53 protein-coding genes (2 of these 53 cut by a window edge) are annotated in these 56,746 nt (G+C 67.7%); 25 read left to right on the top strand and 28 right to left on the bottom strand.

Annotation, left to right across the window (positions count from 1 at the left end; translation table 11 throughout):
* From JN22_RS29710 to JN22_RS29685, 6 genes are all read right to left on the bottom strand, one after another.
* On the bottom strand, positions 1-2,304 hold the 5' portion of the coding sequence (locus JN22_RS29710) for an efflux RND transporter permease subunit (RefSeq protein WP_085557524.1). 813 nt of this gene lie to the left of the window's left edge; only the first 2,304 of its 3,117 coding nucleotides appear in the window; it begins with the start codon at positions 2,302-2,304; its stop codon lies off the left edge, out of view.
* 7 nt (positions 2,305-2,311) lie between these two features.
* A complete protein-coding gene (locus tag JN22_RS29705) occupies positions 2,312-4,045 on the bottom strand; it encodes an HlyD family efflux transporter periplasmic adaptor subunit (RefSeq protein WP_085557523.1) in 1,734 nt (577 codons plus the stop codon).
* A complete protein-coding gene (locus JN22_RS29700; protein WP_179166299.1) occupies positions 4,042-5,193 on the bottom strand; it encodes a TolC family protein in 1,152 nt (383 codons plus the stop codon). The genes JN22_RS29705 and JN22_RS29700 overlap by 4 nt, the downstream gene beginning before the upstream one ends.
* A 338-nt stretch (positions 5,194-5,531) precedes the next feature.
* On the bottom strand, positions 5,532-5,972 hold the full coding sequence (locus JN22_RS29695) for a Spy/CpxP family protein refolding chaperone (RefSeq protein ID WP_179166298.1): 441 nt from the start codon (positions 5,970-5,972) through the stop codon (positions 5,532-5,534).
* Between the two features lie 326 nt (positions 5,973-6,298).
* Positions 6,299-6,658, bottom strand: a complete 360-nt coding sequence (locus tag JN22_RS29690) for a hypothetical protein (RefSeq protein WP_085557520.1) — start codon at positions 6,656-6,658, stop codon at positions 6,299-6,301.
* A gap of 471 nt (positions 6,659-7,129) precedes the next feature.
* Entirely contained in the window at positions 7,130-7,750 is a 621-nt protein-coding gene (locus tag JN22_RS29685; protein ID WP_223677970.1) for a Crp/Fnr family transcriptional regulator, read from the bottom strand.
* A gap of 98 nt (positions 7,751-7,848) precedes the next feature.
* On the opposite strand from JN22_RS29685, the gene JN22_RS29680 reads away from it, so the two are divergent.
* Positions 7,849-8,421, top strand: coding sequence for a hypothetical protein (locus JN22_RS29680; RefSeq protein ID WP_085557518.1), 573 nt, complete (start codon positions 7,849-7,851; stop codon positions 8,419-8,421).
* Between the two features lie 263 nt (positions 8,422-8,684).
* On the top strand, positions 8,685-9,086 hold the full coding sequence (locus JN22_RS29675; protein WP_085557517.1) for a four-helix bundle copper-binding protein: 402 nt from the start codon (positions 8,685-8,687) through the stop codon (positions 9,084-9,086).
* A gap of 53 nt (positions 9,087-9,139) precedes the next feature.
* On the opposite strand, the gene JN22_RS29670 is transcribed toward JN22_RS29675, so the two are convergent.
* Positions 9,140-10,411, bottom strand: a complete 1,272-nt coding sequence (locus JN22_RS29670; RefSeq protein ID WP_085557604.1) for a type II restriction endonuclease — start codon at positions 10,409-10,411, stop codon at positions 9,140-9,142.
* A gap of 350 nt (positions 10,412-10,761) precedes the next feature.
* Between JN22_RS29670 and JN22_RS29665 the strand changes: the two genes are divergently transcribed.
* Positions 10,762-11,022, top strand: coding sequence for a hypothetical protein (locus tag JN22_RS29665; RefSeq protein WP_143268784.1), 261 nt, complete (start codon positions 10,762-10,764; stop codon positions 11,020-11,022).
* Between the two features lie 165 nt (positions 11,023-11,187).
* On the opposite strand, the gene JN22_RS29660 is transcribed toward JN22_RS29665, so the two are convergent.
* Positions 11,188-12,111, bottom strand: coding sequence for a LysR family transcriptional regulator (locus tag JN22_RS29660; RefSeq protein WP_085557516.1), 924 nt, complete (start codon positions 12,109-12,111; stop codon positions 11,188-11,190).
* A 99-nt stretch (positions 12,112-12,210) separates the two neighbouring features.
* Here JN22_RS29660 and JN22_RS29655 point away from each other — a divergent pair, with 99 nt between their 5' ends.
* Complete coding sequence (locus tag JN22_RS29655) at positions 12,211-13,233, top strand: zinc-dependent alcohol dehydrogenase family protein (protein ID WP_085557515.1); 1,023 nt, start codon at positions 12,211-12,213, stop codon at positions 13,231-13,233.
* Positions 13,234-14,081: 848 nt separating this feature from the next.
* On the opposite strand, the gene JN22_RS29650 is transcribed toward JN22_RS29655, so the two are convergent.
* The 5 genes from JN22_RS29650 to JN22_RS29630 all read right to left on the bottom strand — a co-directional run bounded on the left by JN22_RS29650 (position 14,082) and on the right by JN22_RS29630 (position 20,620).
* A complete protein-coding gene (locus tag JN22_RS29650; protein ID WP_085557514.1) occupies positions 14,082-14,432 on the bottom strand; it encodes a copper-binding protein in 351 nt (116 codons plus the stop codon).
* The gene (locus JN22_RS29645; RefSeq protein ID WP_085557513.1) at positions 14,411-17,614 is read right to left on the bottom strand and encodes an efflux RND transporter permease subunit; all 3,204 of its coding nucleotides are present in this window, start codon (positions 17,612-17,614) and stop codon (positions 14,411-14,413) included. Before JN22_RS29645 ends, JN22_RS29650 begins: the two co-directional genes overlap by 22 nt.
* A gap of 20 nt (positions 17,615-17,634) precedes the next feature.
* Positions 17,635-18,879 carry an efflux RND transporter periplasmic adaptor subunit gene (locus JN22_RS29640; protein WP_085557512.1) on the bottom strand — a complete coding sequence of 415 codons (1,245 nt, stop codon included), beginning with the start codon at positions 18,877-18,879 and terminating at the stop codon, positions 17,635-17,637.
* A complete protein-coding gene (locus JN22_RS29635) occupies positions 18,876-20,102 on the bottom strand; it encodes a TolC family protein (RefSeq protein ID WP_211099711.1) in 1,227 nt (408 codons plus the stop codon). Before JN22_RS29635 ends, JN22_RS29640 begins: the two co-directional genes overlap by 4 nt.
* A gap of 239 nt (positions 20,103-20,341) precedes the next feature.
* Positions 20,342-20,620, bottom strand: a complete 279-nt coding sequence (locus JN22_RS29630) for a hypothetical protein (RefSeq protein WP_143268778.1) — start codon at positions 20,618-20,620, stop codon at positions 20,342-20,344.
* Between the two features lie 683 nt (positions 20,621-21,303).
* On the opposite strand from JN22_RS29630, the gene JN22_RS29625 reads away from it, so the two are divergent.
* Positions 21,304-22,023 carry a response regulator gene (locus JN22_RS29625; RefSeq protein ID WP_085557510.1) on the top strand — a complete coding sequence of 240 codons (720 nt, stop codon included), beginning with the start codon at positions 21,304-21,306 and terminating at the stop codon, positions 22,021-22,023.
* Between the two features lie 26 nt (positions 22,024-22,049).
* Entirely contained in the window at positions 22,050-23,363 is a 1,314-nt protein-coding gene (locus tag JN22_RS29620) for an ATP-binding protein (protein ID WP_223677969.1), read from the top strand.
* A 60-nt stretch (positions 23,364-23,423) separates the two neighbouring features.
* On the opposite strand, the gene JN22_RS29615 is transcribed toward JN22_RS29620, so the two are convergent.
* Entirely contained in the window at positions 23,424-24,092 is a 669-nt protein-coding gene (locus JN22_RS29615; RefSeq protein ID WP_085557509.1) for a hypothetical protein, read from the bottom strand.
* Positions 24,093-24,606: 514 nt separating this feature from the next.
* Between JN22_RS29615 and JN22_RS29610 the strand changes: the two genes are divergently transcribed.
* The 6 genes from JN22_RS29610 (at position 24,607) to JN22_RS29585 (ending at position 31,057) form a co-directional block, all read left to right on the top strand.
* Positions 24,607-25,857 (top strand): ABC transporter ATP-binding protein, encoded by a 1,251-nt coding sequence (locus tag JN22_RS29610; RefSeq protein ID WP_085557508.1) that lies wholly within the window; start codon positions 24,607-24,609, stop codon positions 25,855-25,857.
* A 224-nt stretch (positions 25,858-26,081) separates the two neighbouring features.
* The gene (locus JN22_RS29605; protein WP_085557507.1) at positions 26,082-26,561 is read left to right on the top strand and encodes a hypothetical protein; all 480 of its coding nucleotides are present in this window, start codon (positions 26,082-26,084) and stop codon (positions 26,559-26,561) included.
* A 255-nt stretch (positions 26,562-26,816) separates the two neighbouring features.
* Entirely contained in the window at positions 26,817-27,374 is a 558-nt protein-coding gene (locus tag JN22_RS29600) for a cupredoxin domain-containing protein (RefSeq protein WP_085557506.1), read from the top strand.
* Between the two features lie 11 nt (positions 27,375-27,385).
* Positions 27,386-29,158, top strand: a complete 1,773-nt coding sequence (locus JN22_RS29595; protein ID WP_085557505.1) for a copper resistance system multicopper oxidase — start codon at positions 27,386-27,388, stop codon at positions 29,156-29,158.
* Between the two features lie 13 nt (positions 29,159-29,171).
* Positions 29,172-29,927, top strand: a complete 756-nt coding sequence (locus JN22_RS29590; RefSeq protein WP_085557504.1) for a copper resistance protein B — start codon at positions 29,172-29,174, stop codon at positions 29,925-29,927.
* Between the two features lie 197 nt (positions 29,928-30,124).
* Positions 30,125-31,057 carry an SAM-dependent methyltransferase gene (locus tag JN22_RS29585; protein WP_143268772.1) on the top strand — a complete coding sequence of 311 codons (933 nt, stop codon included), beginning with the start codon at positions 30,125-30,127 and terminating at the stop codon, positions 31,055-31,057.
* 8 nt (positions 31,058-31,065) lie between these two features.
* Here JN22_RS29585 and JN22_RS29580 read toward each other — a convergent pair whose 3' ends face one another.
* The 8 genes from JN22_RS29580 to copM all read right to left on the bottom strand — a co-directional run bounded on the left by JN22_RS29580 (position 31,066) and on the right by copM (position 37,864).
* Positions 31,066-31,926, bottom strand: coding sequence for a trypsin-like serine protease (locus tag JN22_RS29580; RefSeq protein ID WP_085557502.1), 861 nt, complete (start codon positions 31,924-31,926; stop codon positions 31,066-31,068).
* 256 nt (positions 31,927-32,182) lie between these two features.
* The gene (locus JN22_RS29575) at positions 32,183-34,567 is read right to left on the bottom strand and encodes a heavy metal translocating P-type ATPase (protein ID WP_085557501.1); all 2,385 of its coding nucleotides are present in this window, start codon (positions 34,565-34,567) and stop codon (positions 32,183-32,185) included.
* Between the two features lie 9 nt (positions 34,568-34,576).
* Positions 34,577-35,035, bottom strand: coding sequence for a c-type cytochrome (locus JN22_RS29570; protein ID WP_143268765.1), 459 nt, complete (start codon positions 35,033-35,035; stop codon positions 34,577-34,579).
* Positions 35,036-35,052: 17 nt separating this feature from the next.
* Entirely contained in the window at positions 35,053-35,916 is an 864-nt protein-coding gene (locus tag JN22_RS29565; protein ID WP_085557500.1) for a F510_1955 family glycosylhydrolase, read from the bottom strand.
* Positions 35,917-36,053: 137 nt separating this feature from the next.
* Positions 36,054-36,341 carry a DUF2933 domain-containing protein gene (locus JN22_RS29560; RefSeq protein ID WP_223677968.1) on the bottom strand — a complete coding sequence of 96 codons (288 nt, stop codon included), beginning with the start codon at positions 36,339-36,341 and terminating at the stop codon, positions 36,054-36,056.
* Between the two features lie 128 nt (positions 36,342-36,469).
* Positions 36,470-36,859, bottom strand: coding sequence for a hypothetical protein (locus JN22_RS29555; protein WP_085557499.1), 390 nt, complete (start codon positions 36,857-36,859; stop codon positions 36,470-36,472).
* Between the two features lie 217 nt (positions 36,860-37,076).
* Positions 37,077-37,385 carry a heavy-metal-associated domain-containing protein gene (locus JN22_RS29550; RefSeq protein ID WP_179166297.1) on the bottom strand — a complete coding sequence of 103 codons (309 nt, stop codon included), beginning with the start codon at positions 37,383-37,385 and terminating at the stop codon, positions 37,077-37,079.
* A 74-nt stretch (positions 37,386-37,459) separates the two neighbouring features.
* Positions 37,460-37,864 (bottom strand): CopM family metallochaperone, encoded by a 405-nt coding sequence (gene copM / locus JN22_RS29545; RefSeq protein WP_085557599.1) that lies wholly within the window; start codon positions 37,862-37,864, stop codon positions 37,460-37,462.
* A gap of 19 nt (positions 37,865-37,883) precedes the next feature.
* Between copM and JN22_RS29540 the strand changes: the two genes are divergently transcribed.
* The 8 genes from JN22_RS29540 to JN22_RS29505 all read left to right on the top strand — a co-directional run bounded on the left by JN22_RS29540 (position 37,884) and on the right by JN22_RS29505 (position 45,882).
* On the top strand, positions 37,884-38,570 hold the full coding sequence (locus JN22_RS29540; RefSeq protein WP_223677979.1) for an HAD-IC family P-type ATPase: 687 nt from the start codon (positions 37,884-37,886) through the stop codon (positions 38,568-38,570).
* Between the two features lie 79 nt (positions 38,571-38,649).
* On the top strand, positions 38,650-38,916 hold the full coding sequence (locus JN22_RS29535) for a metal-sensing transcriptional repressor (protein ID WP_085557497.1): 267 nt from the start codon (positions 38,650-38,652) through the stop codon (positions 38,914-38,916).
* Between the two features lie 197 nt (positions 38,917-39,113).
* Positions 39,114-40,157 carry a CDF family Co(II)/Ni(II) efflux transporter DmeF gene (dmeF, locus tag JN22_RS29530; RefSeq protein ID WP_085557496.1) on the top strand — a complete coding sequence of 348 codons (1,044 nt, stop codon included), beginning with the start codon at positions 39,114-39,116 and terminating at the stop codon, positions 40,155-40,157.
* 150 nt (positions 40,158-40,307) lie between these two features.
* A complete protein-coding gene (locus JN22_RS29525; protein ID WP_085557495.1) occupies positions 40,308-40,877 on the top strand; it encodes an MT-A70 family methyltransferase in 570 nt (189 codons plus the stop codon).
* A gap of 5 nt (positions 40,878-40,882) precedes the next feature.
* Positions 40,883-41,992, top strand: coding sequence for a hypothetical protein (locus tag JN22_RS29520; RefSeq protein WP_143268759.1), 1,110 nt, complete (start codon positions 40,883-40,885; stop codon positions 41,990-41,992).
* Positions 41,992-42,447 (top strand): type II toxin-antitoxin system VapC family toxin, encoded by a 456-nt coding sequence (locus JN22_RS29515; RefSeq protein WP_085557494.1) that lies wholly within the window; start codon positions 41,992-41,994, stop codon positions 42,445-42,447. The genes JN22_RS29520 and JN22_RS29515 overlap by 1 nt, the downstream gene beginning before the upstream one ends.
* An 838-nt stretch (positions 42,448-43,285) precedes the next feature.
* A complete protein-coding gene (locus JN22_RS29510) occupies positions 43,286-44,662 on the top strand; it encodes an NAD(P)-binding domain-containing protein (RefSeq protein WP_085557493.1) in 1,377 nt (458 codons plus the stop codon).
* The gene (locus JN22_RS29505; RefSeq protein WP_211099710.1) at positions 44,659-45,882 is read left to right on the top strand and encodes an MFS transporter; all 1,224 of its coding nucleotides are present in this window, start codon (positions 44,659-44,661) and stop codon (positions 45,880-45,882) included. Before JN22_RS29510 ends, JN22_RS29505 begins: the two co-directional genes overlap by 4 nt.
* A 3-nt stretch (positions 45,883-45,885) precedes the next feature.
* Here JN22_RS29505 and JN22_RS29500 read toward each other — a convergent pair whose 3' ends face one another.
* The 6 genes from JN22_RS29500 to JN22_RS29475 all read right to left on the bottom strand — a co-directional run bounded on the left by JN22_RS29500 (position 45,886) and on the right by JN22_RS29475 (position 53,306).
* Positions 45,886-46,230, bottom strand: a complete 345-nt coding sequence (locus tag JN22_RS29500; RefSeq protein WP_143268752.1) for an ArsR/SmtB family transcription factor — start codon at positions 46,228-46,230, stop codon at positions 45,886-45,888.
* 176 nt (positions 46,231-46,406) lie between these two features.
* Positions 46,407-48,875, bottom strand: coding sequence for an arsenate reductase (azurin) large subunit (locus JN22_RS29495; RefSeq protein WP_085557492.1), 2,469 nt, complete (start codon positions 48,873-48,875; stop codon positions 46,407-46,409).
* A gap of 14 nt (positions 48,876-48,889) precedes the next feature.
* Positions 48,890-49,420: an arsenate reductase (azurin) small subunit gene (locus JN22_RS29490; protein WP_085557491.1), complete on the bottom strand. Its 531-nt coding sequence runs from the start codon at positions 49,418-49,420 to the stop codon at positions 48,890-48,892.
* Positions 49,421-49,550: 130 nt separating this feature from the next.
* Complete coding sequence (locus tag JN22_RS29485; protein ID WP_085557490.1) at positions 49,551-50,972, bottom strand: sigma-54-dependent transcriptional regulator; 1,422 nt, start codon at positions 50,970-50,972, stop codon at positions 49,551-49,553.
* Entirely contained in the window at positions 50,959-52,407 is a 1,449-nt protein-coding gene (locus JN22_RS29480; protein WP_085557489.1) for a sensor histidine kinase, read from the bottom strand. The genes JN22_RS29485 and JN22_RS29480 overlap by 14 nt, the downstream gene beginning before the upstream one ends.
* The gene (locus JN22_RS29475) at positions 52,404-53,306 is read right to left on the bottom strand and encodes a substrate-binding domain-containing protein (protein ID WP_085557488.1); all 903 of its coding nucleotides are present in this window, start codon (positions 53,304-53,306) and stop codon (positions 52,404-52,406) included. The genes JN22_RS29480 and JN22_RS29475 overlap by 4 nt, the downstream gene beginning before the upstream one ends.
* 249 nt (positions 53,307-53,555) lie before the next feature.
* On the opposite strand from JN22_RS29475, the gene JN22_RS29470 reads away from it, so the two are divergent.
* The 5 genes in view from JN22_RS29470 to arsH are tightly spaced (at most 55 nt apart) and all read left to right on the top strand, a layout consistent with a single transcriptional unit that may run on beyond the window.
* A complete protein-coding gene (locus JN22_RS29470) occupies positions 53,556-53,912 on the top strand; it encodes an ArsR/SmtB family transcription factor (RefSeq protein ID WP_085557487.1) in 357 nt (118 codons plus the stop codon).
* A 43-nt stretch (positions 53,913-53,955) separates the two neighbouring features.
* Positions 53,956-54,462: an arsenate reductase ArsC gene (locus JN22_RS29465; protein WP_085557486.1), complete on the top strand. Its 507-nt coding sequence runs from the start codon at positions 53,956-53,958 to the stop codon at positions 54,460-54,462.
* Entirely contained in the window at positions 54,459-55,355 is an 897-nt protein-coding gene (arsN2, locus tag JN22_RS35475) for an arsenic resistance N-acetyltransferase ArsN2 (RefSeq protein ID WP_449658116.1), read from the top strand. The genes JN22_RS29465 and arsN2 overlap by 4 nt, the downstream gene beginning before the upstream one ends.
* A 55-nt stretch (positions 55,356-55,410) precedes the next feature.
* Positions 55,411-56,442: an ACR3 family arsenite efflux transporter gene (arsB, locus tag JN22_RS29450; protein WP_085557596.1), complete on the top strand. Its 1,032-nt coding sequence runs from the start codon at positions 55,411-55,413 to the stop codon at positions 56,440-56,442.
* Positions 56,443-56,484: 42 nt separating this feature from the next.
* Positions 56,485-56,746: the 5' portion of an arsenical resistance protein ArsH gene (arsH, locus tag JN22_RS29445; protein WP_085557485.1), read on the top strand. 500 nt of this gene lie beyond the right edge of the window; 262 of the gene's 762 nt are visible here — the first part of the coding sequence; its start codon is at positions 56,485-56,487; the stop codon falls past the right edge of the window.

The raw sequence follows: 56,746 nt of genomic DNA, 5'->3' as shown, positions 1-56,746 counted from the left end.
GCTGGAGGTGCGGTCCTCGTCCGACAGGCGCAGCACGACATCGAAGCGCCGCGTGCCGTCGACGATCTCCGACACCACGCGGCCGTTGGACAGACTCTCCAGCGCGTCCGTCGCCATGGCCGGGGTGACGCCGTAGAGCGCCGCGCGCTCATAGTCGATAACGACCTGCACTTGCGGGATGCGGACCTGCTTCTCGATCTGAAGATCGACAAGACCGGGAACCCCCGCCAGCTTCTGTTGAATTTGCCCGGCCAAGCTGCGCAGCGTGTCCAGATCCTCACCGTAGATCTTCAGCGCGATCTGGGCGCGGACGCCGGAGAGCATGTGGTCGAGCCGGTGCGAGATCGGCTGCCCGATGTTGACCGACACCGGCAGGGCTGCCAGCCGGGCCCGGACATCGGCCAGAACCTCGGCGCGGCTGCGCTGCGACTGCACGAGATCCACGTCGATCTCGCTGGAGTGGACGCCTTCGGCGTGCTCGTCGAGCTCCGCCCGGCCGGTGCGGCGCCCGACCGACTTCACCTCCGGCACCTGCATGATCAGCTTTTCGGCGGCCAGCCCGACACGGTTCGACTCGGCCAGCGAGATGCCAGGGTTGAGGACCATGGAAATGGTCAGCGTGCCCTCGTTAAAGGGCGGGAGGAAGGCGCGCGGCAGGCTCGGGACCGTCGCCGCGGCGATGACGACGCCGGCCCCGACGACGGCGAAGAGCGTGCGTGGGTTGGCGAAGCCCCAGCCCAGCAGGCGGGCGTTGCCAGCCTTCAGCCGCCGGACCAGCCAGCTGTCGTGCTCCTCCAGCCGCTTCAAGCGCGGCAGCAGGTAAAAGGACAGCACCGGCGTGACGGTGATGGCGGTGACCAGGCTGGCCAGGATGGAGACGATGTAGGCCACGCCCAAGGGTGCGAACAGGCGGCCCTCGATGCCGGTCAGCGCGAACAGCGGCACGAACACCAGAATGATGATGATGGTGGCGTAGACGATGCCCGAGCGCACCTCCTGCGAGGCGCCCGCCACGATCTCCAGCACGGGCCGGGGATCGGCCGCCCGGCGATTCTCGCCCAGACGCCGGAAGATGTTCTCCACGTCGACCACCGCGTCGTCGACGAGTTCGCCGATGGCGATGGCAAGGCCACCCAGCGTCATGGTGTTGATCGACATGCCGAACGCCTTGAACACCAGCACGGTGATCAGGATCGAAATCGGGATCGCGGTCAGCGAGATCGCGGTCGTGCGGACGTTGAGAAGGAACAGGAAGAGAATGACGGCGACCACCACCACCGCCTCCTCCAGAACCCTCTCGACGTTGCCGATCGAGGTCTCGATGAAGTTGGCCTGCTTGAACAGGATCTCGTTCGCCCGTACACCCTTCGGCAGGAACGGGGTCAGGTCCTCCAGAGCCTTCTCAACCTCGGCCGTCAGTCTGGTGGTGTTGGCGCCGGGCTGCTTCTGGACGGAGAGGATGACGGCAGGCTTGCCATCGACCCCGGCGTCGCCGCGCTTCACGCGGGCGGCGAAGTCCACGTCGGCGATCTGACGCAGCAGGACGGGCTGCCCGGCCTTGTAGACCACCACGAGGTTGCGCAGATCCTCCAGCCGGGTGGTCCGGCCGATGTTGCGGATCAGGTACTCCTCGCTGTGCTGGTCGATGAAGCCGCCGCCGGTGTTCGCCGAGAACTGCTGAAGCGCCTTCGCCAGTTCGTCGGTCGTGATCTCCAGGTCGTGCAGCCGCGCCGGATCGGGCGCGACGCGGTACTGCTTGATCTCGCCGCCGATCGGGATGACCTGGCTGACGCCGGGGATGGCCAGCAGGCGCGGCCGCACCACCCAGTCGGCGAGCTCGCGCACCTCCATCGGGCTGACGCCGTCGCCGGACATGGCGAGCAGCATGATCTCGCCCATGATGGAGGAAATCGGTCCCATTTGCGGCCGGACGTTGGGCGGCAGCTGCCCCTGGACGATGGCGAGCCGCTCGGCGACCTGCTGGCGGTTACGGTAGATGTCCGTGCCCCAATCGAACTCGACGAAGACGATGGACAGACCGACCCCGGAGACCGAGCGGACCCGGGTGATGCCGGGCATGCCGTTCATCGAGGTCTCCAGCGGGAAGGTGACCAGCTGCTCGACCTCTTCCGGCGCCAGCCCCTCGGCCTCGGTCATCAGCGTGACCGTCGGCTTGTTCAGATCGGGGAAGACGTCGATCGGCAGGTCCTTGAGGACGAACGAGCCGTAGACGACCAGCAGTGCGGCGGCGGCGAGCACGAAGAGCCGGTTGCGCAGGCTGGTGTTGACGAGGAAGTTGAACATCGCCGCCTCACCGGATCTGGTTGAGGAGACCGGCGCCGTCGGTCACGATGCGCGCCGCCGGCTCGACACCGGCCAGCACGAGCACGGTGTTGCCGTCGACCGGCTGGGTGCGCACCGGCCGGGCGACGAAGCGCTGCGGGGATTCATGCTGCCAGACGATCGGCTGGCCGCTGGCGCTGCGGACGACGCTCCGACGCGGCAGCACGATGCCCGACGCCTTGCCCTGGACTTGGGCGATGAGTCGCACCGGCTGGCCGACGCCGAGCCCCTTGGGTGGTGTGTCGATCCGGAAGAGCATTGGGATCGCCTGCTGCCGCAACGCCAAGCTGGAGCCGAGATGCTCGAGAGCCAGGCTGGTGCCGTCGGCGGTGGTCGCGGTGGCGGCCGTGATGGCGTTCGCCACCCGGGGGTCGAAGGCGACGGCCTCGACCATCAGCCGCGACGGGTCGACGATCTCGAACAGCACTTGGTCGCGCGCTTCGACGACCTGACCGGCCTTCACGTTGTTGGCGGTGACGACCCCGGCGATCGGCGCGCGCAAGGCTTCCTTGGCCGTCAGGGTGGGCGACAGGGCGGCGCGCCGCTTGCGCAGTCCGGTGAGGTTGGCCTCCGCCTCCTCGATGTCCCGTTGCGGCACGCTGCCTTCGAGCTTCCTCAGGCGTTGGACCCGCCCCTCGGCGATGGCGAGCTCCTGCTCCACCGTGGCGATCTGCTGCTGGATGCCGCTGCGGTCGATCACGTTCACCGCCGGGGCGATGGTGGCCAGAATCTGCCCCGCCTCGACCCGCTGGCCGACATAGGGCAACCCTTTCTCGCCGGGCTCGATGCGCCCGCTCTGGGTGGCCTGGACGTGGCCGCCGCCGTTCGGGTCGGCAACGACCTGGCCGATCAGCTGGACCGTCGGCGCCGCTTCCTGCGGCGTGGCGACCGTGGTGCGCACCGACAGCAGGCGTTGCGACGGCTTGGGCACATACACGCTGCCGTCGGGCAGACGGCGCGGGCTGTCCGGCGCACCGGTGACCGCCGGCGTCGCCGCCGTTCCCAAAGGCTTGTCTTTCGCCGCGTCGCCGTGGCTGTGGTCCTCGCCGCCATGGGCAAAGGCGGCGCCGCTGGCCAGCAGCAGGCCGAGCCCAAGGAGGACGGCGCCGGCGACCGCGCGCACCCGCCCCCGGTGGGTCAGGGCGATGCTGGTCAACACCCCGAGGAGGAAAATCATGGCGGCGCCCAGCATCAGCCCGGGGTCGCTCCGTACCTGCCCGACGATGCCGGAGACGCCGTGCTCCCGGCCGGGCGGCGCACCGGCGACCGAGGCCGGGATCTCCAGCGTGCCGATCAGCAGGTCGGCGGCGTCGGCCGCGGTGATCGAGACCGTCAGTTCGTGCGGGCCGGGATTGGACAGCCACGCCGCATCGAGGCGGTAGACGCCGTCCTCGCCGGAAACGGCTGCAGCGGTCACCGTCTCACCATCGGCGGTGACCTCGACGGCCGCGCCGGTCACCGGCTCGTTGGTGGCGAAACGGTCCAGGTGAATGAGGAGCGTCTTGCCATGGGCGGTTGCCACCAACTCGAAGTCCGACGAGGACGTCTCCATGGTTGGCACCGCGGTGGCCACGACCGGCTTGGGGGTGTCGCCGTGCTCGTGGCCCTCGTGAGCGAGGACGGGAACCGCGACCGGCGTGGCAAGGCTCGCGGCGACCATGGCCGCGGCGATGCGGCGCGTGGCGATGAGGCGGACGGTCATGGAAGAGCTCCAAGAGACTGGTTCAAGCGGGCGCGCGCGGCGCCGACCTGGACGTCGGCGGTGGCCCTGGCGAGGTCGGCCTCGAAACTTGCCGCTTGGGCGCGGACAAACTCGACGAGGCTGATTTCACCCGCCCTCCGCGCCCGATCGACGTTGGACAGCCGCCCCTTCAGGGCCGCCGCCCGGTCGCGGGCGATGGACAAGCGTTCCGAAGCGGCCTGGTGGGCCAAATGGGCTCGGCGGATCTCGGCCTCGACGGTGCGCAGCGCCGTGGCCTGCTCGGCTTCGGAGCGGACCAGCTCGGTCGCGGCCTCGGCCCGCTTGGGAGCGTTGACGGCATCGACGGAGAGCGGGATGCGCAGCGACAGGCCAACGATGGTGCCGAAGCGTTCCTCGCGGGCGTCACGCTCCCGACGCGCCATCAGCCCAACCTCGGGATTGTCGCGGGTCGTCAGGTCGACCAGCTGCTTCTGCGCCTGGGCCGACCGGACGCCCAAGCGGGCCGCCTGAAGGGCCGGATGCTGGTGGAGCGGCGGGTCGCCGATCTGCGGTTCCGGCGTGGCCTTTGGGACCGCCAGGCCGGTCAGCGTGCGGAACGCCTGTCGGGCCTCCTCCAGTGCCAACTCCTCGTCCCGAACATCGGCGGCGGCGGTCAGGGCCTCCGCCCGGGCCAGCTGGTGGTCAGCCTCGGAGGTCTCGCCCGCCTTGGCCGTCCGTTGGGTGTCGCGCTCGAGCTGGCGGGCCACCGTCAGACGCTGCTTCGCGACGTCGGCACGCCGCTCGGCGAGCGCCACCTGCCACAGCGCCGTCCGAACCTCTCCCGTCACAGCCAGCCGCCGGACGGCGATCTCGGCGTCGGTGCGCGCCAACAGGGCGTCCGCCGCCCGGGTCGTCGCCGTGCCCTGACCGGGAAGCCAGAGCGGGACGCCGAGTTCCGCCTCGTATTCGCGACGTCCGGCGTTCCGTCCAAGATAGTCGGTGACGTGCCGCAAGGTAACGGCCGGGGCGGCGGGAACCAAGGCCTCGCCGGCACCGCGTTGGGCGATGGCCTGATCCCTCTTGGCTTCGAGAGCCAGGATGTCGGGGTTGACCCGCCAAGCGCCCTCCACGGCGTCGCGCAGAGTCTGCCCCTGAGCTGGGAGCCCCATCAGACAGCCGGCGATGGCGATCGCCGCCACCCCTCCCGAACGACGGAGACGCTGTCCCGCTACAGTCATAGTGATCTTCAACCTTTGTCTCCGAAACGCTTGCCGTCCCTGCCGTGCTCCTGTTCGCCATGCCGGACGGGATGCATCAACGGGCCGAGGAGCAGGGGGGCGACGGGAAGCGCGCCGCCCAGAGGGGGAACCTGATAAAGCGACAGGGGGGCCAGGCCACCGCGGCAACCGCGCCGGGGCCGGCGAGGCCGGTCCAGGTCCGGCACCAAGGCGTGCGGGCCCATGGCCGCAGGATGCGCTGGCTGCGTTCGTGCGTCATGACCGCCTCCTCACATCGTGCCCATCGGGCTGACGAGCCGCTGGTCGGCGCGCGTTCTCGGCTCCCCGACCAACGCGGCGTAGAGCGGCTTGGCGGCCGTCTCGAGGGCCTCCAGGGAGCCGAGGCGCGACCACAACACCTTCTGCTGGAAGGTCATCCGCTCCGGCCAGGAGGAGAGGATACGGCCGTGGGCCATCATCCCCCCGGGCATGCCCTGATGGGCTTTGACGTTCGTCCGCAGCACGTCCTCGAGGGCGTTCCAGTGCAACATCTGGGCGTCGGTGATGATGAGCTCGGTCTTCACGAGGGCGATGCGGCCTTCGATGTGTTCAGGAGGCAGGCCCAGGGCGGCCGGCTGGCCCACCATCATCCGATGCATGATCGACATCATGCCCGCTTGGTCATCCGGCTGGATCGTCATCGAACCCATCTGGTCCATCGTCATCTTCATGCCAAGCCGACCGGTCGGCCCGGGCGTTGGGCTCGCAACAGGCCGGCTCTGGGGCGTCGTCCCGCCATTGAGTGGGTTTGGTGATCTTGGCTGTCGGCGGTCCGGGCCTGGGCTACGGACATCAGGGTGGCCAACACAAAGGCCGGAAGTGGGGTGCGGGCGAGAGGCGGCAAGGCGCCCTCCATCGGAACATCGGGTTCGAGCCAATCCCGAACGGGGCTCCGACTGGGAGCGCGACGGGACGCACGGGGCAGGCGCACGGGGGACCGAAACCAGCATCCTTCGCTGAAGCAAGGTTCAGGCTGGATGCAGACGGACTCGTGGCGTCAGATGGTCGCCGAGGGGGGACGCAGCGCGGGGTCGGTGCCGACGCCGTCCGGCGTGGCCAAGGCAAGTGGATGGGAGGTGCGGTCGAGCAGAGGAACGAACGTCACGATGGGAACGGCGGGAAGGCCGCCGTGCATGGTCGCGCACTGAGCGACGCTGCAACAGGCGCCGCCGTCGCTCCAGCCCGGATCCGTGCAAGGACCCCGCTCATGCTCATGGTCCGCGACCGCCACAGGCGCGTGGTCATGCGCTTCGGCCATGCCATGCTCGTGCGGCGTCGGGGCGTGCTGGTGATGCATCAGGTTGGCATGGCCCGGCATGGCATAGACGAGCAGCGTGGCCAGCATCAGCAGGCTCACCGCCGCCCTTCTCACCGTTGCCCACGTTTCCCGCCACATGGCGATCGCCTTTATCCCTGATGGAGGTCGCGCGGCACCCTACGAGTCGACGCCCCCTTCTGGGAACCTAGGGCCAATCCCATGGTGGCGCAACCATGCGATCGTCTCGACCCCCTCGTCGCCAGTGTTCAAGGATCGACGTGGCGGACGATCACTCCCCTCACCAGCCCCGAGAGGCCCGAGAACCGAGCATCCAACCCTCCGGCCATCGGGACGCCAAGGATAAAAGGTGGCGGCATCGCCCCCGGTGGACGCCCGGGATTCTGGACGATGGGCGCGGAAGGATTCAGGCGCGAACGGCGCCGCCAACGCCCAATCCAGGAGCAGGCCGCGGGTTCGGTCGGACACGCACGGGACTGGCTCTGGGATGGTGAGACCGGTGCGGTGCGAGGCAGCACTCCATCGCCGACGGCTCGCTGGATGGGCGGAGGCTCAGCCCCTTGCCTGACCTGCGGGCCCGAGGAGCGTCACCGTCCGGTTTCCACGGGCGATCCGACCGGTGTGCGCCAGAACGGCGAGGGACCGATAGAGGGCCTCGTGCGTCAGGCCGACCTCCGTCGCGATCTCAGTCCATGGGCGCTCGAGCCGCACGGCCGGCGGGTCCCCGGAAGCCTGCATCCGCAGCCAAGCCATGATCCGCTCCGGCGCCGAACGGATGTTCCTGATCTCCAATCGGGCGCGCAACTCGCGAACCTGCGCGGCGAGCCCACGCGCCAGAGCCAGTGACGCGTCGGCATCGCCCTCCAAGGCGTCGAGAAGAGCCGCTTTCGGGACCATCGTCACGGTGGTGAGAGCCGCCTCAGCCACGCAGTCGCAATGATAGACGTCCGCCCACAGGGCGGCCTCGGCAAACGTCTCGCCGGCGTTGGCGACGTGCAGGGCCACGGAAGCCCCGTCCTCCAGATGCCGGACGAGGCGGACGCGCCCACGGTCGACGCGGCAAACCGCCACGGCGGCATCCCCCTGCCGGAACAACGCCTCGCCGGCCTTGAGATTCCTTAAGCGCCGTTTTTCCGGCGCGACGAGGCCAATCCATGTGCCCTTCGGACCCACCACCGGCCTCGCTGGACTCGTCCACGGTATGATTGCAATCATACCGTGGCTGGCGGGTCACGGCTACCGTCCAGGCCGATGCTCACGAGGAGGACGCCATGCCGCCGCTGAAAGCCGCCACCATCGCCGTCATCGCCGTGCTCGCCACCGGAGGGGCGCGGGCGCAGACCGCCAGCAGCCCGATGGATCACGCGGCGCATCATGCCCTCGGGTCCGGGCCGGCCGGCGCCGTCCCGACACGGCCGGGGCAGGATGCCTTCGGTGCGATCCAGGAGATCATCGGCATTCTGGAGGCGGACCCGGCCACTGACTGGTCCATGGTGGACATCGAAGCGCTGCGCCGCCACCTCGCCGACATGAACGACGTCACGTTGAACGCCAGGGTGACGGCGACGCCGTTGGAGGGGGGCGCCCGCTACGATGCCGTCGGAGAGGGCCGCACCCTGGAGGCGATCCAGCGAATGGTCCCGGCGCACGTTCGCGAGATCAACGGTGCGAACGGATGGACCGTCAGGGCCGAGCCCCTGCCGAACGGCATCCGGCTGACCGTCACGGCCGACCTGGCGCAGACGGCCAGGATCCGGGGGCTGGGTTTCATCGGCATCATGGCACAGGGCAGCCACCACCAGACGCACCACCTCGCCATGGCCACAGGCAAAACCAATCACTGATCCGTGCGGGCGAGGCTGGTGCGCTCGGCGTGGCATCCCCAACGCCTTTCCTCGCCCGGCGAAGCCGCCCGCTCCGACGCTCTGGTCAGAGCCCGCGGTGGCGGCTTGGCCGGCCCGGATCGAGACCCGCGCTCCAGCCTTGGACGGTGACTTGGGGCCGCTCCACGACCGGACGTCGGCGCCGCCCCATCCGCACGGACCCGCTGTTGGTCTCCAAAGGAGCGCCACACCCGGCGCCGCCGTCTTCGACATAGGAAATCACCATGCACGTGCGTGACATGATCAGCACCCATCCCCATGTCCGCGGCAATACGAACGAAGCGCTGATCCGCTGCATCGAGGAATGCTACGACTGCGCCCAGACCTGCACCACCTGCGCGGACGCCTGCCTGGGCGAGGAAATGGTGGCCGAACTCGTGCAGTGCATCCGGCTGAACATGGACTGCGCCGATGGCACCGCCACCGGTGCCGTAGCCACCCGCCTCAGCGGTTCCAACGAAGCGGTGATCCGCGCCATGCTGGAGGCCTGTAGCCCCGCGTGCCGCCTGTGCGCCGGGGAGTGCGAGCAGCCTGCCCAAGCACACCACCACTGCCGGATTTGCGCCGAAGCCCGCTGGAGCTGCGAGGACGCCTGCCGGAAGGCCACGCGGAGCATGGCCCACTGAACCTTGCAGCCGGCGGCCCTCGGGCATCCTGACCGAGCGGTGCCCGAGGGCGCTCAGACCAGCGTCCGCGAGACGGCGTGGATGGCCTTCATGCCGAATCCGAAACGGGCGATGGATTCGCGATGGGTTTCGAGCTCGCCATACGACAAATAGCGCACCTTGAGGTCCGCCACACGAGAGAAGGCGGGCCGGGCCAATTGGGCGCGCACCTCGTCCTCCCGGCCGTTCGGGGCAACCAGAAACATGCCTTCCAACGCGTGGGCATCGCCCCCGAGCGCCAGATCGAGCATGCGGACGATGCCCGAGTAGATCGAGGTGGAGTGTTCGACCTCGTAGGCGGCAACCACCCGCCCCTGTACCGGATCCAGCCACAGCACATCGATCAGCCGGACGGCGTCCGCTCCCGGTGCCGCCGCCATGGTGCCCGGCAACGCATCCAGGCAACCGTCGCCGAGCCTTCCACCGCCGTAGGCACGGCCGCGATCGTTGGCGGCGATCCAAACGGCATAGCCGAGCGCCCGCCCGAGGTCGCGCAGCCATCCCTGGATTTCGGTGTGGGTCCGGTCGCCCTCCCGCTCGGCGGCGCGCGCCTTGGCGGCTTGGACGGACTCCTCCCGGATTTTGGCAAGATCAGTCTCCCACGCCGCTCGTGCAGTCAAATCATCATCGCGCGGCGGCGGCGCGTAGCGGCCGGAGCCGACGTCGAACAGCAGTCCCCCTATGGCTCCCAGGTCGTTCGACAACAAGTCACGGTGCGCGGCGTTCAGGGCGATGATGCCCTGGCGCATCGCCAAGAACGCGTCCCACCGGCCGAGCTTTACCTTGGCGCCGGTCAGCGCGTTGTAACCGTTCACGATCGCCGTGTTGAAGGGCGGCACGATGGTGGGGTGCAGAAAATACAGGAGGTTCGCCACGGCCGGCCCCAGGCCTTTGACCTGCTTGGCGTCGAGCTGCCGGATGGCCGCGAGGACCTGGACCTCGGCGTTGCAGCAGACGCAGGCGTCGAGCAGACGGCCGAAGGCCCGCTGATTGTCCGGGTTTTCGTAGATGTCGGGGATGCGCAGCTTGGGCTTCCACAAAAACGCGTGGTCGGCGCCCTTGAAGATCTGACGCTGCTCAGCGATGGAGTGAACGACCGTTTCCAGCGACGAGCCTCGGTAGGCGTTCCCGAAGGTCCCGGCCTCGATCTCGGACACGATCTGTTGGATGCCACGCCGGATCGAGCGGAAATTCTTCACACGCTCCTCCCACAGGAACCAGGAGCGGTAGGTGGCGCCGGGGTCCTCGCGCCACCGCTGGATCAAGGCGCGCATCGGGTCGGACAAGGCGGGCTCCATGCAAGCGTCGGTCGAGGTGCCGACGTTATGCCAGGTTCTGACGCACGACAATCATAGAAAGAGTTCACGATCAGGATGACGCTCCATGGATTTATCGAGGCTCCCATGCCCTATCACGCGACCATGAGCTGGCGCACTCCCGCCGCGCCCGGCTAAGGCCGAGTCAGTAATTCGCGCACACGGGGTGATCGTTACATTCTGAAACATGGATGTCTTTAAGAAGAAATAATATCAAGATAAATCTGTAGCCATCCCGTGACCAATTTCGTCGAATGGGTTGCCCATTTGACGAGATGTCATTGGTATAATTGCAAAATCAACCAAGGAAAGAACCGATCATGTGGAAGCTTATTTCATCAATTTTGGGCGCTGTGTCGATTGTTGCTCTTGCATCGGGAAACGCAAACTCCGAAGCCCTCGTCTCCATTGACAAGAGCGCTCGGCCTGAACTTTCGGCATGCAAGGCGCAAACGGATTGGACAGCGGATTGCCATGTGCACGATGGCGGCACTTATCATCAACTGACCGTGAACCGTCCGACGCAGCCCCATGCCAGCATCGAATTCAACGAATTCCGGCGTGCTCTGCACGGGCGCTGACCACCGCGCGCCAATACGGCCCGCACCCTGAGGTACCGAAACGGCAGACCGCGTCCGGGGCCTGAGACGCCACGGGCGCCGTCTGCGAGATGCCACAGGAGCGCTCGAGCGGACCACGTCGCCTTGCAGGCCGGCCGCTCCTCAGGCAAAGGTGCGAGCACCCTGTCAGAGTGACGCCTCCCATGGCGGCGGCGAGAGCCTTGCGGTGATCCAGTCGGCGAAGGCTCGGGTCTTGCCGGCGGTGAAGCGGCCGGATGGGCGAACCAGATGGATGGCGGCCTCGCCGCCAACCGCCCAATCCGGCAGCAGCCGGACGAGCTGCCCGCTGGTCAGCTCGCGGCCGACCAGCCACTCCGAGCACAACATGACGCCGGTTCCGGCCACGACCGCATGCACGAGGCTTTCGGCGTTGTCGGTCAGCAGGGGACCGGACACCCGCACCTGCACCCTTTCGCCCCCCCGGCCGAAATGCCAGTCCGACGGCGAGTCGAACAGGGCGAACAGCAGACCGTCATGCGCCGCGAGATCGGTGGGCGTCCGCGGGGTTCCCCGGGCCGCGAGGTAGGAGGGAGCGGCGCAGACCAGCCGGCGCTCGACCCCCAGCTTGCGGGCCACCAGCGAACTGTCACGAAGGCGGCCGATGCGGATCGCCAGATCGACGCCCTCCCCCACCAGATCGACGAAGCGGTCGCTGTAGAAGGCCTCGATCCGCACATGGGGAAAGGCGGTGAGGAAGCCGGGCAGGAGCGGCGCCACCCACAGCCGTCCGAAGGCTTCGGGCAGGGACAACCGGAGGGTGCCGCGGGGAGCGGCTCCGGCGTCGGCGGCCTCCCGCTCGGCATCGGCCAGCAGCGTCAAGGCGACCCGCGCCCGGTCGGCGAAACGGCGGCCGGCCTCCGTCGGTGTCACCCGCCGGGTCGTCCGCTCCAGCAGCCTGACGCCCAGACGCCGTTCCAGCGCCGACACCCGCCGCGACACGACCGAGGCGTCACGCCCCAACACACGGGCGGCCGGGGCGAAGCCGCCCGTGTCGACGACCGCCAGAAAGGCGCTGACCTCGTCCAGACCCTGATCACTCAATTCATGCATGATTCACAGCAATATCATGCGCGGAGGCCCGATTAAAGGCGTGTCAGCAAACGGCTAGCCTCGCTTCCACCACACCACAGCAAGCGAGGACTGTTTCCGATGCGCGCCTATCACCTTGACGCCCCCCGCCTCGATGCCCTGCGCCTGGTCGATGTTCCGCAACCCCGCCCCGGGATGGGCGAGGTGCTCGTCCGGCTGCGGGCAGCAAGCCTGAACTACGTCGACCTCGCGGTGGCGACGGGCGCCTTTCCCGCAGCGCTCCCCCTCATTCCGGTCGCCGACGGAGCCGGAGAAGTGATGGAGATCGGCCCCGGTGTGAGCGGCCTGACGGAGGGGGAGCGCGTGATCCCGCACTTCCTTCCGGACTGGTCGGCCGGCCCGCTGCCGCCGCTCGCCAGCCGGCGGATGCGCGGGATCACCATGCCGGGCTCGCTTGCCGAGTGCGCGGTGGTGCCGGCGGCCGGTCTCGTGCCGATCCCCAGCCATCTTTCCTTCGCCGAAGCGGCCACCCTGCCGATCGCGGCGACCACCGCCTGGAGGGCGGTGCGGACGGGTGCGGTGCGCCCGGGGAGCACGGTGCTCCTGCTCGGCACCGGCGGCGTCAGCCTGTTCGCCCTGCAATTCGCCAAGGCATCGGGGGCGCGGGTGATCATCACCTCGTCCTCCGACGCGAAGCTGGACCGCGCGAGGGCGCTCGGCGCCGACGAGACGATCAATTACGCCGCCGTCCCGGACTGGGACCGTCAAGTGCTGGAACTGACGGGGGGAGCCGGAGCCGATCTGGTGGTCGAGACGGGAGGCGCCAAGACCTTCGCGCGCTCCCTCAACGCCGCCGCCGCCGAGGGCACGGTCTTCGTCATCGGCTTCCTCAGCGGCGGCGACCTGGAGGCCTCCCTGTTCCCGATCATCCTGAAGATGCTGAGGGTCATCGGCAGCAACACCGGATCGGTGGCGGACCTGCGGGAGGCGGTGCGGGCGATCGATGCCACCGGGCTCCGCCCGGTGGTCGACCGCGTGCATGACTTCGCGGATGCGACGGGCGCCTACGAAACGCTGTCGCGCGGCGGTCACTTCGGCAAGATCGCGATCACGCTGGAGCATGGGCACCGAGCTCAGCTCTGAGCGCACCCGCCGGCCCAAACGCCATCATCGCGGACCTGGGGGCCACGAAGGCAAACAGGCGTTCGGAAGACCGTTCACGTCCACGAGGAGGTGACGCGTGGCCTCTTGCTTGCACGATCCAGCGGGTTTGGGCCGGCCCTCCCCCATTTTGCCAAAACCCGGACACTGTCCATCCGCCCGACTGTCCCGCCGAGACCGCCCTTCGGCTCATATCGCTCGGACGGGAGCAACGGATCAATCAACGATCAGAAGTCCTTATTAAGGAGGACCTGCCGACCTCGTCTCAACAATCCAAACTCTGTCTCGTTCGATTTCCTATGATCCACGGATAAGTGTTCAGGCCTGACGCTCCCATGCCGGGGCTGGGCTCTTCGCTTGGTCTTCTTCGGAGTTTCGCTTGATATACAAACGGAGGTCGGCAGCGGTGAATGGCGTGCCACTCAGCTTATGAACGCCAGCTCGAGCAAGCTCAGTGGCGATCGTCTGCCAACCGACGCGCCGACGGCGAGCCTTTGTGATCTCGTCACACAGTGGGGCCAGCAAATATGCATTCGTTACCCCGGCCGCACGCAGCCTCACGGTCGGGCGGGGCAGCCGGGCCAGGGCATGGCGGAACTGCCGGGCCAAGACGATCAAATCCATCCCAGTGCCGGTCAGGGCCGTCCGGTTCGTGGGTCGGCCTTCCACAGCGTTCCCTTTTTCACCCGTTGGTCTGGACAAAGCGCGTTCCTCCACTCCGCCGCATCGCCATCGGCCTTGACCGGTGATCAGGAGGCAAGCATCCACGGCGAACGACAGGCAGCTCCAGACCGGAGCGGAAGTCGCAGGATGTCGGGCCTGTGGAGCACCTATCGGGCTGGCTTCATCGAATCGACCAGATAGGTGCCTCTGGCATCCTTGCCGACCGTGAAGACCACCGTGTCCCCCGGCTTCACGGCACCGAGATCGACCGACATGGCCACCCCGAAAGCCATCGTCATCGCCGGCCAGCCGAGCGCGGGAATCGGGCCGTGCGTCAGGTTGATGACGCGCTTCCTGGCGTCGACGCCGTTGACCGTGCCGGTGGTGCTGGTGGAACGCTCCGCCGCCGTCTGCACGGGCGCCGGCGCCGAGCCATGGTTGTGCATTTGCGCCTGAGCCGCGGAGACAAGGCCGGCGGCGAGGCTGACAGCGGCGATCAGGGTGAGGGAACGACGCATCGATCGGCTCCTTCCGTTTCCAGGTGCGATGGGGTGAGGTCGTGATGGGGAGGCCGGGGCGTGGGGGCAGGGCGCCCCACCTCCCGCGTCTTGACCAGGGCGTAGATGGCCGGGATGACGAGCAGGGTGAGCACGGTCGAGGAGATCATGCCGCCGATCATCGGCACGGCGATGCGCTGCATCACCTCCGAGCCGGTGCCGGTGCTCCACATGATCGGCAGCAGGCCGGCCATGATGGCCACCACGGTCATCATCTTGGGCCGCACGCGCTCCACCGCGCCCTCCATGATCGCGTCGTAGAGGTCGGCCTTCGTCAGGACGCGTCCTTCCGCGGCGCGCTTGCGCTTCATCGCCTCCAAGGCGTGATCGAGATAGATCAGCATCACGACCCCGGTCTCGGCGGCGACTCCGGCCAGGGCGATGAAGCCGACCGCCACGGCGACGCTGAGGTTGAAACCCAGAAGCGCCATGTACCAGACGCCACCGACCAGCGCGAACGGCAGCGACAGCATAACGATCAAGGTCTCGGTGATACGGCGGAAATTCATGTACATGAGCAGGACGATGATCGCGATCGTCACCGGCACGACGATCTTCAGTTTTTCCTTGGCGCGCTCCATGTACTCGAACTGGCCGCTCCAGGTGACGTAGTAGCCGGCCGGCATCTTCACCTGCTCCTGCACGGCCTTGCGGGCGTCGGCGACGTAACCGCCGAGGTCGCGATCGCGGATGTCCACGTAGATGTAAGCGGACAGCAGCGAGTTTTCGGTGCGCACCGTGGACGGCCCCTTGGTCAGCCGGACCGAGGCGAGCTGGCCGAGCGGCACCGCCCCGCCCATCTCCGGGTGCAGCAGGATGCGGGTGGCGATGGCCTCGGGATCGCTGCGCAGAGCGCGCGGGTAGCGGACGTTGACCGAGAAGCGTTCGCGCCCCTCGACCGTCGTCGTCACCGTCTCGCCGCCCATCGCCGTCAGGATGACGTCCTGCAGGTCGCCGACGGTCAGGCCGTAACGCGCCAGCTGTTCACGGTTCGGGTCGATCTCCAGATAGTAGCCGCCGACGATGCGCTCGGCGTAGGCGCTGGTGGTTCCGGGAACCTGCTTGACGACGCTTTCGATCTCCCGGGCCAGCCGTTCCATCTCCTCCAGGTCCTTGCCAAAGACCTTGATGCCGATGGGCGTGCGGATGCCGGTGGACAGCATGTCGGTGCGTGCCTTGAGCGGCATCGTCCACGCGTTCGAGACGCCGGGAAGCTGGAGGGCGGTGTCCATCTCCGCCAGCAGCGTCTCGAAGGTCATGCCGGCACGCCATTCCGTCTGCGGCTTGAGATTGATGACCGTCTCGAACATCTCGGTGGGCGCCGGATCGGTGGCGGTCGCCGCGCGGCCGGCCTTGCCGTACACCGACGCCACCTCGGGAAAGCTCTTGATGATGCGGTCCTGCATCTGGAGCAGTTCGGCCGCCTTGGTGATCGACAGGCCGGGCAGCGTGCTGGGCATGTAGAGCAGCGTGCCCTCGTTGAGCGCCGGCATGAATTCGCTGCCCAGCTTGCTGGCCGGGACCACCGACCAGCCCAGCACGCCGGCCGCGATCAGGATCGTCAGGACCTTGGTGCGCAGCACCAGCCGGATGAGCGGCCGGTACGCCCAGATCAGGAACCGGTTCACCGGGTTCTTGCGCTCCGGGATGATGCGGCCGCGCACGAACAGCAGCATCAGCACCGGCACCAGCGTGATCGACAGGAACGCCGCGCCGGCCATGGCGAAGGTCTTGGTGAAGGCCAGCGGCTTGAACAGCCGGCCCTCCTGGGCCTCCAGCGTGAAGACCGGCAGAAACGACACCGTGATGACCAGCAGACTGAAGAACAGCGCCGGCCCGACCTCGACCGCCGCGTCGATCAGCACCCGCGCGCGGGAGGCTCCGGGCGGAGCGTGCTCCAGGTGCTTGTGGGCGTTCTCGATCATGACGATGGAGGCGTCCACCATGGCGCCGACGGCGATGGCGATGCCGCCGAGACTCATGATGTTCGAGGTCATGCCCATCCAGTCCATGACCATGACGGCGATGAGCACGCCGACCGGCAGCGTGACGATGGCCACCAGGGCGCTGCGCACATGCAGCAGGAAGACGATGCACACGAGCGCGACGATGACGCTTTCCTCGATCAGCGTGCCCTTGAGGTTCTCCACCGCCCGCAGGATCAGCTCGGAACGGTCGTAGACGCTCTCGACGCTGACCCCCTCCGGCAGGCCGGCCGACAGTTCGGCAAGCTTGCTCTTGACGTTGCGGATGACGTCCAGCGCGTTCTGGCCGGAGCGCTGGAGCGCGATGCCGCTGACCACCTCCCCTTCGCCGTTCAACTCGGTGATACCCCGGCGTTCGTCCGGACCGATGCCGACGCGGGCGACGTCGCGCAGCAGAATGGGGGTGCCGCGGTCCACCTTGAGGACGATCCCCTCGATGTCCTGCGTCCCGCGCAGATAGCCGCGCCCGCGCACCACATACTCGGTCTCGGCCATCTCGATGACCCGGCCGCCGACATCCTGGTTGCTCGTCCGGATCGCCTGGGCGACCCTGGCCAGCGGCACGCCGTAGGCCTGCAGCTTCTGCGGATCGACCACCACCTGATACTGCTGGACGAAGCCGCCGACGCTCGCCACCTCGGCCACGCCCTCTGCCTTGGTCAACTGGTAGCGCAGATACCAGTCCTGAAGCGTGCGCAGCTCGGCCAGGGTGCGGTCCTTGGCGAGCACCACATACTGATAGACCCAGCCGACCCCGGTGGCGTCCGGCCCCAGCGTCGGGGTGACCCCATTGGGCAGCCGCTTGGCCGCGAAGTTCAAATACTCCAGAACGCGCGAACGCGCCCAATAGAGGTCGGTGCCGTCCTCGAAGATGATGTAGACGAAGGACGCCCCGAAGAAGGAGAAGCCACGGACCACCTTCGATTTCGGCACGCTCAGCATGGCGGTGGTCAACGGGTAGGTGACCTGATCCTCGACGACCTGCGGCGCCTGGCCGGGATAGTCGGTGTAGAGAATGACCTGAACGTCGGAGAGGTCCGGCAGCGCGTCCAGCGGGATGCGCGAGACCGAATAGACGCCGCCCCCGACGAGGAACAGCGTGCCGAGCAGGACCAGGGCGACGTTGCGGGCGGACCAGCGGATTACGGCGGCGATCATGATGCCTGTCTCCCGGTGCGCTACTGATGCTGGTGCTGGCCGCCGCCGAAGCCGCTGAGCGCCGCACGGAGGTTGCTTTCGGAATCGATCAGGAAATTGGCGCGCACGACCACGCGCTCGCCCCCCTCCAGCCCGGCGGAGATCTGCACGTAGCCATCGGCGCGCGCGCCGGTTTTCACCTCACGCGGCTCGTAGCGTCCTTCCCCCGTCTCGACGAGGACCACCTGCCGCCGCCCGGTGTCGAGCAGCGCCGATTCCGGCACCACCACCGCCGGCTCGCGCACGACCTCGTTGTGCAGATTGACGGTGGCGTACAGGTTCGGCTTCAGCAACCCATCCGGGTTCGCCAGATCGATCCGGACCTTGCCGGTCCGGCTCTCGGCGGTGAGCGTCGGGTAGATGAAGCTGATGGTGCCGGAGAAGACCCGGCCGGGCAGCGCGTTCACCACGGCCTCGATGTCGTGCCCCAGTTGCACCTGCCCCAAATCCTGTTCGAACACGTCGGCGATGAGCCAGACCTGCGACAGGTCGGCGATGCGGTAGAGGGGCTCGCCCGGCGTGAAACGCATGCCCTTTACCGCCGCCTTCTCCAGCACCACGCCATCGGCGGCAGCCCGGTAAACGAGCGTGCGCGACGCCTTGCCGGTTTTGCGCAGCCGCTCGATGTCCTCCTCCGGAACATCGAGGTTGCGCAGACGCTGGAGCGAGGCTTCGGCAAGCCCATCGGAGGCGCCGGCCCGGCGCGCCACCAGATACTCCTGCTGCGCCAGCACCAACTCCGGGCTGTACACCTCCATGAGCGGCTGGCCCCTGCGGACCGTGGCGCCGGTGGTGTCGACATGCAGCTTTTCGATCCAGGCCTCGAACTTCGGAGCGACCACGTACAGCCGGCGTTCGTCCACCTGAACCGTGCCGACGGCGCGAACTTGGCGGGCCAGCGTGCGGCGACCGACCGGCTCGGTGCGCACTCCCAGCTTCTGCACCTTCTCGGGGCTGATCGTCACGACGCCCGCCCCGATCTCCTCGCCTTCGTAGACAGCGACATAGTCCATGCCCATCGGATCCTTCTTCGGCACCGGCGAGGTGTCGGGAAGACCCATTGGGTTGCGGTAATACAGGATGCGACGCTGACCCGCGGCGTCCGCCGGTGCCGGCTGGGCAACCGACGCGCCGTGCCCCGTGTGGCCCGACTGAGCCAGGGCCGCACCTTCCACAGCCAGCGAACCAGTCAGCAGCACAGCAAGAAGACCCACGATGCGGCTCATAGCTCACCTCCGATCAATCGCTCGATTTCGGCGAGCCGAACCTGCTCCTCGAACGTCACGGTTACGCTCTCGACGATGGCACGGCGCAGGGTTTGCTGCGCCAGCAGCACGCTGGACACCTCCTCGCGCGCGAGCTCGTAACCGCGCATGGCGGACTCCACCGCGACCCGCGCCTGTGGCAGCGTGACCTCGCGGAGGATGCGCTTGCGCTCCCGGAGCGCGCCGAGCATGGCGTGCGCCTCGTGAAGCTCGCTCGTCACCTCCAAGCGAACCTGGTCGAGCTTGGCGCGCGCCGAGCCGGTCATGGCGGCCGCCTCGCGCCGCTCCGCCCGACGGCGGTCGATCTGCAGCGGGATGTTGAACTCGATCATGGCTTGGTACGCTTCAAACCGCCCGTCGCGGCGAACCGCACCCACACCCAGTTCCAAGTCCGGATACCAATTGCGGTCGACGAGCTGGCGCGACGTGTCCGCCGACTGGATCTGTGCCTGCTGGGCGCGGATGACCGGAGAGTCAAGCATCGCCCGCTCCAGCAACGCCGCGACCGACAGCGTTTCGACGGCCGGCACCGCGCGCGGCTGCGGCTTCGATGGCAGCGGCGTGTCCGGCGCGCGGGCGAGCAGGCCGTTGAGGCGCACCTGCGCCCGCCGGCGGTCGGCCTCCATGCGCGCCACCTCCGCCATCAGTGTTCCGCGCTCGGCCGTGGCTCCGGTGACGTCCTGCTGCTTGCCCGGGCCTTGGGCATAGCGGATGCGCGCCAAGTCCGCCAAACGACCCATGGTGCCAAGCAGTCCGCGGGTTTCGTCCACCGCCAGGTGGGCGGCGTGATACTCCGCGTAGGCGACCTTGACCCGGTAACTGATCTGATTTTCGACCTCCGCTTGCAAGGCGCGCGCCTTGCGGCTGTCCCATTCCGCGATGCCGCGCTTGAGTTCACGTTTTCCCCAAAGCGGCAGCATCTGGCGGATTTGGTACAGTTCCTCCCCGGCGCGCCGCCCTGGCAGGTAGCCGGGCATGGAGCGCGGGATCATCAGCTCGGTCTTGAACTTCGGGTCGTCCAACGCGCCCGCCGCCTCGACCCGGCTGGCGGTCGCATCGGCCTCCAGCGCCCTGACCTGAGCTTCCGGATTCATGCGCCGAGCGGTCTCGATCAAGCGGCTGATCTCAGCGTCGGTTCCCGCCGCCCTGGCCGCCGTGCCGGTCAGAACCAGGATGGCGGCCATCGTTGCCGCGCGCAAACAGCGTCGCGACCATCGTTTCGTCATGTCCAAATCCCTGACTGCCCGTCCACGCACGACGGCGAGCCCAGGCAAGCGTCGTCTCGTTCGCAAGGATGCCCCGGCCGTCGACTGGGAGGGTATGGCGGGGGCGTATGGGGTAGCCGCCTTCGGCACTCTGTGGACGGTCGTCCCAGGGGCACCGGGGGCGTCGGTGAGGCGGTGCGGCACCGACGCGGCCGCCTTCAGGCCCTCGCCACGCGCGCCGGCGGTGCAAGGGCCGCATCCACTCCTGGGCCTCCCGATGGCCGAGCGAGCGCTTGGAGCTTGGCGCGCACCGACATCCGCGTGTGCGTGCCGGCGTCGTGTCCGTGGCAGTCCGTCGTCTTGAGGACGTCGGGGATGCGGTGCGCAAGCGCGGGCTTTGCTTCCGCGTCGATGCGCGCTTGAGCGGGCGCGGCACCGCCGCGCGCAAGCAGCCCTTCACCCAAAGCGGCCAGAACGAGACGGCGCGGTGTGACCATGGCTTGTCTCCGTGGACGGCTCCCCGCTTCACGCTCCGGATTTCCACAGGCGCGGAAGGGGTTTTCCTGATCGCCTCGGTGTACACATGGTCGTGTTGCAGAGATGAGGTCGGTTTGTAACAGAGTATGACAGCCCCAAATCCACCTCCATGGACATGGCCACCTTTGCAAGGATGCGCTGATCAAGCCCTTGAAATCACGGCAGTGTGTTCGCCGGCCTCTCAAAGCCACAGGGACGATTGTGGGAGGCCGCCGGCAAGCCTGCGGCAATCCGCCACATCCGTGTTCGTGTCGGTCGCGGCACGCTTATGGAAGTCTGCTTGCGCTGACGCCCTGCTCGGAGGCGATGCCTGGGCACGCATCGCTTCCAAACCGCAACGCATCCCCTCACGGCGTCACGGACTGGAAAGGCGCGGTATGAGTCCCATCTCCCACCAGATGACCGCGCCCCTGCTGCCGTGTCCGCCAGGCTCAGGCCGGTGCAAGGATCAAGAAACACCGCTCACCAAGCCCCGGGACCGGATGCATCCAAAGCCAGGGATCGCCGCCGCTCCGCTACATTTCAAATTGTAACAGGCTTCCCGCACCTTCATTTTCCCGTTTACCTGCCTTGGTTCCAACGCCATCCTCGCGTCACCCACGTCCGTGGCGTTCCCGACTGCCCCCAAGCCCGTTTGAGTGCCATGAGCGTTCATCACATCTTGGTCGTCGACGACAACAAGGAGATCCGCGACCTGCTGGGCCGGTTCCTGCGCATGCACGACTTCAAGGTCACCACCGCCCGCGACGGCTACGAGATGCGGGAATGCCTGCGCAACGGTCCGGTGGATCTCGTCGTTCTCGACCTGATGTTGCCGGGGGATGACGGCCTGAAGCTGTGCCGGGAGTTACGGTCGGCGTCGGCCGTGCCCATCATCATGCTGACGGCCATGGGTGAGGAAACCGATCGTATCGTCGGCCTGGAGATGGGAGCCGACGATTACGTCGCCAAACCCTTCAACCCACGGGAACTGCTGGCGCGCATCAAAGCGGTTCTGCGCCGCACCAGCGCACCGGGCGATCCGTTCGACCCGCCGAACAGCGGTGGACGCATTCTGCGCTTCGCCGACTGGCGGTTGGATCTGGTGCGCCGCGAACTGCGCTCGCCCGACGGGGCGCTGGTCGAGCTGACGACCGGCGAATATGACCTGCTCCTCGCCTTCGTGGAAAACCCGCAACGTGTGCTCACGCGCGACCACCTGCTCGACATCACCCGCAGCCGGGCGGCCTCGGCGTTCGACCGAACGATCGACGTCCAGGTGAGCCGGCTGCGCCGCAAGATCGAGACGGACACCGAACAGGGCATGATCAAGACCGTGCGCGGCGCCGGCTATGTGTTTGCCGCGACGGTGGAGCGGCTGTGATGCGCCTGCGTTTGGTTCCTGACAGCATGGCGGCGCGCACCATCGCCGTGATGATGGCCGGACTGACGCTGTCCCACCTGGCCAGCATCGGCGCCTATCGCATCGATCTCCTGACCCAGTTCGGCAGTTCGATCGAGCACGAGGCGGCGGAACGGATCGCGACGGTGCGGGCCGCCGTCCTGAAGGCGGGGCCGGACGAGCGCGAACGGACCGCGCAACTGCTGTCCGGCCGTCGGCTCGATGTGCACTGGAGCCACACCCCGCTCGCAATGGCCACCGACGTCACGGACCCCCAGCTCGCCGCGCTGCTCGACCGCCTGCGCGAGGCCACGCCGGACCAGCGCGACCATCCCCTCCACCTCGCCTTCGCCGCCGACCCCGATCATCCGGGCGACGGCGGTCACATGCTGCTGGTCTCCGCGCAGCTGCCGGACGGGAGTTGGCTCAACCTGCGTTACATTCTGGCCGAGCAGCCGCCGAGCACCCCGCATGGCCTGCTGCTGTCGACCGGGCTGATGGCTCTGGCGGTGGCCGGTCTGTCCATCCTTCTCATCCGCTCGGCGACTGCGCCGCTGCGCGCCATGGCTCGAGCGGCCGAACGCCTCGGCATCGACGTCACCGCTCCACCGCTGCCCGAGACCGGCCCCAGCGAGGTGCGCCAGGCGGCGCACGCCTTCAACGAGATGCAAAAGCGCATCCAGCGGCTGTTGACCGACCGCACGCAGATGTTCGCGGCGCTGTCCCATGATCTGCGAACGCCACTCACCATCCTGCGGCTGCGGGCCGAGTTCGTCGAGGACGACGAGCAGCACGCCAAGATGCTGAGCGAGATCACCGACATGGAAACGATGATTTCGGCAACACTGGCCTTTCTGCGCGACGACGGTGTGCAGGAAGAGACCGAGGTGATCGATCTGGCAGTGACGCTGGCGACGATCTGCGACACCTTGACCGATTCCGGGTGCCACGCGGAGTATACAGGGGCGCGCCACGTTCCGATGCGCTGCCGTCCGGCGATGCTCAAGCGCGCCTTTCTGAACCTGATCGACAACGCGGTCAAATACGGGGCACGGGCGCGCGTCACCCTGTCGACGGGCAACGGCAAGATCCACGTCGAGGTGGCCGACGAGGGACCCGGGATACCGGAGGCCGAGATGGAAAAGGTGTTCCACCCCTTCTACCGCGTGGAACGTTCCCGTTCCCGGGAAACCGGCGGCTTCGGGCTCGGCCTGACCATCGCGCGCGGGACCATCCGGGCGCATGGCGGCGACGTCGCCCTCGCCAACCACCCGGACGGCGGCCTGCGCGTCACCATCGCCCTGCCTTGGGCGGACCACTGAGCGGCGCCACCGCATACGCTTCAGAGGACGCCGAGGCGGGCCAGGGAGTGGGTGCGCGCGTCAGAGCGCAAACGCCGGGCGCGCGGCCTCATCGGGAGCGGCCATCCGGTCGATCGTCACGGTTCGTCCACCCGCGGCGTTGCCTTTGGCGATGATCAGGTCGGACGGCCATCCCACGAGTCCCGGGTGGGCTGCGATGGCATCGGCCATGCACAGCGCCGCCCATTGATCCAGCGCCAGACCTCCCGATGCCGCCGCGACCAACGCGCCATGATGCTTCGACGCGCTGCTGGAGAACAGGGTCGGGTCGGTGCCGTACGCCGCGACGGGGCCCGGAAGCGCCTGCTGCGCGCCGGTCGCGAAATTCAAGGTGAACAGCTGCGCCGAGACGTGGACGTTTGCCGCCGCGGCAACCAGCAACGTCCCTTGGCACAACGCGGCGATCTTCCGGTTGGCGGTCAGCGCCGCTTGGTGATGGGCGTCGCGCAAGGCCTGGAACGCGGCGACGAGGCCGGTGGCGTCGGCCGAAACCGTGCTCCGGGACGCCAGCATGGCAGCGATGAGCGCGCCCAAACGGGAAGAACCGGCTTGCCCGAACAGCACCGCATCACTCCAGACGTGGATTTTGGTCACCGTTGCCGGCGGAAAAAGCCCGAGCGGATCAGCCCGGAGGCTGTCTCCGGCGATGAACGCCGTGTCCTGGTTGGCGAAGGCGAAGAGCGCGGTCATAAGGGCTCCGGAACGAACAGCGACTCGCTATATCGTACATGCCGCTCACGGTTACCGCAATCTCAACGGGATTTTGGCGCGGCCCCAAGGCCGAAGCGACCATTTGGAATAACTGGCGACGCGTGAAGGCCACAGACCATCACCACCATCGTTGCGCCGGTAGAAGAAGAGGACGCGTCACTCCCCCGTAAAGCCTCGCAACAATTTGTTACATTCGCGTCCTACAACGGCAACACACGGACGCTTTAATCGCAACCAAGCTTTGCGACGCAACGATACGATGCGATGGCGAAGCATTGGTTTCACCGCAGCGAACGGCGTGGACAGCGATGGCGAGAAGCGTGCCCGCCCCCTCTTTGATTCACTCGGGTCGCCCCAAGGGACCGGCCGTCGGAGTCGTCGCGACCGGTCCGCTGCGGCGGATGCCTTCATGGGACGCGCACGCGTCTGACCGCAGGCGTCAGCCCGTGCTGGCCGCCGCCCGGACGGCCGCGCACCACACAGCGGGTGACGAATGAACGCGGCCATCCTGCAAGACCGCATCCATCAACTGAGTGACTGGATCATCACCAGTGTGTTCCCCAGCTCGCACTGGTGGATGCATTTCGTTGTCCACGTCGTCCTGGTGGCGATGCCGGTCGCGTTTCTTGCCTTGCTGTTGGTTTGGGCGGTCGGCTTGGCGCGTCGGCGTCTGGCCGGCCGGCCGGCGGCACCGTCTGCGGACCTGCGCAGCCCGCTCCCAGCGAACCTGTTCGGCTACATCCTCAAACACACGCGCCGCCAGCAGCTCATCCTGCTCATGGGTGCGTTGGCGTCCTTGCCCCTGCTCTACGCGGTTCTTGAACTGCCGAAGCAGATCATCAACCGGGCTTTGAGCACGGAGGCCGAGGCGGTTTCGGTGCTCGGGGTGGCAATGGCCTCCTACGAGTTGCTCTTTGCGCTGTGCGCGCTTTATCTCGCGGCGGTTCTGGCGAGCGGCGGCGTCAAATACGGCATCAATCTCGTCAAAGGCCATTTGGCGGAAGGCATGACGCGCCGGATGCGCTTTGCCGTCTTCCAGGCTTGGTCGCGGGGCGCAAAGCCATGCGCGCCCGCGCAGATCATTCCCGTGCTGGTCCAGGAGGTCGATCCGATCGCCGGCTTCGCCGGCGAAGCCTTTCTGACGCCGGCTTTCGAAGGCGGCACCTTTCTGACCATCCTGGTGTTCATGGTGCTCCAAAACCCGGTGCTCGGCGCCGCCGCCATGACGCTGGTCCCGATTCAGATCGCCCTGATTCCCCGCCTGCAGCGTCGGGTCAGCGCCCTGGCGCGCCAGCGGTCACGCGAGATGCGCGCCTTTGGGGTTGCCGTGGCCGACGCCGACCCGCGCAGCCAAGACCCGCATCCTGTTCTCGCTGTCTCACGGTCCCTCAGACGGGCACAAACCATCCGGCTGGAGATCTACCGGCGCAAATTCTTCATCAAAAGCCTGAACAACTTCATCACTCACCTCACCCCGTTCTTCTTCTACAGCATTGGTGGGTATTTGGTCATCGAGGAACGGCTTTCCCTGGGAGCGCTGGTCGCGGTTCTCGCCGCTCACAAGGACATGTCGGCGCCGCTGCGTGAACTTCTCGGATACTATCAGACCATGGACGATGTTCGGGTGCGCTACGACGACATCCGCCGGTTCCTGGCTGGTCAGAACGAGCCCGCAGCGGCCGACACCGCAGGCGCGGTCGGCGAAGACTCCTTGCCGCACAACCTGCGAAGGGGTGCGGCATGACCGCCATGGATCGGCCTCTTCCATGGCGTGGTCGCGCTTCCCGTACGATCGCTGGCGCCGCGCGCCCGCCGTCCCACGGCGAACCGGAGCGCACCCTCGAGGTCGTCGCGGATGCGACGACGCGTCCGTCCGCTCGAGGGGCCGGGGGCCAACATGGGCCCGGCGGACGAGACCGCGCAACGCCGACCGTTCCACTGTCGCGCCGGTCGGGCGGCGCTCCACGAATGAGCGTTGGACCACAGCGGGGCCTGCGCGGCGCGGGCTTCATCGCGGCCGCTCTGCTCGGCATGCTGCTGGCTTGGGCCGGAGGCGCCCTGCTCGTGGCCCCGGTCGCCGCCATGACCGGCTCGGTTGCTGCCATGGCGGGTGCTTCCGCCGAGGCCGCGCCCGATTTCGCTGCGGATGCCCTTCCCGATGACGATGGCGTGGACCAGCGTGACCCGGACGACGACCGCGCCGAAAGCGCCGGTACGTCGCACGCCAACTGCGGCATGGTCGCATGCTCCATGCTGGTGCCTGGACCGAGCCGGCTTCCCATGACATCGGCCGCCTGGGCCCGCGCCCGTACCGCCATGGTGATCGACGCCTGCCACGACGGCCGGTCGATCTCGCCGCCCCAGCGGCCTCCGAAGGCCATGGCCTGCCGCCCGGAGCCGCGAGCCCACGCGGAGCTGGGCTGTCCGGGCTCGTCGCCGATGAGGTAAGAACTGGGATCGCGAGACCACGGCCCTCCGCGTGCCCAAACGCGCCTCGCGCGTAGGGCATTCGCTTCCAGCGCGTGGGTCGTGGACCTCGCATCCGGCCCTCACCCCGCCGAGGAATGCCCTCGTCCCGTCGTCACCGCGGCGCCTCGCCCGTTGCCTCCCTCCACCACCGCACACCACTGCGACCGGCCGATCGCGCCGCGTCCGTCCTCGGTGTGCCCTTGTTTGTCTTCCACAAAACCAAAGGACCCTTCCATGCGTTTCAGCCCCCGTACCCTGACCACCGCCTCCCTGATGGCTGGCGTGGCTTTGCTGTCCCTCCCGGGCCTCGCCTTTGCCGGCGCGGGCGAACCCGGCCACGGGCACGCCGCCATTGGCGAACCGGCGAAGGCCTCCGCGGCCAAGCGGGTCGTGCAGGTTGAGCTGGGTGACAACTATTACAAGCCGGAATCGCTTTCGGTGAAGGCGGGTGAAACGGTTCGCTTCGTTCTCAAGAACAAGGGCGACTTCCTGCACGAGTTCAACATCGGCACCGCTAGCATGCATGCCGCCCATCAGAAGGAGATGGCGATGATGGTCGAGCACGGCATGCTGACGCCGACGGGCATCAACACGAGCATGAGCGGCATGGACCATTCCAAGATGGGCATGGCCGGAATGAAGCACGATGACCCCAACAGCGTGCTCGTTGGACCGGGCGAAACCAAGGAGCTGACCTGGAAGTTCACCACGGAGACCGCCCTGGAGTTCGCCTGCAACATGCCGGGGCATTACGAGTCCGGCATGGTCGGCAAGGTCGCCTTCACCCGCTGACGGAGGACGCCATGAACACGGCATCGCGCGGGCTTTCCCGCCGCGATGCCCTCAAGCTCGCCGGATTGGCAGGGCTTGCGGGCGTCGTGACTCTCTATCCCGAGCGCCGCGCCTTCGCGACGGCGCATCAGACGCTTGATCTGGCGATCGAGCGCACCCGCCTGACGGTCGACGGCGCCGCCAGCCGCGGCATCGCCATCGGCGGTTCCATCCCGGCCCCGACGCTCCGTTGGCGCGAAGGGCAGGAGGTGGTGATCCATGTGACCAACAGGCTGGACGAGCCGACCTCGATCCACTGGCATGGCCTGCTGCTGCACGGCGTCATGGACGGCGCGCCCGGCTTCAACGGCTACCAGCCGATCATGCCGGGCGAGACCTACACCTACCGCTTCCAGCTGCGCCAAGCGGGCACCTACTGGTACCACAGCCACTCCGCCGGCCAGGAACAGGAGGGCATGTACGGCGCCATCGTCATCGAACCGGCCGAGCGCGATCCCGTCCGGGCCGATCGCGACTATGTCGTGGTGCTGTCCGACCACACGCCGGAGCGGCCCGACGCGGTGCTCCGGAAGCTCAAGCTCGGAAGCGTGAGCGAGGGGTATTACAATCGTTCCAAGCGGACCCTGTCCGACTTCTTCCGTGACGCCGAGCGGGATGGCTTCGACGCCACCCTGCGCAATCGCCTCGACTGGGGCGACATGCTGATGGAGCCGACCGATCTGGCCGACGTGACCGGCTACAGCTTCCTGGTCAACGGCAAGGGACCACAGGACAACTGGACGGCGCTCTTCAAGCCGGGAGAGCGCGTCCGGCTCCGCATCATCAACGCCTCGGCGATGACGATCTTCGACCTCCGCATTCCGGGCTTGCCCATGACGGTGGTGGCGGCCGACGGGCAAAACGTGGTGCCGGTGAAGGTCGACGAGTTCCGCTTCGGCGTCGGCGAGACCTACGATGTCCTCGTCCTGCCGCAGGAGGACAAGGCCTTCACCCTCTTCGCCGAGCCGATCGACCGCACCGGCTTCGCCCGGGCGACGCTCGCTCCCCGCGAAGGGATGTCGGGCGACATTCCCGCTCGCCGCCCGCGCACGGTTCTGACCATGGCCGACATGGGCATGGACCACGGCTCCATGGCGGGGATGGACCACGGATCGATGGCGGGCATGGACCACGGATCGATGAAAGGGATGGATCACAGCGCCATGATGGGCATGGGCACCGGATCGATGCCCGGCATGGACCACAGTGCCATGCCGGGCATGAACCATGGCGCCATGGCCGGTATGGATCAAGGGATGGCCAAGGCCTCGGATCGGGCGCTTGGCTGGGCGGACGCCGCGACCCCGCCAGGCACCAAGGCGCTGTCCTACGCGGATCTGAAAGCCTTCTCGAAGACCCGCGACCTTCGCGAGCCCACCCAGGAAATCGTCGTGCGGCTGACGGGCATGATGTCCCGCTACATCTGGACCCTGAACGGCGCGAAGTTCGACCAGGGCACGCCGATCCGAGTGGCGTACGGCGACCGCATCCGCATCCGCTTCGTGAACGAGACCATGATGGCCCACCCCATGCATCTGCATGGGATGTTCGTGGAGCTCGAAAACGGTCAGAAGGACCGCTTGCCCAAGAAGCACGTCGTTCTCGTTCCTCCGGGACAGACGACCTCGGTGCAGTTGACCGCGAACGAGCCCGGGGAATGGCCGTTCCACTGCCATCTGCTTTACCACATGGCCTCGGGCATGATGACGCGGTTCATCGTCGAGCGCCGCACGGCCAGCCTCTGACAGGAAGCGACGCATGCGCATGATCACATCGGGCCTGAGACAGGCTCTGCTCCTGGCCGGGGCCCTCACGCTGGCGGTGACGGCGACCGCGGCCAACGCGGCCGACCCGTCCCACGCCCAACAGTTCCACGAGGAACCGGCGATCCTGTCGACCCTGCTGGTCGACCGCCTCGAGCACCGCTGGAAGGACGGTGAAAACACGCTCGACTGGGACCTCAAGGGGTTCATCGGTGGCGACACCGACAAGCTCTGGCTCAACGCGAAAGGCAGCAAGCCGGTCGAGGGGGGAGCCGAGAAGGCCGAGTTCCAGCTTCTGTACAGCCGCTTGGTGTCGGAGTTCTGGGACGTCCAGGTCGGTGTGCGTCACGACGTGCGGCCCCAGCCGCAGACAACCTACGCCGTTGCCGGCTTTCAGGGGTTGGCACCCTATTTCTTCGACGTCAACGCTCAGGCTTTTCTGAGTGAGGACGGCGCCCTGAGCGCCCGGCTCGAGGCCGAGTACGACCTGCTCATCACGCAGCGTCTGATCCTCCAGCCGGTCGCCGAGATGAATGTGTCGGCGCGGCGGGTCCGGGAGCTCGATCTCGGTCGCGGCATCACCGACATCGAGCTCGGCTTGCGGCTGCGCTACGAGGTGGCGCGGGAGTTCGCGCCGTACATCGGGGTCAATTGGGAGCGCAAGCTCGGCGAGACCGCCGACATCACGCGGCGGCACGGCGAGGACGCAAGCGCGGTGTCGTTCGTCACCGGCGTTCGCTTCTGGTTCTAAGCCTTCGCGGGCTGGGTGTTGTATTCGCCCAGCCCGCTCCCGCACGGCCCTTCACGCCGTGCCCAAACCCCGGGTACAGACTGGTCGTCTTCCCATCCCCTGTTCGACCATCGGCATGCCCGTGATCTGCCTGTCAAGCAAAGCGTGAACGACCCGATCGGCGTCACGCGATCGTTTTGAAGGAAAGGGCCTCGATCATGACACCCAGCGAGAAGAAACTGATCCGCCTGCGTCAGGCCCGGACGTTGGAGGACTTGCGCACGTCGTTCCCGCGTGACTGGCGCATCGTGCAGCACAGGATCAGCGACATTCTCGAACGCGGAAAACCGCAGGATTTGGCGGAATTCACCAAGCGTACCATAGAACATCATCAAGCGCTGATCGTAGTACTCGGCCAGAGTCGCCCCAACGATCTGGACTATGAAAGTCATTTATCGCGCTTTGCGCAAGTCAGAATGGCTGCGTTGGTCATTAAAGATTTATCACGCTTCGCCGGGAAAAATATGAAATCGCCGAAGCTGGGACGGATTGATCAATTTTTGATGGGCAATCTGTTGTTCCTTGACGGATTTCAGCGAAAACCGGTGTCGATGTTTTGGTTCCGATTGATATGGGCGATGATCCGGCAACGGGACATGCTCATGCCTCTGGTGGAGCCCAAAGGCATCTATTGTTTCTATTCCAAAGAGCTCATAACGCGGCTGGCGGGGCTGATCGGCTCGCGTCCCTGCCTGGAAATCGCCGCCGGAGACGGCACCTTGACCCGATTCCTGCAGGACGCCGGCGTGTCGATCATCGCGACGGACAACCACAGTTGGCATTCCTCCGTGACATACCCCGACAGCGTCACCAAACTGGATGCTCGTGCGGCGCTGCGGATGCACAAGACCAAGGTGGTCTTGTGCTCGTGGCCCCCGGCCAACAACGCTTTCGAGCGGTTCGTCTTCGAAGCCAACCAGGTCGAGCTCTATCTTGTCATCGGCAGCCGGTATGACTTCGCGTCGGGCAATTGGCGCGATTACCGCCGGCAGACCAATTTCACCGTGACCCACGACTTGGAACTGAGCCGTCTGGTGCTGCCTCCGGAGTTGGGCTGCGCGGTGTACCGGTTTGAACGAAAGGCCGCGTGACGGGACCGCTATCCCAGATCGGCTCCGCTCAAGATCGGCGACGACGGCTTGGACGATCGGGGTGGTTCCAGCCACGTGGCGAATCCGGAGCCGTGCATACCGAGCACTTCATCGATCCATTGCCGGTACGGCGTCAGATCGGTCATCCCCAGTCGATGGGAGCAGACACGAGGTCCGTAACTCAACAGGCTGCGGCTGATGATCGCCAACACGGCCAGACCTCCCGAGGGGATGTGCAAGTAAAGCGGGGCCCCTGAATCCCCATCGCATCCGCTGCCGTCCTTGGTTTCCAGCAGAAACTCCGTCTTTCCCCATGTCCAGAGCTCGGCCTCCAGGTCGAGGTGGCGCAAGTGTCCCGCCCCCGACGCGACCGACCAGGTCGCGCTTCCATATCCCGCCAGAATGCCGTGGAACCCTTGGCCCGGCCCAACAAGACCGCTGCCGGTGCCGGCCGTCCTATCCAACAGCACGGCTGGCCGGTAGGAGGCGGGAACGGGAGCGGCCAAAAGGAGCAGCGCCAAATCGCCACGATCGACCGGCGCTTGCCGCCGGGCGATCCAGCCTGGATAGGGGATGGACCGCAGAACCGGTCGCGCCATGTCCTGTCCGGCCCGACCGCGTGCCGGCACGTCGAACAGCACGCGTATCGTGTCGTCCGCGGTCGCGCAGTGTGCCGCGGTCAAAACGGCTGTCGTCGTGATGATGACGCCGCTGCAGAGTTCGGAGGTTCCATGGTTGTAGAGGGCGACCGTGCTGGCTGCAAACGCCGCTCCGTTCGGCGCCGCGCGACCGCCTTCGATCGCGCGCGCCGAAGCCGGCGCGAACGCGAGGACCATCAGGATGACGTGCAACGCAGACGTGAACCTCATGAACGGTCACTCCGTTACGAAGCGGCACCTGTCATCCCCCGTCTGCGCCGACACCCACTATACATGTTTGAGACGTTCTTTTGAGGCTGCAAAAGCAGAGGGAGGATATCTCTATCGAGTCGGAATCGACCCTCATCCAGTGTGACGTGGGCTGAAACGACACAGGGCCGACGCCAGAGCGGTGCTGGTCCCGGCGGAACCGCCATGGCGCCGGACGCGCATCACCGCTCCATCCGGTGGGGCGTGACACCCGCCGCTAAAGGCGCAGTTGCCTCAACCGCAAGGCGTTGCCGACCACGGACACCGAACTCAAGGCCATCGCCGCGGCGGCGATGATCGGCGACAAGGTCCAGCCGAACAGGGGATAGAACACGCCCGCCGCGACCGGCACCCCCAGCGCGTTGTAAACAAACGCCAGAAAGAGGTTCTGTCGGATGTTCCGCATGGTCGCCCGGCTGAGCGTCCGCGCCCGCGCAATGCCCGCCAGATCGCCCTTGACCAAGGTGACGCCCGCGCTCTGGATCGCCACCTCCGTTCCGGTGCCCATGGCGACGCCGACGTCGGCCTCGGCGAGCGCCGGGGCATCGTTCACACCGTCACCGGCCATCGCCACCACGCGGCCCTGCGCCTTCAACCGCTTCACCACCTGGTTCTTGTCCTCGGGCAGAACCTCCGCCTCGATCTCGCCGATGCCCAGACGGCGCGCCACCGCCTCGGCGGTGGTCCGGTTGTCGCCGGTCAGCATCACGATGCGCACGCCGTCGGCCCGCAGCGTCTCCAACGCCTGCGGCGTGCTCGCCTTGATCGGATCGGCGACCGCGATGATTCCACCGGGCCCGCCGTCCACCGCGGCGTACAGCGCCGTGGCACCCTCGCGCCGCAGTTCGTCCGCGCGCGCCTCCAGTTCCCCGAGATCGATGCCCTGGTTCCGCATCATCGCGGCGTTGCCGAGGGACACCGCGCGGCCGCCCACCTCGCCGACCACCCCCTTGCCGGTGAGGGAATTGAAATTGGAGACGTCCTGCATCGGCAGACCGCGCTCCTTGGCGGAGGCGACGATGGCGGCGGCCAGAGGATGCTCACTCGACCGCTCCAGGCTTGCCGCCAACGACAGCAGGGTCGCCTCGTCCACTCCCGGCGCCGGGACCACGGCGGTCACCCGGGGCTTGCCCTCGGTGAGAGTCCCGGTCTTGTCGACAACCAGCGTGTCCACCGTCTCGAACCGCTCCAGGGACGCCGCGTCCTTGATGAGGACGCCGGCCGTGGCCCCCTTGCCGACGCTGACCATGATGGACATCGGGGTCGCCAACCCCAGCGCGCAGGGGCAGGCGATGATGAGCACCGACACGGCGGCAATCAGCGCGTAGGCAAAGGCGGGCGGTGGCCCCCAGATCATCCAGCCAAGGAATGCGAACACCGCCACACCGATGACGGCCGGGACGAAATAGCCGGAAACCACGTCGGCCATGCGTTGGATCGGCGCCCGGCTGCGCTGGGCCTCGGCCACCATGGTCACGATCCGCGACAGCATGGTGTCCGCGCCGACCTTGTCCGCCCGCATGACCAGCGCGCCGGTCTGGTTCACGGTGCCGCCGATCACCTTGGCGCCCGTTTCCTTCTCCACGGGCATGGACTCGCCGGTGACCATGGATTCGTCCACACTGCTGTGACCCTCCAGCACTTCGCCGTCGACCGGAACGCCGTCACCGGGCCGGAGGCGGAGCCGGTCTCCGACGTGAACCTGGTCCAAGGGGATGTCTTCGTCGTCCTCGCCGTCCCGGACACGGCGCGCGGTCTTGGGTGCAAGGTTCAGCAAGGCGCGGATGGCGCCGCCGGTCTGCTCACGGGCGCGAAGCTCGAGAACCTGTCCGAGCAGCACCAACACGGTGATGACCGCCGCGGCTTCGTAGTAGACCGCGACCAAACCCTCGGCGTTCCGGAACCCCGCGGGGAAGAGGCCGGGCAGGAACGTCGCGACCAAGCTGAAGCCGTACGCAACACCAACGCCGAGCGCGATCAGGCTGAACATGTTCAGACTGCGGTTGGCAAATGACCGCCAGCCGCGCTCCAGCAACGGCCAGCCCGCCCACAGCACCACGGGCGTCGCCAAGAAGACCTGGAGCCACAGGGACATTTGGGGAGAGATCAGGGCATGAAGTCCGAGTCCCGGAAGATGGGCGCCCAGTTCCAGAAGGATGAGCGGCACGGTCAAGACGGTGCCGATCCAGAACCGCCGGGTCATGTCCATGAGTTCCGGGTTCGGCCCGCCTTCCATCCCGGCCGTGACCGGCTCCAGCGCCATCCCGCAGATCGGGCAATTTCCCGGACCCTCCTGCCGGATTTGCGGGTGCATCGGGCAGGTGTAGATCACACCCTTTGACGGCACGACCTGCCCCGCCGGCTCCGGCTCAGCGGGTTTGGCGGCCGGCTTCAGGTACGGCTCGGGGGCCGCGACGAATGTGTCGTGGCAACGCGCCGAGCAGAAATGGAAGGTCCGGCCGCCATGCTCGGCGTGATGCGCGGTCCGCTCGGGATCGACCATCATGCCGCAGACGGGGTCCCTCACCGTAGCGCGATCATCGTGTTCGGTATGGAGGCTGCCCCCGGCGGGATGGACATGACCGTGATGCCGATCATTCATCGTCGTGCCTCATTTCTTAGCACGCTCGCTCATGGCGGCGTGGCGTTTGCGGGTTTCTTCAGGCCAGGAACTCTTGATGAAGGCGAGGACCGCCCAGATCTCGGCGTCGCTCAGCACATCGCCGAAGCTTGGCATGTCGCTTTCGTAGCCGGACGGGGCGAAGGCGGCGATGCCCCGCTTCGTTATCGCGAAGAGGTCGCTGTCGGGGTGGTGCCACGTGTGCCCGGAGGCGTCGTGCGGCGGCGCGGGCATGCGACCATCCGGCTTGCGGCGGCGCCACTCCGGTTGCCCCTCGAGGCGGGCGCCATGGCATGACGCACAACCCTCGGCATAGACCGCCGCCCCGCGGGCGACCTGCGCCGTGTCGCTCGGATCAGCCCCACCCGACGCACCGGCGTGCCACAGGACCGCGCCTGCGACGGCCGCCCCAAGCGCCAAACCGGCACCAATCCTCAATGCCCAAGCCATGGGAACAGCCCTCGACATCATGATCGGAACGGCTTCCAGCTTTTCCCGCCGTCCTGGCTGGCGAGGATCACGCTTTTGTCCGTCACGGCGTAGAGTCGCTCGGCGTTGGTCGGGTCCACCGCCAGATGCAGCAGGACGGCCTCGCCAAAGCTGTTGCTGACCGGTTGCCACGCCAAGCTCGGCTCGGTGGCCTTGAGCAACCCAACACCGATCTGAAAGGCGTAGGCGGTGCCGTCCTTGGTCGTCGCCACCATGGTCGCCGGGCGTTGCACGATGGATGCGGGTTGCCACGTCCTGCCCGCGTCGCGGCTCACCGTCAGGCCGCTGCGTGTGGCGGCATAAACGGTGTTCGGCTCCTTGGCCGAGGCGGCGAGGTCGAACAGGTCGGCGGGCGGTTTGCCGGTGACCTCCCAGCGCGTTCCACCGTCGCGGCTGACCTGGACGCTGCCGTAATAGCCGTACAGCACCGTCGGGTCGGCCGCGCTGACGTCCATGGCGTGGAAGTCCACCGGACCGCCGGCGCCCGAGGCGATCGGTGTCCAGGTTCTCGCTCCGTCCGTCGAGAGGAGAACCCCCAGGTTTCCACCCTTCTCCGGGTGGCCGCTGGCGAAGAAAGTGCCGGGCTGTGCAGGGTTCGGCGTGAAACCCATGTAGTCGTTGCGGTTGGTGGACACCCGAGTGGCGGTGTCGTCGGGATTGGTCCGGTACACGCCGAAATGGGAGGCGAGGTACAGCCGCGTCGGATCCGCCGGGTCCACGGCAATTCCGTGCAGATGAGACACTTCAGCCAGCCTCAGGGTTTCCTCGGCGCGAACCTGCGTGGTGGCGACCGCGCCGAAGAGGAGTGCGGCGGTTATCGCCAGTGTTTTCTTGGTGTTCATCGTGCGTCTCCGCGTTGACGGGTGCGACGCCTTCCCCCTGGTCATCGGATCGGTGGTGGGGGCGACGATTGAAGCCTTCACCGGGGCCATCGGCGATGGCCCGGCTCCCGGTTTGATGCTTGTGCGTGCCGAAGGCGTCATGGCGTGTCACCCTTGGTTGGACGGTTGGCGTCATCGCCGTTTCCGTCGTGTCCGCCATGCTCATGGCCACCGTGCATGAAGACATGCATCAGCGGGCACAGGAGCAAGAGCAGGAAGGGAAGCGCATCGAGCACACGGGTGACATGGAAAAGGGACAGGTACAGCGCCGCTAAAGCGACGGCCCCAAGCCCGGCCAGCCCGGCCCAGGTTCGATACCAAGGGGGGGGCGCCAGCGGTTTCAGCGCATGAAAGGAATGGTCCTGGGTCATGATCGTCTCCATCATCGGATTCGGGTTCCGGACGGCTCCATGGAGCGCCGGAAGCAGGCCGAAGAGCACGAAAGCCGAGGCCGACACCCTTCCCAAGCCAAAACTCAGGTCAGGCGCGCGGACGGACTCGTGGCATCAGGCGATCAGAGGGGAGGACGGAGCGCGGGCACGGTGCCGACGCCCTCCGGAGAGACGAGGGTCGGCGTGTGGCGCTCCCGTCCAAGCCGAGGAATGACGATCATGACGGAGCCGGCCAGCAGGCTGGGGTGCAGGGTGGCGCAATGGGCCACCCTGCAGCAGAGGCCGTCGCTGAGTGGCGGATGGCCGTCGCAAAGAGCCTGCTCATCACCCCGCTCGTGATCGCTGACGGTGCCAACGGTCGCCGTGGGATCGTCGAGTTCCGTGGCGAGTTGGGACATGGTGGTGTGTGGCATTAGGACGGCAGGGCCCGACGCGGCGTAAACGAACAGCGTCGCCACCATCAGCAGGCCAACCACCAGCCACTTGACCGTCAACCGCGCCTCGCGCCCCATGACGACCACCTTTCCCATACAGGCTGGACCAGGGGGAAGTGTCCCGACAGACCCAGCCACCAAACGCCTAGAACCCTTGATCAAACGCCGCAAGCCTTCGCAATGGCCTGGACACCGTGCGTTCCCAGCACCCTGAGAGGGCTGTGGCGAAATGCCGCTTGATCGCCATTGCCGAGCAAAGGGAACGCAATTCTCTCACCGGCCGCACGGCTGGTCCTCAGGCCGCGTGACAGCGTGAGCTCTGGGCAACGTCCCCTTCGGAGATCCGGTGAGGGGCGTCGCAAGCCGGTGCGGGCGATGAGGCTCCCTTGGTGCCGCTTGGCATCAGGCGGCAGTCTGAAACGTCGTAGCCGGCGTCCTCGATGGCTTTGCGAACAGCGCTTTCGTCGGCGTTGCCCTCGCTGGATACCACTCCGGTTGTCCCATCGACCGACGCGCGCTCGACCGACGGCAACGCTTCGACCGCTATGGTGACCGTCTGGGCGCAATGCCCGCAGATCATCCCATCCACCTTGAACCTCAGCACGGCATCCTCCGTGACGCGGAAAGCACCACCATCCGGTTTCCAGCGATGGGAAGGTCAAGAGCAAAAACACGCGGTCAGCGCTGGGCCTGTTGGGGAGGATGCCGATCGAGCCATTTGTCGAGCTGCTTGATCTCCTTGGTCTGGTCCTCAACCACTTTGCGCGCCATCTTTTTCAGCTCGGCGTCCTTGCCCTGTTCCAGTTCGATCCGGGCCATATCGATCGCTCCTTGGTGATGCGCGCGCATCATCGTCGCGAAGTCATGGTCAGGGTCGCCGGTCATCGGTTGCGCCATCATGGTCTGCTGCATCGTGTGCATGGTGTCCATCATGGCTTGTGATCCGGCTGCATTGGGCTTGGCGCTTTGCCCGTGCGTCATCCCTTGTGCAGCGTTTTGTTGCGCCAACACCGGTGCGGCGGTGGCCAAGGTAAGGACGAACGCCAAAGAGCTGGTCAGACGGACACACGATTTTGCAGGCATCGGTTTTCTCCTCGTGAGTATGCCACACGGCCAACGGCGTGACGGGAACGGCCGGACCGATAGGGCTTCAACCCAAACCGCGGTCTTGGCGTTCCAGACAGCAGCCCATCCTGGCCGCCATCCTCGCCTTCGCCGGCTGGCTGCCGTGGCCGACCCGATCAAGGCGAGCACGCCGCAGGCGTTGGAGACGCTGCGGGCCGACGGCGTGCGCATCGTCATGCTGAGCGGCGACAACCGGACCACCGTGGAGGCGGTGGCGCGGCGCCTTGGCATCGCCGAGGTCGAGGCCGAGGTTCTGCCCGACCAGAAGCATCGGATCGTGCGGAAGCTGAAGGCGGAAGGGCGCGTGGTCGCCATGGCGGGCGACGGCGGCAACGATGCCCCGGCGCTCGCCGAAGCGGACGTGGGGGTCGCCATGGGCACCGGAACGGAGGTGGCGATCCAGAGCGCCGGCGTGACGCTGGTGAAGGGCGACCTTGCCGGCATCGCCCGGGCCCGGGTGCTGAGCCGGGCGACCATGGGCAACATCCGGCAGAACCACTTCCTGGCCTTCGTCTACAACGCGCTCGGGGTGCCGGTGGCGGCCGGCGTCTTCTATCCCCTGTTCGGCTGGACCCTGAGCCCGATCATCGCCGCGGCCGCCATGGCGTTGAGCTCGGTCTCGGTCATCGGCAATGCGCTCCGTTTGCGCCTGACGAACCTCTAGGCACAGGCTGCCGCACAGAGCTCCAACCTTACCCCTCCAAGGCTTGAAAGAACCTCTCCAGGGGGATAGGTGTAGTGTCATGAGCCATGCCACCAACCCCGATCTGAAGAACCGGCTGCGCCGGGCCGAAGGCCACCTCGCCATCATCACCCGCATGGTGGAGGAAGGGCGTGATGGAATCGACATCGCCCAGCAGCTTCAGGCGGTCATCAAAGCCCTGGAGAAGGCCAAGAGCGTGCTCGTCCTTGATCACATCGACCATCATCTCGAAGAGATCGTCGGTCCGATCCCGCGCGAGGACCGTGAACGTCTCGTCAAGCTGCGCGAACTCGCCAAATATTTGTAGGGGGCAAGCCGTGTGCCGCCGCACCGCCGTTGAGCACGCCTTCACCGAACCGATCGCGCGGAGCGGCCGGGAAAGCCATGGCTTCGAGGCCCGGCCTCGCCATCGTCCGGTTTCCCCATCCTGACGCTCCGGCACCCAAAGCCATCGCGACGATGGATGTCTGGACGCGGCCTCCTTTGCTACACCAGGACCTTGCCATGCACTCCCATTCCATTGCCCCCTGGACGCACCAGCACGAGTTCCTCGGCGAGCACCACGACCGCAACGAACGGCGCATCTGGATCGTCGTCGCCCTCACCCTGGCCATGATGGTCGGCGAGATCATCGGCGGCACGGTGTTCGGCTCGCTGGCTCTGGTCGCCGACGGCTGGCACATGTCCACCCACGCGGCTGCGCTCAGCATCTCGGCGCTCGCCTACCTCTACGCCCGCCGGCATGTCCGCAACGAGCGCTTCGCCTTCGGCACCGGCAAGCTCGGCGAACTGGCCGCCTTCGCATCCGCCATGGTCCTGGCGATGATCGCCCTGCTGATCGGCTACGAGAGCGTCGAACGCCTTGTCAATCCGGTGCCCATCGCCTACGGCGAGGCGCTTGCCATTGCAGTCCTTGGCCTTGCGGTCAACCTCGGGAGTGCCTGGCTGCTCGGCGGCGAGCACCACCACCATGGGCACCATCACGACCACGGTGTCCATGGGGACCACGACAATGATCACAACCAAGCCGATGACCAGGATGCGCACGGGCATGGTCATGGGCATGGCGGCCACCATGCCCATGACCTGAACCTGCGATCGGCCTACATCCACGTCCTGGCCGACGCCGCGACCTCCGTCCTCGCCATCCTGGGGCTTTTGGCGGCGGGCCTGTTCGGCTGGACCTGGATGGACCCGATCGTCGGCTTGGTCGGTACGGCCGTCATCCTCGGCTGGGCCTACGGCCTCGTTCGGGACGCCGGCGCGGTGCTCCTTGACACGGTGCCGGACCCGAAGCTGTCGGCGGCTGTGCGGACGACCCTGGAGACCGATGGCGACCGGGTCTCCGACCTGCACCTCTGGCGGGTCGGTCCGGGGCATCTGGCGGCCATTGTCGCCCTGGTGTCCGACCACCCCAAGCCGGCGGCCGTGTACAAGGCACGCTTGGCCCACCTGCACGGCCTCAGCCACGTCACCGTCGAGGTGGCACAGTGCGGAAGCAGCCACGATTCCGGTGGCGACCACGACCGTCATCCCCATCCGGCGTGATGGGCCGCCTCGAGACGGAGGCGTAGACGGATCGGGAATATCTTCGACATTCTCGGCTCACTGCCTATCATCCATGGACACTCCATCGAAGAATGGGCTTCGGAGCGGTGAAGCGGTTGGCGAACGAACGCTGGGGATTGAGCTATTCATATGAAGCATTTCTTGCGCGATAACATCGCCGCCGATTTCTGCGAAAATCTTTCATCAGAAAGGTTTGGAGCTGTACTCGTGAATTCCCCGTGGAATATCCTCTATGAGGAACTGCGGCACAAGGGCTTGGCGGCCGAAGCGGACAAATATCAGGAGGCGTTGATGGGCGCCTTGCTTGCTTTGCCTGTTGAGCGCCTTCTCGACGAGAGATGTCATTTGTATTTATACACCCCGAATTCCGCGATTCCTTCGGGATTGGAATTGCTGAAGAGGTGGGGATTTGACTACAAGAGCAATTTGATTATTCATAATGGTAAAGGGGCGGCGCAGTCAGGAGGCCAAAAATCAAAATTTTTCCGCAACGTCACGGATATGGTTCTGTTCGGAGTGCGTGGTAAGGGTGCTCGCACTCTTGACCCGGGACGCACACAAGTTAACTACTTCGAAGCACCGTGTCAGCTTCACCGAGTGATTGAGGCGTGCAGTTCTGGGCCATATCTTGAGCTCTTCAATGACCAAGCGCGGCCCGGATGGACCGCGTGGAAGTGGCAGTTTCTTGAGCATGCGTAACATTGATGCAGCGTGCGGGTGAAGCTATGGCAGAAGACGTTGTGTGGAAGCCCGGAAGTTTTACAAAAAACTTCAGCTGGGGGAGCCAGGAGAATGGGCTCTTTCAGCTGTATAAGAGCATTCAAGTCGGGTTTGGTGGCGTTGTCGGCGATGTGAGCCGAAAGGCGTTTCGCGAACGCGTGGAGCAACTGAATCGGCCTGACTTCATACCAATCAATTTTTTCCTTTTTAATAAGAAATTTGATGGTGTTGATAATATTATTGCCGACGAGTTGGTCTTTCAGGCAATAATGGGCGAGCATAACCCGCGCTTTGACAAGCTTGCCTTGTTTGCTTTCAACTTCAGTTATGTTGGAACCTGGAAAGGCGCGCGCGCCAACCAGCGGCGCCCAGCGCTCTGGGCGTTTCATTACATCAGGGACCGTGTTTCCAGCAAACTGTCTTGGAACACCTCTGGCGTTTCCACAGACGACATCGAGAATTTCGTTGCAAGTGACACACGGTATTCCGCTCAAACGGCAAGAAAGCTCGCAAGCAACTTAAACTACTTATATTCCGCAGGGGGCCTCTCTGGGTTTGACCAAAAGAAGGTCGATCGCTGGTGGGCTGATGCGCTTTTTCTTGCTTTGGATCGCCTTATTGAAGATCGCCTGCTTGACGGCCTTCAAACACCGCCGACGGAGTATGCAGCAATCCTTTCGAGATCAGGTTTCCATGCAATAAGCGGAAAAACAAGTATTGAGAAGAATTTGGCAGAAAAGCACTTGATCCATCTTTACACCGTGTGCGGTGGCAGAGAGCGGTTTTCCATTGAGCAAACTCTGAGGAGAGTTGACGCGGAAGTTCCAAATGATGACCGCGAGATACCCAACAGTATTTTTCCATATGGGGCTGTCCATCCAACAAACCCCAGCATCCTCAAGAACATTCCGCCGACCTGCGTGCCTCTCGCCAGGGCCGCGGGCTTCGACATTGTCAGGGCAATGGACTTGGAGGACTTCGGGGCGGATGAGTATATAATACAAAAGACAAGAGCCGCCGCTGAGAAAATGGTGGCGGAGAATATCACTCCAATCATGAGCGCAGAAGAGTTAGAAAAATTGACGAGGGGATAATGACTACGTTCTTTGACACGAATGCGCTGATATATCTTTTGGACAAACAGAGCCCTTATCATGCGTCGTCAATGAACGAATTGCAGAAGTGCAAAGCAATGGGGCCAGTTGTCGTTTGCGATATGGTTTATTGTGAATTCTCTGTTGGCATGGAAAGTAAAGAAGCGGTTGATGCGGCTATATCAGCATACGCTTTCGAGCGCTTCAGAGGAAGCGATGAAGCTCTTGTAAGGGCGGGTGCGGCGTTTAGACGATACAAGGATTTCGTCAGGGAGGAAAGGAGGAAGCAGAACGCGCCGCCAGTGAGTGAAGAGGAGAGACGAAAGGTACTTCCTGATTTCATCGTTGGGGCAATTGCCGAGGCAGAGGAATGCCCTCTCGTTACAAGAGACAAAACACACTACGAGAAATGGTTCGCGGTCCTGAAGTTGATATTATTGCAGAAGTCCTGTTGAGTCTGTTGATTGATTGCTGTATTGCGGGATCGTTCCGACCCTATATTTTATTGCTCCTGGCTGAAGGGCCCAAGCCATCTACTCATGTTGCGGGCCCTGAACAAAAAATTGGCCCTCCAGGCCCATGGAAAAGCCATTCGGATCACAAAGTCGGCCGCAACGGGATGGAGGCTGCATACCGGAGCGGTCAACCAACGATCGAAGCGGCCGTCGACCGATCGCAAGCGGTCAGGACGAAGCGGCGGCCATCCCGCTGCACCCAGCGCTGCCGCCGGGCCCGTGACGGTCGGGCCCGCATCGATCCCGGATGGCGTGCAATGGTTCGATGACGGGCACGCTCGCCGATGTCCGGCGCGCTGAGACCGCTGGGAAATGCTTCGGCCAAGCATTCAAGGATCAGGATCATACGCCGGCCGCGCACCTCGGGTGCCGTTGCCAAAGCCAAGCTGGCCCTTGTCGGCGTTGCAGGGATCTCCGCTTCAACGAGGCGCTACCATTCATCCAACCGGGCCTCTCTGGTCCACCGCTGAGCAAGCTGCAGTTCCGCTTCACGCCGATTGCGCGTTAATCGCCATGCGGTTCGAAGATCAACGTCCGCAACCGCGAAGGGGCCACCACCAAGGCGCGTTCCGCCACGGCACTGGACGATCCACCGCCTGCCAGACCTTGAAGCGGCGCGTAACCGGCATCGACGGACAGCCGGCTCAAACACTTCGATGGACTTGGAACTATCCTTTGACCCAGCGGGAAAGATACGATAATTCTAGTTTCATGGAAATATTTCCGCCGCCTGCGCCGATCCGCGCAATCCCCCACTCCCTTGCCTGGAGGTCCGGAGATGACGTCCCTTCCCATCATCGTGATCGGCGCTGGGCCGGTCGGTCTGGCCGCCGCCGCCCACCTCCTCGATCGCGGCCTCGAGCCGCTGGTGCTGGAGGCGGCCCCCGACATCGCCGCCCATGTCCGCGACTGGGCCCAGGTCCAGCTCTTCTCCCCGTGGCGCTACAACATCGATCACGCCGCCCGCGCCCTGCTGGAGGCCGGCGGCTGGCAGGCGCCGCCGCCCGACGCCCTGCCGACCGGCGGCGAACTGGTCGACCGCTACCTGCGCCCGCTGGCCGCCCTGCCGCCGATCGCCGCGCGCCTGCGCCTGAACCACCGGGTGACGGCGATCAGCCGCCAGGGCGTCGACAAGGTCAAGACCGCCGGCCGCGCCGCGGCTCCCTTCGTCCTGCGGGTCGCGACCCCGGCGGGAGACACCGAGCTGCAGGCGAGCGCCGTTCTCGACGCCTCGGGAACCTGGAGCACGCCCAACCCGATGGGCGCCAACGGCCTGCCGGCGATCGGCGAGACGGCCAACGCCGCCCGCATCGCCTACGGCATTCCCGACGTGCTGGGAGCGGCGCGTGCGCGCTACGCCGGCAAGCGGGTCCTCGTCGTCGGCTCCGGCCACTCGGCCGCCAACGCGCTGCTCGATCTGGCGACGTTGGCCGAGGAGGAGCCGGGCACCGGCGTGGTCTGGGCGGTGCGCGGCGGCGACGACCTGCGGCGGGTGTTCGGCGGTGGCGACGCCGACGCGTTGCGCGCCCGGGGCGCCCTGGGCACGGCGCTGCGCCGGCGGCAGGAAAGTGGCGCCATCGAGCTGCTCACCGGCTTCCGCGCCGCCGCGGTGGTGGCGGAGGACGGCCGCCTCGCCGTCGAGGACGGCGACGGGCGCCGCATCGCCGGGATCGACGCGATCATCGTCGCCACCGGCCAGCGGCCCGACCTCGCGCCGCTGCGCGAGCTGCGCCTGCGTCTCGATCCCTGGCTGGAATGCGCCGACGCGCTGGGTCCGCTGATCGACCCGAACCTGCACAGCTGCGGCACGGTGCGGCCGCACGGCGTGCGCGAGCTGACCCACCCCGAGCCGGGCTTCTACACCGTCGGCGTCAAGAGCTACGGCCGCGCCCCGACCTTCCTGATGGCGACCGGCTACGAGCAGGTGCGCTCGATCGCCGCCTCCCTCGCCGGCGATCTCGACGCCGCCCACGCGGTGCAGCTCGACCTGCCGGAAACCGGGGTGTGCAGCAGCGACCTTGCAAACGCCGCGGACGTCGCGGAGGAGGCTGGCTGCTGCAGCGCGCCGGCGCGGGTCGCGTCGTGCTGCGCTCCTGAACCCGTGGCCGCCGGTGCCGGCCCGGCGGGTGGCTGCTGCGGGCCGCGCGCGCCGTGAGCGGCGCGCTGTCCGGCGGGCGGGTGCCGGGCCGGGCGCTCCGCTCGCCGCGGGCCTTCATCGCCGGCCTCGGCGCCGCGCAGATCGTCTCCTGGGGCTCCCTGATCTACAGCTTTCCGCTGCTCGCCGAACCGATGGCGGCTGAGCTCGGCTGGAGCAAGACCGAGGTCTACCTGCTGGCGTCGCTGGCGCTGGGCTGCTCCGGCCTGACCGCCATCCCGGTCGGCAGCGCCATCGACCGCGGCCAGGGGCGGGCGGTGATGACGGCGGGCTCGCTGCTCGCCGGCGCCCTGCTGTGGGCCTGGTCGGCGCTGCCCGGCGGCTGGCCGCTCGTGCCGGTCTTCATCGGCCTCGGGCTCGCCCAGTCGATGACGCTCTACGAGCCGGGCTTCGCCGTCGTGGCGCGACGCTACGGCGCCGACGCCCGGCGCGGCATCACCGCACTGACCCTGTGGGGCGGATTCGCCAGCACCGTCTTCATCCCGTTGACCCAGCTTCTGCTCGACCGCCTGGGCTGGCGCGGCACGCTGGAGGCGTTGGCGCTGGTGAATCTGGCCCTCTGCGTGCCCCTGCATCTGGCGGTGATCGACGGGCGGCGTGACGCGACCGCCGCCACGGCGGCCAGCGGGGCGGAGGGCCGCCGCGTCGTGCGCTGGGCGTTGGGCCAGCCGGTCTTCTGGGGGCTGGCCATCGCCTTCACCGTCTACTACGCCATCTTCTCCGCGCTGAGCTTCCACCTCTACCCGTTGCTGATCGAGCGCGGGCTGTCGGCGGCGGCGGTGGTGGGGGCGATGGCCCTGATCGGTCCGGCCCAGGTCGCCGGGCGCATCGTCGTCGCCGCCGCCGCCCGCAGGCTGTCGATCCGCGGGATCGGCGTCGCCACGACCCTCGCCCTGCCGGCGGCGTTCGCCCTGCTCTTCCTGGCCGGCCACAGCACGCCCGTCCTGGTCGCCTTCGCGCTGCTCTACGGCAGCGCCAACGGCATCATGACCATCGTGCGCGGCGCGGCGGTGCCGGACATGCTGACCCGCTCGGCCTATGGCGCGGTCAACGGCGTGCTGACGGTGCCGACGGCGCTGCTCAAGGCCGTCGCGCCGACGCTGGCCGCCCTGCTGTGGCAGTGGAACGGCTCCTACGGCCCGGTGATCGCCGCGACGGTCGCCGCTTCGCTCGTGGTGGTGGGAAGCTTCGGCTTCGCGGCGTGCCGCCGGCCGCGCTGACCGTCAGCAGCAGCCGGGCGCCCCGGTCTCCGCTTCGGCCGCCCGCGGCGTCATCGGCCGGGCGCAGCACTGCTCGGTGAGGAAGCGCACCAGGCCGTCCATCTGCGGGTAGAGCGGGCGGCAATGCAGGATGCGGCCCTCGCGCACCTGCTCGATCAGCCCGACGATCATCAGCTGCTTGAGGTGGTGCGACAGGGTGGAGGCCGGCACGCCCAGCTCCTCGCCGATGGCGCCCACCGTCATGCCGCCGTCGCCGGCCTGCACCAGGCGCTGGTAGATCGCCAGCCGGGTCGGGTGGCCCAGCTCGGCGAAGCAGCGGGCGGCGGTGGTCACATCCAGCGGGGTCATCGGGGCCGTCTCGTTCCACGCGGCGGCCCGGGACCGGTGCCGCCTCGCCGACAAGATGGGCCACCGACACCCGAGTTTCCAGAACCATCGAAGTGGGCAGCCCGGCCCACCGGCAGGGACAGCCCGGGGACCGGACCGGGACGCGCGACCGCCCCGGTCCGGCCCCCAGCCGGCCGTCACAGGCCTTGCGGGTACTCGGTGTTCTTGAAGCTCATGCCGTCGGCGCCCGGCGCGTGGCCGATCCGCCGGATGTTGGCCCAGACGTTCTTGTAGTTGGGAATCATCAGCTCGTTGGTCCCCTTGCTGATGATGTTGCCCACCTGCCCGGTGGGGGCGATGAACAGCATGAAGGCCTGCCCGGGCTTGGCTGCCGGCGTCGGGTAGGCCATCGCCTGGGTCGAGCCGACGTCGTTGTAGATCTCCACCAGGTCGCCCGCCTGCAGGCCGAGCCGCGTCATGTCGTCGGGGTGCATCTCGATCGGCGCCACGCCGTTGCGCTCGCGCACGAAGGGCGTGTGGACGTCGTAGAAGGCGTTCTGCCAGACGAGGTTGTTGCGGCCGTTGTTGATGAGGAACGGGTGCTTCTCGCGCTGCTGGTCGCGCCCGGCCACCTGCAGGCCCCGCCACTGGGTCGGGAGGAATTTGGCGCGGCCATCGTCGGTCTTGAACTTGCCGTCGGTGAACAGCCGCTTGGTGCCGACCAGCCGGCCGTTCTCGTAGCCGGTGACCGGCTCGAAGACGCCGTTGGTGCCCGCCGCGCGCAGACGGTCGTAGGTGACGAACTCCCCGCCCTCGGCGTGCTGGTGGTAGCCGTCCAGGAAGGCGTCCTCCTCGGTCTTCCAGGCGAACTTGCCGGCGAACCGGCCGGCGTACTCCGCGTTGCCGGCCTGCCGGAAGGAGGCCTCCAGCGCGTTGGCCAGACGTGCGGCGATCAGGGCGTCCGGCAGCGCAACGCCCGGTGGGTCCATGTAGCGCTCGGTCAGCCGCAGGCGGCGCTCGCCGTTCATCGAGGTCAGGTTCATCTCGCCCGCGGTCGCCGCCGGCAGCCAGACATGGGCCGCCTCGCCGATCTGGGTGGGCAGGATGTCGACGACGACGCTGAACAGGCCGCCGCGCTTGATGGCACCGACGATCTGCTCCACCTGCGCCGGCCGGTCGCCGTAGGGGACGCTGTCCATCGCCTCCTTCACCAGATTGGTGCGGCGCCGGTAGATGCGGCGGAACTCCTCGGCGTTGAGCGTCGACTTGAAGTGGTCGACCGCCCAGACATGATGGACGCCGCCCTGGTTGCCGATCAGCATCTGGTCGACGTAGGCCGCCGGCCGGCCGACATGGGCGTCCGACGGGCGGACGTAGCCTTCCTGATGGCCGCCGAGCCGGACGCAGCCGGTGCCCTCGCGCCCGATGTTCCAGGTCGCGAGGGCCAGATTCACCATCGCCGCGTTGGTGCGGTAGTTGTCGTTGCCCCAGATCAGCCCCTTCTCGTAGGCCAGCATCGTCCGGCGCGGTTTACCGTCCGCCTTGGGTTCGGCGATCCACTGCGCCGCCTTGCGGATGTCCTCCGGCTTGAGCCCGGTGATCGTCGCGGCCTCCTCCACCGACAGCCGGTTGGCCTGGACCGCCGCGTCGAAGCCCGCGGTGTGCCGGCCGATGAAGTCCGTCGCCTGCCACCCCTTGGCCACCACCTCGGTCAGCAGCGCGTTGAGGAGCGCCAGATCGCTGCCGGGGTTGAGCGCCAGGTGCAGGACGTTCTCCTTGCCGGCGACCGTCTCGCAGCTGTTGACCGTCAGCGTGCGCCGCGGGTCGACGACGATGACCCGGGCCGCCGCGTGCGGCTCGGACGCCAGCAGCCGCTTCTTCTTGTCGAGCGTCTCGCCGCGCAGGTTGGGCACCCAGTGGGCCAGGAAGTAGTTGGTCTGGTTCTCCAGCGGGTTGGCGCCGACGACGAAGAGCGTGTCGGCCAGCTCGGCGTCCTCGTAGCAGTTGTTGAGTTCGCTCACCCCCATGTCGCGGCTGGCGTGGACCTCGGAGTTGTAGGCCGGCCGGTTGTGAATGCGGATGTTCTTGATCTTGAGCGCGTCGAAATAGAGCTTGCCGGTGCCCCAGGTGTTCTCGTAGCCGCCGGCGGCGCCGCCATGGTCGAAGGCCGAGACGATCACCCCGTCCTCGCCCATCTCCTCGATCACCCGCCGGGTGACGTCGGCGACCAGCGCCAGCGAGTCGTCCCAGGAGGTCGGCATCATCTGCGCGTAGCGCCACACCATCGGCTGGCTCAGGCGCGCCTTCATCGAGCCGGTCTGCTCGGAGAAGCGGGTGTCGCCCATGCGGCGGCCGCGCACCGAGGTCAGGCCGGCGTTCACCTCGCACTCCTTGTCGGGCTTGATGACGAGGTGCACGAGCCGGCCGTCCTGCTGCACGATGTTGTACATCGACGGCGCGTACCAGGCCGGGCTCTCGGCGCCCTGCTGGCGGGCGAGGTCCTCGGCGAAGACGTTCTGGTCGGGCCGCACGCCGCCCTGCTGGTCGACCGGCCAGGAGATCGCCTTGTAGCCGCAGCCGACGATGCAGAAGTCGCAGGTGACGTTGCGCACCGTGGCGTTCGCCGGCGGAATGGGAAGCTGATCGACGCCGCGCTTGTAGGTCATGGTCCGGTCCTCCCTCAGCCCTGCAGCACGTTGCGGGTGCGCCCGTAGATCAGCTCGTCGGTGCCGACGGCGGTGATGTCGCCCGCGGCGTCGACCGCCAGGCGGAACATCGGCAGGTTCTGGGTGGCGTGTCCCCAGATCTGCTGCCCCTCCTTCTCGGTGTCGAAGCGCGAGAAGTGGCCGGGGCAGCTCAAGGTGCGGTCGCGGCCGTCATAGGCGAGCGGGAAGCCTTTGTGCGGGCACAGCGTCGAGTAGGCGACGAGGTCGCCGTCCGGCCCGGCGCCGCCCGGCACGCGGGTGCCGAGCTTGATCAGCACGCCCGGCGAGTCGCTGTCGGGGTAGGCGATCTGCAGCGGCTCGTTGACCGTCAGGTCCTTCAGGTTGGCCAGCCGGCTGGCCGGGTAGCTGACGCGGGCGGCGGGCACGGTGGCCTGGGCGGCGCCGGCGGGGATGGCGGCCGCGGCGGCGCCGGCCGCGACGGTGGCCCCGCCGCCGCGCAGGAACTGGCGTCGGCCAAGATCGACGAGCTTCGGGCAGGCCTTCATGGGGGTGCGCTCCCTGGTGGTGTTCGTTGCCAGGACCAGGGAGCAAGAAGAAGGCCAGACGCGCGCAACCGGGAGCCGTGCTGGGCGCGTGGCGCGGACCGGGCGACCGCGCGTTCGCCGGCCCGAACGGTCAGGGGCGGGAGGCGGGGGCGAGGGCCGTCGCGGCGTTCGGATTTCCGGACACGGCCCCGAGCGGGGCCAGGGGCTCCGCGGCGAGACCGAGCCGGCGCATCTTCTCCCACAGCGTCGTCCGCCCGACGCCGAGCAGATCCGCCGCCCTCGCCATCTGCCCCTCGGACTGGCGCAGGGTGGCCGCGATGTGCTCGCGCTCGACCGCGTCGCGGACCGCGGCCAGCGGCGGCCAGGGGACGGGGCCGGACCCGGCCTCCGTCTCCGCCTCGCCCGGGAACAGCGCGTCGGCGCCGATCCAGGCGCCGTCGGCCAGGGCGACGGCGCGCTCGACCCGGTTGCGCAGCTCGCGGACGCTGCCCGGCCAGCCGTGCGCCAGGGCGCGCGCCTCGGCCTCCGGGGTGAAGCCGTGGACCGGGGAGCCGAAGCTGTCGGCGTAGTGCCGCAGGTAGGCCAGCAGCAGCGGCAGGATGTCGTCGCGGCGCTCGCGCAACGGGGCGATCACGACGGGGATGACGTTGATGCGGTAGAGCAGGTCCTGGCGGAACCGGCCGTCGCGCACCCGCGCCTCCAGGTCGGCGTTGGTTGCGCACACCAGACGCGCGGTGCAGGGCAGCGCCGTCTCGCCGCCGACCCGGAAGAACACGCGCTCCTGGACCAGCCGCAGCAGCTTGGCCTGGACGGGAGGCGGCAGCTCCGCCACCTCGTCGAGGAAGAGGATGCCGCCTCCCGCCCGCTCGGCGTAGCCGCGGTGCAGGGCGTGGGCGCCGGTGAAGGCGCCCTTCTCGTGCCCGAACAGCTCGCTGTCGATCAGCTCGGCCGGGACGGCCGCGCAGTTGACCGCCATGAAGGGGGCCTGGGCCCGCCTGGACACCTGATGGACGAAGCGGGCGGCGACCTCCTTGCCGGCGCCGCTCTCGCCGGTGATGAGGAGGGTGCTGTCGACGTCGGCGACCCGCCGCAGCAGCCGCTCCACCCGCCGCATCGGGGCCGAGGCGCCGAGCGCGCCGGTCGGCGCGGCGCCGCGCCGGGCCCGCAGCAGGCGTTCGATCCGCGCCAGCAGATCGGCGATGGGGAACGGCTTGGTCAGGTAATCGTCGGCCCCCGCCTTGACCAGCCGCACCGCCTGGCCGATGTCGGCGAAGCCGGTCATGAACAGCACCGGCACGCCGCGCAGCCGGGCGGCGGCGGCCAGCAGCAGGTCCTCGCCGCTCATGTCCGGCAGGCGGATGTCGCAGACGACGAGGTCCGGGCGGACCGTGGCCAGCCCGCTCAGGGCCTCGCCGCCGGTGCTCCACCAGAGCGGCCGGTGCCCCTCGATCGCCAGCCGGTCGACCAGCGCCTCCCCCATGATCGGGTCGTCCTCGATGACGGCCACCACCGCGGCCGCGTCGGCGTCCTTGGAGCGTTCAGGCGGCAGCATGGCGCGGTCTCCCTTCGAGCAGCGGAATCGTCAAGGTGATGGAGGTGCCGCCGGCCGGGCCGACCTGGAGGCCGGCGGCGCCGCCGGCGCGGTCGAGCAGGCGGCGGACCGTCCACAGGCCCAGCCCGTGGCCGGCGCGCGGCAGGGGGCCCGGCCCACCGCTGCCGAGAACCTCGGCCATCTCCGCCGGCAGCCCCGCCCCGTCGTCGCGCACCGTCAGGATCAGCGCGGCGCCGGCGACGGACGCGCTCAGGCCGACCGCGGCGCCCGGCGGCGAGGCCCGGCAGGCGTTGAGCAGCAGGTTGAGGGCCATCTGCCGGACCATGGTGCCGTCCACCGCCACCGGCCCGGCGAGGCGGTTGTCCCAGAGCAGGCGGAGGTGCCGCCGCTGCGCCTCGTGGGCGATCAGGAACCGGAGGTCGTCGAGGTCGGCCGGGGACAGCTCGGCCACCCCCGCCGGCTCCTTGTAGGCGACCAGGGCGGCGCGGACGACGTGGCCGATGCCGCGCAGGCCGCGCTCCAGCAGGGCAGTGGAGCGGTCGCGGACGGCGGCGTCGGCGCCGTGGCGCTGCAGGGTGTCGACCGCGGTCAGCAGCCCGCCCAGCGGGTTGTTCACCTCATGGGCCATCCCCGAGGCCAGCCGGCCGAGCAGCGCCAGCTTCTCCTCGTCGGCCAGCCGGGCGGCCAGGGCCTCGCGTTCGGCCATCGCCGCCGCCATCGCGTTGAAGCGGCGGAACAGGCGGCCGAATTCGCAGCCCTCGCCGGCGATGTAGCGCGCCGGGATCGGCTCGACGGACCCGGCGCGCAGGCGGTCGACATAGGTGTCGAGGATCCGGATCGGCCGCAGCAGCCGGGCGACCAGGCCATAGCCCACCCCGGCCAGGAGCAGCGTCAGCCCGGCGCTGGTCGCCACCAGCGTCCCCAGCACCCGCCGGCGCACCGCGATGAGCGGCGCCAGGTCCATCTCGGCCAGGATGTGGCCGAGGGGAACCCCGCCGGCCTCGACGACGCGGTGCGACCACGCGACGCCGCGCGCCGTGTCGACGGTGAGGTCGGCCGCCGCCTCCAGGCGGGCGGCCAGGGCCGGCGGCAACGGGGTTCCGACCGGAAACGCCCGGGGATCGCTGGCGGCGACGACGGAGGCGTCGGGGCCGGTGACGATGAGCTGCCGGGCGGACGCCACCGAGGCGGCCTGCCGGGCGCGGTCGAGCACGTCGAACGTCTCCCACACGTCCTGCCGGGCGAGGTGGGGCGCCACGGCGACGGCCAGGCTGCCGAGATGGGCCGCCGCGAGCTGGCGGAGCTGCGCTTCCTGCTCCTGCGCCAGCCGGGCGAGCACCGAGACGGAGGTCGCGGCGCCGAGGATGGTCATCAGTCCCGCCACCAGCACCGGTACCGTCACGATCAAGGGCCACGCCCGCGGGTCCAGCCTCATGACGCGGCCCTCACGGCGTCGTAGAGGGCGGCGATGCCGTCGTAGAGGGAGGGATCGGCGCCGGTGAAGCCGTCGAGCCGCAGCAGGCGCAGCACCTCCCGGCCGGCCGGGTCGCCGTCCATGCCGAGGAAGGCCTCGCGCAGCTCGCGAACCAACGGGCTGCCGAGGCGGACCGCCTGGCAGGCGATGGGCGGGAACCCCAGCGGCTCGGAGCGGACGAGGACGCGGGTCCGCCCGATCAGGTCGGGTTCGGCCTCGCTCATGACGTCCCAGACATAGCCGTCGACGCTGCCGCTCTGGGCCAGGCCGCTCGCCACGGCGCGCACCACGTTGCGGTGCCCGTAGGTGAAGAAGCTGCGCCGGAAGAAGCTCGCCGGCGTCTCCTGCCGGGCGGCCAGGAGATGCCGGGTGACCAGGAAGCCCGAATTGCTGTCCGGGTCGGAAAAGGCATGGACCTGCCCGCGCAGCCCCTCGACGCCGGTGACCGGATCGGCGGCCTGCACGATGACGTAGGACCGGTAGAGGGGTTTCCCCTCGTAGAGCGGGGCGGCGACCAGGGCCAGCTGGCTGCGGAACTGGATGTAGGGAAACCCGCAAATCCAGGCGGCGTCGAGTTGCCCGGTGACCAGAAGCGTGGTGATCTCCTGGTAGGTCCGCCGCTTGGCCAGCAGGACCGGGCGGGCCAGCCGGCCGGACAGATAGCGTTCGAGGGCGCCGAGGAGATGGGTGTCGGAATCGAGGAAGACCGGGGTCAGGCCGAAGCGCAGGGGCGTCGCGTCCACCGCCGCGTGGGCGCCGCCGGCGAGCGCCGCGAGGCCGGTGGCGCCCAAGGTCTCCAGGACCGCCCGCCGCGTCCACGGAGCGCCGGCCTCCGGCCCCGCTTCCTCGTCGTTCCGCATGCCGGCCTCCCATGGTTGAGAATGGAGCCCATCGCGCGCAGCGCCGCGTGTGGATGTTTCGATTATCGTCGATTCATCGAATTGTCAATCTACCGGCGGCTGTGCGGCCCGGCAATGGCGCAGAAGGTGGGCTCCGCCACGGGTCCTCGTCCCCCTGGTCAGCCCGGCGCGCTCAGCCACACGGCAGGGGGGGACCGCATCGCCGGCAAGGCGCTTGTCACATCTTCATTATTCGACTAGGGTAGAAATATGGAAACGAAAAGCGCCATCGATGCCTTTGCCGCCCTGGCCCAAGACACCCGCCTGGCCGTGTTCCGCCTGCTCATCCAGGCCGGGCCGAACGGGCTGACCGCCGGCGACGTCGCCCAGCAGGTCGGCGTCCCCGGCTCGACCCTGTCGCACCATCTGGCGACGCTGGAGCGCGCCGGGTTGCTGCGCTCCTGGCGGGTTCAGCGGCAAATCTTCTACGCCTGCGACTACGAAGGCACCCGGCAGCTGATCGCCTTCCTGATGGAGGACTGCTGCCAGGGCCGTCCCGAGCTGTGCTCCACCGACCTCCTTCAGGCGGGAGCTTGCGGCCCGGCGGGCTGCAGCCCCGACACCTGACCCGACCCGCCGCACCCCGCGGCCTGGAAAAGGCGATCCCGCGATGACCGACCGCGTCCACAACGTCCTGTTCCTGTGCACCCACAACAGTGCCCGCAGCGTCATGGCCGAGTGCCTGCTCAACCGCGAGGGCCGCGGCCGCTTCCGCGCCTACAGCGCCGGCAGCCAGCCCACCGGGCGCCTCAACCCGCACGTCCGCGACCTGCTCGAGCGCCTCGACTTTCCGACCGCCACGCTGCGCTCCAAGAGCTGGGATGAGTTCGCCCGGCCCGGGGCGCCGCACATGGACTTCATCTTCACCGTCTGCGACAGCGCCGCCGGCGAGGTCTGCCCGGTCTGGCCGGGCCAGCCGATGACGGCGCACTGGGGCTTCCCGGACCCGTCGAGCGCCCAGGGCTCGGACGCCGAGAAGGCCGCCTTCACCGCCACGGTGTTCGGCCAGATTCAGCGCCGCATCCAGGCCTTTGCCAGCCTGCCCTTCGCCGCGCTCGACCGGCTGGCCCTGAAACGCAAGCTCGACGACATGGCCGCCACGGGGAACGGCGCATGACCGGGAGCGTCACCCCGCTGGCCGACGCGGAGCGCCCAGCGCTCGCCCGCCTGCTGGCAGCCAACGCCCTGCCGACCGACGATCTCGACGAGCCCGGCCGGCTCTTCTGGCGCGTCGCGGACGCCCAGGGGACGCTCGGCTATGGCGGGCTGGAACTCCATGGCACTGATGCCCTGCTGCGCTCCGTGGTCGTGCCGGCCGAGCGGCGCGGCGCCGGCGGCGGCCGGGCCGTGGTGGCGGCCCTGCGCGCGCAGGCGGTCACGCTGGGGGTCGAGTGGCTGTGGCTGCTCACCACCGGCGCCGCCGGCTTCTTTGAGCGTCTCGGCTTCCAGCGGGTGGAGCGGGCCTCGGCACCGCCGGCGATCCAGTCCAGCGCGCAGTTCGCCGGCCTGTGCCCGGGCAGCGCCGTCTGCCTGCGCGCCGATCTCGCGCGACCGGCCGAAGGGCTGGCGGCGGTCGGGGGCTCGGTGATCCTCTATCACAACCCCGCCTGCGGGACGTCGCGCAACACGCTGGGGCTGATCCGCAACAGCGGCGTCGAGCCGACGGTGATCGAGTACCTGAAGACGCCGCCGAGCCGGGCCGAGCTGGTGGCCCTGATCCAGCGCATGGGGATCCCGGTGCGCGCCGTGCTCCGGCAGACGGGCACGCCCTACGCCGAGCTCGGTCTCGACGATCCCGCGCTGACGGACGAGGCGCTGCTCGACGCCATGATGGCGCACCCGATCCTGATCAACCGGCCGATCCTGGTGACGCCGCTCGGCGTGCGCCTGTGCCGGCCGTCGGAAGTGGTGCTCGACCTTCTCCCCGCTCCACAGCGCGGCGCCTTCACCAAGGAAGACGGCGAGCCCGTCGTCGACGCCGCCGGGCGGCGCGTCGCCCCCGCCTCCTGACAGGACCATCGACATGACGGCTGACATCCACGCCGCCCCGGCGGAACGCCCCGCCATGGGCCTCTTCGAGCGCTACCTCAGTGTCTGGGTGGGCTTGTGCATCGTCGCGGGCATCGCCTTCGGCCATCTGGCGCCCGGGCTGTTCCAGGCCATCGCCGCCGCCGAGCTGGCCCGGGTCAACCTGCCGGTGGCGGTGCTGATCTGGCTGATGATCGTGCCGATGCTGCTGAAGATCGACCTCAGCGCGCTGGGGCAGGTCAAGGAGCACTGGCGCGGCGTCGGCGTGACGTTGGTCATCAACTGGGCGGTCAAGCCCTTCTCGATGGCGCTGCTCGGCTCCCTGTTCATCGGCCACCTGTTCGCGCCGCTGCTGCCGGCGGACCAGATTTCCTCCTACATCGGCGGGCTGATCCTGCTGGCGGCGGCCCCCTGCACGGCGATGGTGTTCGTCTGGTCGAACCTGTGCGAGGGCGAGCCGCACTACACCCTGAGCCAGGTGGCGCTGAACGACCTGATCATGGTCTTCGCCTTCGCCCCTCTGGTCGGGCTGCTGCTCGGCGTCTCGTCGATCACCGTGCCGTGGGGGACGCTGCTGCTGTCGGTGGCGCTCTACATCGTACTGCCGGTGGTCGCGGCCCAGCTCTGGCGCCGCGCCCTGCTGGCGTCGGGCGGCGAGCCGGCCCTGGGCCGCGCGCTGTCGGTGCTGCAGCCGGTGTCGCTGGTGGCGCTGCTGACCACGCTGGTGCTGCTGTTCGGCTTCCAGGGCGAGCAAATCCTGGCGCAGCCGCTTGTCATCCTGCTGCTGGCGGTGCCGATCCTGATCCAGGTCTACCTCAACGCCGGGCTGGCCTACTGGCTGTCGCGCCGGTTCGGGGTGGCGTGGTGCGTGGCGGCGCCGGCGGCGCTGATCGGCGCCTCGAATTTCTTCGAGCTGGCGGTGGCCGCGGCCATCAGCCTGTTCGGGCTGGGCTCCGGGGCGGCGCTCGCCACCGTGGTCGGCGTGCTGGTCGAGGTGCCGGTGATGCTGTCGGTGGTGAGGATCGTCAAGGCGACCCGGCCCTGGTACGAGGGGCGGGCCGGCGCCTGAGGGCCCGGCCCCGCCGTGGGACCATCACCGGAGACTGGCAGCATGCCTGAGCGTGATCACGAGAACGGCGCGGATTTCCCGAGCCTGGACGAGCCCTATTTCGAGGCGCCGGACCTCGGCAAGCTGACGCCCGGGCCGGTGTCCGCCCACCCGCCGCGCATCCTGCTGCTCTACGGCTCGCTGCGCGAGCGCTCCTACAGCCGCTTCCTCGCCGAGGAGGCGGCCCGGTTGCTCCAGCGCCTGGGGGCGGAGACGCGGATCTTCGATCCGCGCGACCTGCCGCTGCCGGACAGCGTGCCGGCCG

The sequence above is a fragment of the Azospirillum agricola genome (assembly GCF_020005195.1).
Classification (GTDB): domain Bacteria; phylum Pseudomonadota; class Alphaproteobacteria; order Azospirillales; family Azospirillaceae; genus Azospirillum; species Azospirillum agricola.
Note: the sequence above shows the minus strand (reverse complement) of the source record. Positions and strands in the feature narration are given on the sequence as shown.

Coding starts and splice junctions, on each gene's coding strand:
- JN22_RS29695 (WP_179166298.1), bottom strand. CDS start 5,972: ATGAAGATGACGATGGACCAGATGGGTTCGATGACGATCCAGCCGGAT.
- JN22_RS29580 (WP_085557502.1), bottom strand. CDS start 31,926: ATGAGGTTCACGTCTGCGTTGCACGTCATCCTGATGGTCCTCGCGTTC.
- JN22_RS29555 (WP_085557499.1), bottom strand. CDS start 36,859: ATGGGGCGCGAGGCGCGGTTGACGGTCAAGTGGCTGGTGGTTGGCCTG.
- dmeF (WP_085557496.1), top strand. CDS start 39,114: ATGCACTCCCATTCCATTGCCCCCTGGACGCACCAGCACGAGTTCCTC.
- JN22_RS29630 (WP_143268778.1), bottom strand. CDS start 20,620: ATGGTCACACCGCGCCGTCTCGTTCTGGCCGCTTTGGGTGAAGGGCTG.
- JN22_RS29500 (WP_143268752.1), bottom strand. CDS start 46,230: ATGACCCCGCTGGATGTGACCACCGCCGCCCGCTGCTTCGCCGAGCTG.
- JN22_RS29490 (WP_085557491.1), bottom strand. CDS start 49,420: ATGAAGGCCTGCCCGAAGCTCGTCGATCTTGGCCGACGCCAGTTCCTG.
- JN22_RS29650 (WP_085557514.1), bottom strand. CDS start 14,432: ATGCGTCGTTCCCTCACCCTGATCGCCGCTGTCAGCCTCGCCGCCGGC.
- JN22_RS29635 (WP_211099711.1), bottom strand. CDS start 20,102: ATGGCCGCCATCCTGGTTCTGACCGGCACGGCGGCCAGGGCGGCGGGA.
- JN22_RS29640 (WP_085557512.1), bottom strand. CDS start 18,879: ATGAGCCGCATCGTGGGTCTTCTTGCTGTGCTGCTGACTGGTTCGCTG.
- arsN2 (WP_449658116.1), top strand. CDS start 54,459: ATGACCGGGAGCGTCACCCCGCTGGCCGACGCGGAGCGCCCAGCGCTC.
- JN22_RS29485 (WP_085557490.1), bottom strand. CDS start 50,972: ATGCTGCCGCCTGAACGCTCCAAGGACGCCGACGCGGCCGCGGTGGTG.
- JN22_RS29535 (WP_085557497.1), top strand. CDS start 38,650: ATGAGCCATGCCACCAACCCCGATCTGAAGAACCGGCTGCGCCGGGCC.
- arsB (WP_085557596.1), top strand. CDS start 55,411: ATGGGCCTCTTCGAGCGCTACCTCAGTGTCTGGGTGGGCTTGTGCATC.
- JN22_RS29470 (WP_085557487.1), top strand. CDS start 53,556: ATGGAAACGAAAAGCGCCATCGATGCCTTTGCCGCCCTGGCCCAAGAC.
- JN22_RS29605 (WP_085557507.1), top strand. CDS start 26,082: ATGAGCGTTGGACCACAGCGGGGCCTGCGCGGCGCGGGCTTCATCGCG.
- JN22_RS29610 (WP_085557508.1), top strand. CDS start 24,607: ATGAACGCGGCCATCCTGCAAGACCGCATCCATCAACTGAGTGACTGG.
- JN22_RS29525 (WP_085557495.1), top strand. CDS start 40,308: ATGAAGCATTTCTTGCGCGATAACATCGCCGCCGATTTCTGCGAAAAT.
- JN22_RS29480 (WP_085557489.1), bottom strand. CDS start 52,407: ATGAGGCTGGACCCGCGGGCGTGGCCCTTGATCGTGACGGTACCGGTG.
- JN22_RS29660 (WP_085557516.1), bottom strand. CDS start 12,111: ATGCATGAATTGAGTGATCAGGGTCTGGACGAGGTCAGCGCCTTTCTG.
- JN22_RS29590 (WP_085557504.1), top strand. CDS start 29,172: ATGCGCATGATCACATCGGGCCTGAGACAGGCTCTGCTCCTGGCCGGG.
- JN22_RS29465 (WP_085557486.1), top strand. CDS start 53,956: ATGACCGACCGCGTCCACAACGTCCTGTTCCTGTGCACCCACAACAGT.
- JN22_RS29520 (WP_143268759.1), top strand. CDS start 40,883: ATGCAGCGTGCGGGTGAAGCTATGGCAGAAGACGTTGTGTGGAAGCCC.
- JN22_RS29595 (WP_085557505.1), top strand. CDS start 27,386: ATGAACACGGCATCGCGCGGGCTTTCCCGCCGCGATGCCCTCAAGCTC.
- JN22_RS29645 (WP_085557513.1), bottom strand. CDS start 17,614: ATGATCGCCGCCGTAATCCGCTGGTCCGCCCGCAACGTCGCCCTGGTC.
- JN22_RS29575 (WP_085557501.1), bottom strand. CDS start 34,567: ATGAATGATCGGCATCACGGTCATGTCCATCCCGCCGGGGGCAGCCTC.
- JN22_RS29615 (WP_085557509.1), bottom strand. CDS start 24,092: ATGACCGCGCTCTTCGCCTTCGCCAACCAGGACACGGCGTTCATCGCC.
- JN22_RS29705 (WP_085557523.1), bottom strand. CDS start 4,045: ATGACCGTCCGCCTCATCGCCACGCGCCGCATCGCCGCGGCCATGGTC.
- JN22_RS29675 (WP_085557517.1), top strand. CDS start 8,685: ATGCACGTGCGTGACATGATCAGCACCCATCCCCATGTCCGCGGCAAT.
- JN22_RS29620 (WP_223677969.1), top strand. CDS start 22,050: ATGGCGGCGCGCACCATCGCCGTGATGATGGCCGGACTGACGCTGTCC.
- JN22_RS29665 (WP_143268784.1), top strand. CDS start 10,762: ATGTGGAAGCTTATTTCATCAATTTTGGGCGCTGTGTCGATTGTTGCT.
- JN22_RS29680 (WP_085557518.1), top strand. CDS start 7,849: ATGCCGCCGCTGAAAGCCGCCACCATCGCCGTCATCGCCGTGCTCGCC.
- JN22_RS29570 (WP_143268765.1), bottom strand. CDS start 35,035: ATGGCTTGGGCATTGAGGATTGGTGCCGGTTTGGCGCTTGGGGCGGCC.
- JN22_RS29475 (WP_085557488.1), bottom strand. CDS start 53,306: ATGCGGAACGACGAGGAAGCGGGGCCGGAGGCCGGCGCTCCGTGGACG.
- JN22_RS29700 (WP_179166299.1), bottom strand. CDS start 5,193: ATGGGGCTCCCAGCTCAGGGGCAGACTCTGCGCGACGCCGTGGAGGGC.
- JN22_RS29565 (WP_085557500.1), bottom strand. CDS start 35,916: ATGAACACCAAGAAAACACTGGCGATAACCGCCGCACTCCTCTTCGGC.
- JN22_RS29540 (WP_223677979.1), top strand. CDS start 37,884: ATGCCACACGGCCAACGGCGTGACGGGAACGGCCGGACCGATAGGGCT.
- JN22_RS29495 (WP_085557492.1), bottom strand. CDS start 48,875: ATGACCTACAAGCGCGGCGTCGATCAGCTTCCCATTCCGCCGGCGAAC.
- JN22_RS29510 (WP_085557493.1), top strand. CDS start 43,286: ATGACGTCCCTTCCCATCATCGTGATCGGCGCTGGGCCGGTCGGTCTG.
- JN22_RS29515 (WP_085557494.1), top strand. CDS start 41,992: ATGACTACGTTCTTTGACACGAATGCGCTGATATATCTTTTGGACAAA.
- copM (WP_085557599.1), bottom strand. CDS start 37,864: ATGCCTGCAAAATCGTGTGTCCGTCTGACCAGCTCTTTGGCGTTCGTC.
- JN22_RS29655 (WP_085557515.1), top strand. CDS start 12,211: ATGCGCGCCTATCACCTTGACGCCCCCCGCCTCGATGCCCTGCGCCTG.
- JN22_RS29625 (WP_085557510.1), top strand. CDS start 21,304: ATGAGCGTTCATCACATCTTGGTCGTCGACGACAACAAGGAGATCCGC.
- JN22_RS29600 (WP_085557506.1), top strand. CDS start 26,817: ATGCGTTTCAGCCCCCGTACCCTGACCACCGCCTCCCTGATGGCTGGC.
- JN22_RS29585 (WP_143268772.1), top strand. CDS start 30,125: ATGACACCCAGCGAGAAGAAACTGATCCGCCTGCGTCAGGCCCGGACG.
- JN22_RS29560 (WP_223677968.1), bottom strand. CDS start 36,341: ATGATGGAGACGATCATGACCCAGGACCATTCCTTTCATGCGCTGAAA.